Annotated in this window: 60 protein-coding genes, 2 pseudogenes and 1 riboswitch (2 of these 63 cut by a window edge); of the genes and pseudogenes, 30 read left to right on the plus strand and 32 right to left on the minus strand. The window is 60.6% G+C overall.

Features of this window, described 5'->3' with window-relative positions:
• The 5 genes in view from AC0JZ4_RS18545 to AC0JZ4_RS18565 are tightly spaced (at most 33 nt apart) and all read right to left on the minus strand, a layout consistent with a single transcriptional unit that may run on beyond the window.
• Nucleotides 1-892, minus strand: the 5' portion of a protein-coding gene (locus tag AC0JZ4_RS18545; protein ID WP_471887984.1) for an aliphatic sulfonate ABC transporter substrate-binding protein. The gene continues 62 nt to the left of window position 1, outside the view; 892 of the gene's 954 nt are visible here — the first part of the coding sequence; its start codon is at nt 890-892; its stop codon lies beyond the left edge, outside the window.
• Between the two features lie 33 nt (nt 893-925).
• Nucleotides 926-1,630: an ABC transporter ATP-binding protein gene (locus AC0JZ4_RS18550; RefSeq protein ID WP_471887985.1), complete on the minus strand. Its 705-nt coding sequence runs from the start codon at nt 1,628-1,630 to the stop codon at nt 926-928.
• Nucleotides 1,627-2,451 carry an ABC transporter permease subunit gene (locus AC0JZ4_RS18555; protein ID WP_471887986.1) on the minus strand — a complete coding sequence of 275 codons (825 nt, stop codon included), beginning with the start codon at nt 2,449-2,451 and terminating at the stop codon, nt 1,627-1,629. Before AC0JZ4_RS18555 ends, AC0JZ4_RS18550 begins: the two co-directional genes overlap by 4 nt.
• Nucleotides 2,444-3,577 carry an LLM class flavin-dependent oxidoreductase gene (locus AC0JZ4_RS18560; protein WP_471887987.1) on the minus strand — a complete coding sequence of 378 codons (1,134 nt, stop codon included), beginning with the start codon at nt 3,575-3,577 and terminating at the stop codon, nt 2,444-2,446. Before AC0JZ4_RS18560 ends, AC0JZ4_RS18555 begins: the two co-directional genes overlap by 8 nt.
• 2 nt (nt 3,578-3,579) lie before the next feature.
• Nucleotides 3,580-4,443 carry an ABC transporter substrate-binding protein gene (locus tag AC0JZ4_RS18565; RefSeq protein ID WP_471887988.1) on the minus strand — a complete coding sequence of 288 codons (864 nt, stop codon included), beginning with the start codon at nt 4,441-4,443 and terminating at the stop codon, nt 3,580-3,582.
• A 124-nt stretch (nt 4,444-4,567) separates the two neighbouring features.
• On the opposite strand from AC0JZ4_RS18565, the gene AC0JZ4_RS18570 reads away from it, so the two are divergent.
• A complete protein-coding gene (locus AC0JZ4_RS18570) occupies nt 4,568-4,969 on the plus strand; it encodes a metalloregulator ArsR/SmtB family transcription factor (protein ID WP_471887989.1) in 402 nt (133 codons plus the stop codon).
• 21 nt (nt 4,970-4,990) lie between these two features.
• Here the strand turns inward: AC0JZ4_RS18570 and thiD are convergent, their stop codons facing one another.
• The 6 genes and pseudogenes from thiD to AC0JZ4_RS18600 form a co-directional block, all read right to left on the minus strand.
• Nucleotides 4,991-5,791, minus strand: a complete 801-nt coding sequence (gene thiD / locus AC0JZ4_RS18575; RefSeq protein WP_471887990.1) for a bifunctional hydroxymethylpyrimidine kinase/phosphomethylpyrimidine kinase — start codon at nt 5,789-5,791, stop codon at nt 4,991-4,993.
• The gene (gene thiE, locus AC0JZ4_RS18580; RefSeq protein ID WP_471887991.1) at nt 5,788-6,447 is read right to left on the minus strand and encodes a thiamine phosphate synthase; all 660 of its coding nucleotides are present in this window, start codon (nt 6,445-6,447) and stop codon (nt 5,788-5,790) included. Before thiE ends, thiD begins: the two co-directional genes overlap by 4 nt.
• Nucleotides 6,437-7,174 (minus strand): hydroxyethylthiazole kinase, encoded by a 738-nt coding sequence (locus AC0JZ4_RS18585; RefSeq protein WP_471887992.1) that lies wholly within the window; start codon nt 7,172-7,174, stop codon nt 6,437-6,439. Before AC0JZ4_RS18585 ends, thiE begins: the two co-directional genes overlap by 11 nt.
• A gap of 2 nt (nt 7,175-7,176) precedes the next feature.
• Entirely contained in the window at nt 7,177-8,121 is a 945-nt protein-coding gene (locus tag AC0JZ4_RS18590) for an ABC transporter substrate-binding protein (RefSeq protein ID WP_471887993.1), read from the minus strand.
• 16 nt (nt 8,122-8,137) lie between these two features.
• The gene (locus AC0JZ4_RS18595) at nt 8,138-8,902 is read right to left on the minus strand and encodes an ABC transporter permease (protein WP_471889030.1); all 765 of its coding nucleotides are present in this window, start codon (nt 8,900-8,902) and stop codon (nt 8,138-8,140) included.
• 136 nt (nt 8,903-9,038) lie between these two features.
• Nucleotides 9,039-9,144, minus strand: a riboswitch (TPP riboswitch).
• Nucleotides 9,145-9,766: 622 nt separating this feature from the next.
• Nucleotides 9,767-9,913 (minus strand): annotated as a pseudogene (locus tag AC0JZ4_RS18600) (IS3 family transposase); the annotation flags it as partial.
• An 87-nt stretch (nt 9,914-10,000) separates the two neighbouring features.
• On the opposite strand from AC0JZ4_RS18600, the gene AC0JZ4_RS18605 reads away from it, so the two are divergent.
• Nucleotides 10,001-11,020 (plus strand): IS110 family RNA-guided transposase, encoded by a 1,020-nt coding sequence (locus AC0JZ4_RS18605; protein WP_471887994.1) that lies wholly within the window; start codon nt 10,001-10,003, stop codon nt 11,018-11,020.
• Nucleotides 11,021-11,276: 256 nt separating this feature from the next.
• On the opposite strand, the pseudogene AC0JZ4_RS18610 reads toward AC0JZ4_RS18605, so the two are convergent.
• A pseudogene (locus AC0JZ4_RS18610) lies at nt 11,277-11,530 on the minus strand (transposase); the annotation flags it as partial.
• Here AC0JZ4_RS18610 and AC0JZ4_RS18615 point away from each other — a divergent pair.
• From AC0JZ4_RS18615 to AC0JZ4_RS18625, 3 genes are all read left to right on the plus strand, one after another.
• Entirely contained in the window at nt 11,521-11,838 is a 318-nt protein-coding gene (locus AC0JZ4_RS18615; protein WP_471887995.1) for a hypothetical protein, read from the plus strand. The pseudogene AC0JZ4_RS18610 and the gene AC0JZ4_RS18615 sit on opposite strands and share 10 nt — an antisense overlap.
• 696 nt (nt 11,839-12,534) lie before the next feature.
• Nucleotides 12,535-12,732 (plus strand): hypothetical protein, encoded by a 198-nt coding sequence (locus AC0JZ4_RS18620; RefSeq protein ID WP_471887996.1) that lies wholly within the window; start codon nt 12,535-12,537, stop codon nt 12,730-12,732.
• A gap of 657 nt (nt 12,733-13,389) precedes the next feature.
• Nucleotides 13,390-13,611 carry an antitoxin VbhA family protein gene (locus AC0JZ4_RS18625; protein WP_471887997.1) on the plus strand — a complete coding sequence of 74 codons (222 nt, stop codon included), beginning with the start codon at nt 13,390-13,392 and terminating at the stop codon, nt 13,609-13,611.
• A gap of 165 nt (nt 13,612-13,776) precedes the next feature.
• On the opposite strand, the gene AC0JZ4_RS18630 is transcribed toward AC0JZ4_RS18625, so the two are convergent.
• From AC0JZ4_RS18630 to AC0JZ4_RS18645, 4 genes are all read right to left on the minus strand, one after another.
• The gene (locus tag AC0JZ4_RS18630) at nt 13,777-14,052 is read right to left on the minus strand and encodes a BON domain-containing protein (RefSeq protein ID WP_471887998.1); all 276 of its coding nucleotides are present in this window, start codon (nt 14,050-14,052) and stop codon (nt 13,777-13,779) included.
• Nucleotides 14,053-14,125: 73 nt separating this feature from the next.
• Complete coding sequence (locus AC0JZ4_RS18635; protein ID WP_471887999.1) at nt 14,126-14,506, minus strand: hypothetical protein; 381 nt, start codon at nt 14,504-14,506, stop codon at nt 14,126-14,128.
• A gap of 3 nt (nt 14,507-14,509) precedes the next feature.
• Nucleotides 14,510-14,794 carry an ArsR/SmtB family transcription factor gene (locus AC0JZ4_RS18640; protein WP_471888000.1) on the minus strand — a complete coding sequence of 95 codons (285 nt, stop codon included), beginning with the start codon at nt 14,792-14,794 and terminating at the stop codon, nt 14,510-14,512.
• A 383-nt stretch (nt 14,795-15,177) separates the two neighbouring features.
• Nucleotides 15,178-15,537 carry a hypothetical protein gene (locus AC0JZ4_RS18645; RefSeq protein ID WP_471888001.1) on the minus strand — a complete coding sequence of 120 codons (360 nt, stop codon included), beginning with the start codon at nt 15,535-15,537 and terminating at the stop codon, nt 15,178-15,180.
• 223 nt (nt 15,538-15,760) lie between these two features.
• Between AC0JZ4_RS18645 and AC0JZ4_RS18650 the strand changes: the two genes are divergently transcribed.
• Complete coding sequence (locus AC0JZ4_RS18650; RefSeq protein ID WP_471888002.1) at nt 15,761-16,048, plus strand: hypothetical protein; 288 nt, start codon at nt 15,761-15,763, stop codon at nt 16,046-16,048.
• On the opposite strand, the gene AC0JZ4_RS18655 is transcribed toward AC0JZ4_RS18650, so the two are convergent.
• Nucleotides 16,045-16,242 carry a hypothetical protein gene (locus AC0JZ4_RS18655; protein WP_471888003.1) on the minus strand — a complete coding sequence of 66 codons (198 nt, stop codon included), beginning with the start codon at nt 16,240-16,242 and terminating at the stop codon, nt 16,045-16,047. The two genes, AC0JZ4_RS18650 and AC0JZ4_RS18655, sit on opposite strands and share 4 nt — an antisense overlap.
• Nucleotides 16,243-16,310: 68 nt before the next feature.
• Between AC0JZ4_RS18655 and AC0JZ4_RS18660 the strand changes: the two genes are divergently transcribed.
• Nucleotides 16,311-16,625, plus strand: coding sequence for a hypothetical protein (locus tag AC0JZ4_RS18660; RefSeq protein ID WP_471888004.1), 315 nt, complete (start codon nt 16,311-16,313; stop codon nt 16,623-16,625).
• Between the two features lie 536 nt (nt 16,626-17,161).
• Here AC0JZ4_RS18660 and AC0JZ4_RS18665 read toward each other — a convergent pair.
• On the minus strand, nt 17,162-17,347 hold the full coding sequence (locus tag AC0JZ4_RS18665; RefSeq protein ID WP_471888005.1) for a hypothetical protein: 186 nt from the start codon (nt 17,345-17,347) through the stop codon (nt 17,162-17,164).
• Nucleotides 17,348-17,399: 52 nt separating this feature from the next.
• Entirely contained in the window at nt 17,400-17,792 is a 393-nt protein-coding gene (locus AC0JZ4_RS18670; RefSeq protein ID WP_471888006.1) for a hypothetical protein, read from the minus strand.
• 162 nt (nt 17,793-17,954) lie between these two features.
• Between AC0JZ4_RS18670 and AC0JZ4_RS18675 the strand changes: the two genes are divergently transcribed.
• Nucleotides 17,955-19,196 carry a Zn-dependent hydrolase gene (locus AC0JZ4_RS18675; RefSeq protein WP_471888007.1) on the plus strand — a complete coding sequence of 414 codons (1,242 nt, stop codon included), beginning with the start codon at nt 17,955-17,957 and terminating at the stop codon, nt 19,194-19,196.
• 30 nt (nt 19,197-19,226) lie between these two features.
• Here the strand turns inward: AC0JZ4_RS18675 and AC0JZ4_RS18680 are convergent, their stop codons facing one another.
• Nucleotides 19,227-20,162: a LysR family transcriptional regulator gene (locus tag AC0JZ4_RS18680; protein ID WP_471888008.1), complete on the minus strand. Its 936-nt coding sequence runs from the start codon at nt 20,160-20,162 to the stop codon at nt 19,227-19,229.
• Between the two features lie 198 nt (nt 20,163-20,360).
• On the opposite strand from AC0JZ4_RS18680, the gene AC0JZ4_RS18685 reads away from it, so the two are divergent.
• From AC0JZ4_RS18685 to AC0JZ4_RS18710, 6 genes are all read left to right on the plus strand, one after another.
• Nucleotides 20,361-20,999 (plus strand): RraA family protein, encoded by a 639-nt coding sequence (locus AC0JZ4_RS18685; protein WP_471888009.1) that lies wholly within the window; start codon nt 20,361-20,363, stop codon nt 20,997-20,999.
• Nucleotides 21,000-21,123: 124 nt separating this feature from the next.
• Entirely contained in the window at nt 21,124-21,927 is an 804-nt protein-coding gene (locus AC0JZ4_RS18690) for a transporter substrate-binding domain-containing protein (protein ID WP_471888010.1), read from the plus strand.
• 28 nt (nt 21,928-21,955) lie between these two features.
• Nucleotides 21,956-22,624 carry an amino acid ABC transporter permease gene (locus AC0JZ4_RS18695; protein WP_471888011.1) on the plus strand — a complete coding sequence of 223 codons (669 nt, stop codon included), beginning with the start codon at nt 21,956-21,958 and terminating at the stop codon, nt 22,622-22,624.
• The gene (locus tag AC0JZ4_RS18700) at nt 22,621-23,268 is read left to right on the plus strand and encodes an amino acid ABC transporter permease (RefSeq protein WP_471888012.1); all 648 of its coding nucleotides are present in this window, start codon (nt 22,621-22,623) and stop codon (nt 23,266-23,268) included. Before AC0JZ4_RS18695 ends, AC0JZ4_RS18700 begins: the two co-directional genes overlap by 4 nt.
• A gap of 27 nt (nt 23,269-23,295) precedes the next feature.
• Nucleotides 23,296-24,063 carry an amino acid ABC transporter ATP-binding protein gene (locus tag AC0JZ4_RS18705; RefSeq protein WP_471888013.1) on the plus strand — a complete coding sequence of 256 codons (768 nt, stop codon included), beginning with the start codon at nt 23,296-23,298 and terminating at the stop codon, nt 24,061-24,063.
• Between the two features lie 12 nt (nt 24,064-24,075).
• Nucleotides 24,076-24,468: a RidA family protein gene (locus AC0JZ4_RS18710; protein ID WP_471888014.1), complete on the plus strand. Its 393-nt coding sequence runs from the start codon at nt 24,076-24,078 to the stop codon at nt 24,466-24,468.
• Nucleotides 24,469-24,552: 84 nt separating this feature from the next.
• On the opposite strand, the gene AC0JZ4_RS18715 is transcribed toward AC0JZ4_RS18710, so the two are convergent.
• The 6 genes from AC0JZ4_RS18715 to AC0JZ4_RS18740 form a co-directional block, all read right to left on the minus strand.
• A complete protein-coding gene (locus tag AC0JZ4_RS18715) occupies nt 24,553-26,211 on the minus strand; it encodes an ABC transporter ATP-binding protein (protein ID WP_471888015.1) in 1,659 nt (552 codons plus the stop codon).
• The gene (locus AC0JZ4_RS18720; protein ID WP_471888016.1) at nt 26,208-27,122 is read right to left on the minus strand and encodes an ABC transporter permease; all 915 of its coding nucleotides are present in this window, start codon (nt 27,120-27,122) and stop codon (nt 26,208-26,210) included. Before AC0JZ4_RS18720 ends, AC0JZ4_RS18715 begins: the two co-directional genes overlap by 4 nt.
• Nucleotides 27,122-28,129, minus strand: coding sequence for an ABC transporter permease (locus AC0JZ4_RS18725; RefSeq protein WP_471888017.1), 1,008 nt, complete (start codon nt 28,127-28,129; stop codon nt 27,122-27,124). The genes AC0JZ4_RS18720 and AC0JZ4_RS18725 overlap by 1 nt, the downstream gene beginning before the upstream one ends.
• 77 nt (nt 28,130-28,206) lie before the next feature.
• A complete protein-coding gene (locus AC0JZ4_RS18730) occupies nt 28,207-29,796 on the minus strand; it encodes an ABC transporter substrate-binding protein (RefSeq protein WP_471888018.1) in 1,590 nt (529 codons plus the stop codon).
• 32 nt (nt 29,797-29,828) lie between these two features.
• Complete coding sequence (locus AC0JZ4_RS18735) at nt 29,829-30,509, minus strand: AroM family protein (RefSeq protein ID WP_471888019.1); 681 nt, start codon at nt 30,507-30,509, stop codon at nt 29,829-29,831.
• A 186-nt stretch (nt 30,510-30,695) separates the two neighbouring features.
• Entirely contained in the window at nt 30,696-31,640 is a 945-nt protein-coding gene (locus tag AC0JZ4_RS18740; protein ID WP_471888020.1) for an AroM family protein, read from the minus strand.
• A gap of 156 nt (nt 31,641-31,796) precedes the next feature.
• On the opposite strand from AC0JZ4_RS18740, the gene AC0JZ4_RS18745 reads away from it, so the two are divergent.
• The 3 genes from AC0JZ4_RS18745 (at nt 31,797) to AC0JZ4_RS18755 (ending at nt 35,570) form a co-directional block, all read left to right on the plus strand.
• Nucleotides 31,797-32,876, plus strand: a complete 1,080-nt coding sequence (locus tag AC0JZ4_RS18745) for a DUF917 domain-containing protein (RefSeq protein WP_471888021.1) — start codon at nt 31,797-31,799, stop codon at nt 32,874-32,876.
• A complete protein-coding gene (locus tag AC0JZ4_RS18750; protein ID WP_471888022.1) occupies nt 32,873-34,435 on the plus strand; it encodes a hydantoinase/oxoprolinase N-terminal domain-containing protein in 1,563 nt (520 codons plus the stop codon). Before AC0JZ4_RS18745 ends, AC0JZ4_RS18750 begins: the two co-directional genes overlap by 4 nt.
• Before the next feature lie 94 nt (nt 34,436-34,529).
• Nucleotides 34,530-35,570, plus strand: coding sequence for a zinc-dependent alcohol dehydrogenase family protein (locus tag AC0JZ4_RS18755; protein WP_471888023.1), 1,041 nt, complete (start codon nt 34,530-34,532; stop codon nt 35,568-35,570).
• 40 nt (nt 35,571-35,610) lie between these two features.
• Here AC0JZ4_RS18755 and AC0JZ4_RS18760 read toward each other — a convergent pair whose 3' ends face one another.
• Complete coding sequence (locus tag AC0JZ4_RS18760; RefSeq protein ID WP_471888024.1) at nt 35,611-36,648, minus strand: LacI family DNA-binding transcriptional regulator; 1,038 nt, start codon at nt 36,646-36,648, stop codon at nt 35,611-35,613.
• 210 nt (nt 36,649-36,858) lie between these two features.
• On the opposite strand from AC0JZ4_RS18760, the gene AC0JZ4_RS18765 reads away from it, so the two are divergent.
• The 10 genes from AC0JZ4_RS18765 (at nt 36,859) to AC0JZ4_RS18810 (ending at nt 47,922) form a co-directional block, all read left to right on the plus strand.
• The gene (locus tag AC0JZ4_RS18765) at nt 36,859-37,956 is read left to right on the plus strand and encodes an ABC transporter ATP-binding protein (RefSeq protein ID WP_471888025.1); all 1,098 of its coding nucleotides are present in this window, start codon (nt 36,859-36,861) and stop codon (nt 37,954-37,956) included.
• A 17-nt stretch (nt 37,957-37,973) separates the two neighbouring features.
• Nucleotides 37,974-40,031, plus strand: coding sequence for a hydantoinase/oxoprolinase family protein (locus tag AC0JZ4_RS18770; protein WP_471889031.1), 2,058 nt, complete (start codon nt 37,974-37,976; stop codon nt 40,029-40,031).
• Nucleotides 40,028-42,007, plus strand: a complete 1,980-nt coding sequence (locus AC0JZ4_RS18775) for a hydantoinase B/oxoprolinase family protein (RefSeq protein WP_471888026.1) — start codon at nt 40,028-40,030, stop codon at nt 42,005-42,007. The genes AC0JZ4_RS18770 and AC0JZ4_RS18775 overlap by 4 nt, the downstream gene beginning before the upstream one ends.
• 55 nt (nt 42,008-42,062) lie before the next feature.
• Nucleotides 42,063-43,112: a substrate-binding domain-containing protein gene (locus tag AC0JZ4_RS18780; protein WP_471888027.1), complete on the plus strand. Its 1,050-nt coding sequence runs from the start codon at nt 42,063-42,065 to the stop codon at nt 43,110-43,112.
• Between the two features lie 65 nt (nt 43,113-43,177).
• Nucleotides 43,178-44,041 carry an ABC transporter permease gene (locus AC0JZ4_RS18785; protein WP_471888028.1) on the plus strand — a complete coding sequence of 288 codons (864 nt, stop codon included), beginning with the start codon at nt 43,178-43,180 and terminating at the stop codon, nt 44,039-44,041.
• A gap of 3 nt (nt 44,042-44,044) precedes the next feature.
• Nucleotides 44,045-44,842 (plus strand): ABC transporter permease, encoded by a 798-nt coding sequence (locus tag AC0JZ4_RS18790; protein ID WP_471888029.1) that lies wholly within the window; start codon nt 44,045-44,047, stop codon nt 44,840-44,842.
• Nucleotides 44,839-45,498 (plus strand): VOC family protein, encoded by a 660-nt coding sequence (locus AC0JZ4_RS18795; protein WP_471888030.1) that lies wholly within the window; start codon nt 44,839-44,841, stop codon nt 45,496-45,498. The genes AC0JZ4_RS18790 and AC0JZ4_RS18795 overlap by 4 nt, the downstream gene beginning before the upstream one ends.
• A gap of 83 nt (nt 45,499-45,581) precedes the next feature.
• On the plus strand, nt 45,582-46,784 hold the full coding sequence (locus AC0JZ4_RS18800) for an NAD(P)/FAD-dependent oxidoreductase (RefSeq protein ID WP_471888031.1): 1,203 nt from the start codon (nt 45,582-45,584) through the stop codon (nt 46,782-46,784).
• A gap of 65 nt (nt 46,785-46,849) precedes the next feature.
• Nucleotides 46,850-47,338: a CMD domain-containing protein gene (locus AC0JZ4_RS18805; RefSeq protein WP_471888032.1), complete on the plus strand. Its 489-nt coding sequence runs from the start codon at nt 46,850-46,852 to the stop codon at nt 47,336-47,338.
• Entirely contained in the window at nt 47,335-47,922 is a 588-nt protein-coding gene (locus tag AC0JZ4_RS18810) for a peroxidase-related enzyme (protein ID WP_471888033.1), read from the plus strand. The genes AC0JZ4_RS18805 and AC0JZ4_RS18810 overlap by 4 nt, the downstream gene beginning before the upstream one ends.
• Nucleotides 47,923-47,942: 20 nt before the next feature.
• Here AC0JZ4_RS18810 and AC0JZ4_RS18815 read toward each other — a convergent pair whose 3' ends face one another.
• Nucleotides 47,943-48,164 carry a hypothetical protein gene (locus tag AC0JZ4_RS18815; protein WP_471888034.1) on the minus strand — a complete coding sequence of 74 codons (222 nt, stop codon included), beginning with the start codon at nt 48,162-48,164 and terminating at the stop codon, nt 47,943-47,945.
• A 133-nt stretch (nt 48,165-48,297) separates the two neighbouring features.
• On the opposite strand from AC0JZ4_RS18815, the gene AC0JZ4_RS18820 reads away from it, so the two are divergent.
• The 3 genes from AC0JZ4_RS18820 (at nt 48,298) to AC0JZ4_RS18830 (ending at nt 50,516) form a co-directional block, all read left to right on the plus strand.
• Nucleotides 48,298-49,326, plus strand: a complete 1,029-nt coding sequence (locus tag AC0JZ4_RS18820; RefSeq protein ID WP_471888035.1) for a four-carbon acid sugar kinase family protein — start codon at nt 48,298-48,300, stop codon at nt 49,324-49,326.
• A gap of 2 nt (nt 49,327-49,328) precedes the next feature.
• Nucleotides 49,329-50,033, plus strand: a complete 705-nt coding sequence (locus AC0JZ4_RS18825) for a FadR/GntR family transcriptional regulator (protein WP_471888036.1) — start codon at nt 49,329-49,331, stop codon at nt 50,031-50,033.
• A 144-nt stretch (nt 50,034-50,177) separates the two neighbouring features.
• Nucleotides 50,178-50,516 (plus strand): HNH endonuclease, encoded by a 339-nt coding sequence (locus tag AC0JZ4_RS18830; protein ID WP_471888037.1) that lies wholly within the window; start codon nt 50,178-50,180, stop codon nt 50,514-50,516.
• 95 nt (nt 50,517-50,611) lie between these two features.
• Here the strand turns inward: AC0JZ4_RS18830 and AC0JZ4_RS18835 are convergent, their stop codons facing one another.
• The 4 genes from AC0JZ4_RS18835 to AC0JZ4_RS18850 form a co-directional block, all read right to left on the minus strand.
• Complete coding sequence (locus AC0JZ4_RS18835; RefSeq protein ID WP_471888038.1) at nt 50,612-51,733, minus strand: iron-containing alcohol dehydrogenase; 1,122 nt, start codon at nt 51,731-51,733, stop codon at nt 50,612-50,614.
• Nucleotides 51,730-52,689 (minus strand): 4-hydroxythreonine-4-phosphate dehydrogenase PdxA, encoded by a 960-nt coding sequence (gene pdxA / locus AC0JZ4_RS18840; protein ID WP_471888039.1) that lies wholly within the window; start codon nt 52,687-52,689, stop codon nt 51,730-51,732. Before pdxA ends, AC0JZ4_RS18835 begins: the two co-directional genes overlap by 4 nt.
• 2 nt (nt 52,690-52,691) lie before the next feature.
• Entirely contained in the window at nt 52,692-53,882 is a 1,191-nt protein-coding gene (locus AC0JZ4_RS18845) for a sialidase family protein (RefSeq protein ID WP_471888040.1), read from the minus strand.
• Nucleotides 53,883-54,069: 187 nt separating this feature from the next.
• On the minus strand, nt 54,070-54,084 hold the 3' end of the coding sequence (locus tag AC0JZ4_RS18850; RefSeq protein WP_471888041.1) for a hypothetical protein. It continues 153 nt past the right edge of the window; 15 of the gene's 168 nt are visible here — the last part of the coding sequence; its start codon lies off the right edge, out of view; its stop codon occupies nt 54,070-54,072.

Raw genomic sequence — 54,084 nt, forward strand, 5'->3', positions numbered from 1 at the left:
CGTACCATTCAGCCACGGCGCCGATCTGCTTCACATCCGCTTCGGAAACGCCGGTGGTCGGAACGGCGTTGTTTTCGCCGATCTTGGCGCCGAGGTCTGCCGGCACGTTCATTTCCTTGGCCCAGATGCTTCCGGCTTCGCCTTTGTTGGCCACAGCCCAGGCGTTCTCCGACTTTATGACATCGAAAACGAGCTGAAGCTGATCAGCCTTTTGCTTGGCAAATGCGCTGCTCGCCACGAGCACGACGGCGTTGTCGGATTTGATTGCGGCGCCATCGGCGACAACGCGACCGTCATAGGCTTTTTCCGCGATCGTCAGGAACGGGTCCCAGGTCGCCCAGGCATCGACATGCCCCTGGGTGAAGCTCGGGCCGCTGTCGCTCGGGCTCAGGTAAACTCGCTCGACGCTTTCGGGGTCGATACCGTTTGTCTCCAGCCCCCGCATCAGAAGATACTCGCCGGTGCCGCCGCGGTTGACGGCGACCTTCTTGCCCGCGAGGTCCTTGATCGACTGAATGTCGGATCCCGTCTTTACGACGATGCCTTCGGATCCCGGCGCCATCTTCTGGTAGGCGAAGACGACAAGCGGGATCTTCGCGGCAAGCGCCGCGATCGCCGATGTGGAGCTGCCGGCTGTGATGTCGATGCTGCCGGCATTGAGCGCCTCGAATGCGGGAGCAGCAGCCGGGAAGGGGCCGGCCCACTCGACTGCGATGCCCTTTTCGGCGAGCGCCTTTTCCAGCGTGCCGCGCGATTTGGCGAGCGTGATGTCATTGGGGCCTCTGAGCCAGCCGATCCGCACCACCTGATCGGCGGCGTAAACGGTGGGGGTGAAGCTGGTGGCGGCAGCCAGGAAAGCGGCGGCAGCAAGGAGTGTACGCTTGGTGATCATCGTTGTGTCCAATCTGCCAATCTGGCGTGAGGTTCAGGCGTGGAGAGGTTCGACGCCGAGTTGCTTCAAAAGCTCGGCTTCGATGCGGCTGGTTCTGGGATCGTCACGGCGGCGCGGATGATCGATGTCGACGCGGATTTCTCTGCTGAAACGGCCCTGGTCGAGCACCAGGATCCGGTCGGCAAGCGCCACGGCTTCCCAGACATCATGGGTGACGAGCAGCACGGCGGGGTGATGCTTGCGCCAGAGCTCGAATACCAGATCATGCATGCGCAGCCGGGTGAGGGCGTCGAGCGCGGCAAAGGGTTCATCCAGCAGCAGCAGTTCCGGTTCGCGCACCAGTGCCCGTGCGAGAGCCGAGCGCTGCGCCTCGCCGCCCGACAGCGTCAGCGGCCAGGCATCGATCCGGTGCGACAGGCCGACATCGGCCAGCGCCTGTGTCGCGAGCGTCCGCGCATCCGGGCGGCGCACGCCGAGCGCGACATTCTCAATGACGCTTTTCCACGGCATCAGGCGCGGCTCCTGAAAGACCACCGAGCGGCGAGCTGGAAGGTCGAGCCTTTGCGCCGGCGCTGTGTCGAGGCCGGCCAGAACGCGGAGCAGGGTGGATTTTCCCGAACCGCTGCGGCCAAGCAGTGCGACGAATTCGCCGGGCGCGATCGTCAGGTCGATGCCGTCGAGGACCGCCGGACCGCCGAACGAACGGTGCAAGGCCTTGATGTCGACGAGATTGCTCATGCGGTCACCTCCGGGCGCCAGCGCAGCGCATAAGCTTCGATCATGCGCACCAGACCATCGGTCAAAAGGCCCATGATGGCGTAGACGAGAAGGCAGACGACAATGACATCGGTCTGCAGGAAATCGCGCGCATATGTGATGATGAAGCCGATACCGCTGGACGCGTTGATCTGTTCGCCCACGACGAGGCTCAGCCATGCGACGCTGAGGCCATACCGTACGCCGACGAGAAGCGAGGGCAGGGCACCGGGAATGACGATATGGCGAATGATACCGAACGTGCCCAGTTCCAGCGTCTGTCCCGCCTCGATCAGCTTCCTGTCGATGCCGCGGATGCCGCCATGCAGGGTGAGGTAGATCGGAAAGACGGCGCCAAAGGCGACAAGTCCGATCTTCGGCGCCTCACCAATGCCGAACCACAGGATGAACAGCGGCAGGAGACCAAGAAAAGGCATGGCCTTCAGCATCTGGATCGGCGGATCGATGATTGTTTCACCGAGCCGCGACAGGCCCGAGATCAGCGCCAGAAGGACACCGAGGACGAGTGCGATCGAAAAGCCGGCCAGCACGCGCAGGAAGGATACGACAAGGCCGTTGATCAGATCTCCGGACGCGACGAGGCGGCCTGCGGCGGAAATGATTTCTCCCGGTCCGGCAAGGATACGCGGCGACAAAAAACCGGACATGCTGGCAATCTGCCAGAGAAGGATGATCGCCAGCGGCGAGGCCAGCCGCTTGGCCGTGCTGGCAAGGCCGCTGCCGCGCCGGCTCGGCGCCGGCTGTTCCACGAGTTTCCCGCCGGCCGTGCTGGTGTCAGCCATTTGCGGGTTTCCCCGACAGATCGCGATCGAACAGGGTCGACCACGTAAACTGCTTGCGTTCCGGCACCAGCCGTTCGACCGGCAGCTTCGGCAGCACAAGTTCGCCGAAGCGGTAGGCTTCCTCCAGAAGCGGCATGCCGGAGAGGATGAACGTGTCGACGCCGACCTTCCGGTAGGCCTCCAGCGTGCGGATCACGGTGTCGGGCGAACCGACGATGGCGGTTCCGGGACCGGGGCGCACGAGGCCGATGCCGGCCCACAGGTTGGGCGCGATTTCGAGGTCGCGGAGATTGGTCGGCTTAATGCCGCCATGCATGGCGCTCATCCGCTGCTGGCCGACCGAATCCGTGTTGGAAACGAAACGCTGGTTGCCCGCAATCGCCGTCTCGTCCATCTGGTCGTAGAGATCGGCGGCGGCTTCCCAGGCCTTGGCGTCGGTCTGGCGGACGATGACATAAAGGCGGATGCCATAAGTCAGCTCGCGGCCGTGTTCGGCAGCGCGGGCCTTCACCGTCTTGACCTTGTCGCCCATCTGCTCCGGCGTTTCGCCCCATGAGAGATAGGTTTCGACATGCTTTGCCGCCACTTCGATGGCGCTGTCGGAGGAGCCGCCGAACCACAGCGGCGGCGGCTTTATGTCGGTGCCGGCCGGAAGCGCCAGCTTTGCGCCTTCGGTCTGGAAATACTTGCCCTTGTGGGTGACGCTTTCGCCCGCCATCAGCCGGTGCCAGATGGTCAGGTATTCGTCGGCCATCACATACCGCTCGTCATGCGGCAGCGTCATGCCATAGGCGCCGAGCATCTTGGCATCGCCGGAGACGACGTTGAGCATCAGGCGACCATTGGAAAATTCCTGAAACGTCGCCGCCATCTTGGCGAGCAGCGTCGGGGCGATCAGGCCGGGATGGAAGGCGACGAGGAATTTCATCCGCTCGGTATAGGGAAGCAATGCGCCCGCCAGCGGCCAGACATCATGGGCGCCGGTGGCAAAAAGCGCGCCGGTGTAACCGAGATGATCATAGGCCTGGGCGAGCTGCTTGTAATAACCGTAATCGATGGTGCGCGAGCCTTCCGGCTTCCACGGATAGGCTCCGTCGGGAGCGCACATGTACCAAAGGACGTTCATGTTCAGATCCCTCTGCCGTTGTTCGTATCGCCGTTCGTGGTAGCAATGGTGAGTTTGGTCTCAAGGTCGCCATGGGCAAACAGCGTGTCGGCCTCCGCCTGCTGCTCGCGTAACAGGCGCTCGTCGGCGCCGATCACGTCCCAGTTCCGCTCGGAGACGATCCGCGTCCAGGCGCGTCGCGCGGTCTCGTCACCATCGGCGGAAAGCAGAGCCGCGGCCTTTTCCGGGTCGGCGGAAATCTCCTGTCCGAAGCTTTGCAGCTCGGCGGCGAACGCGTCGAGCGTGTCTGTCGACAGGCCGCGATCCTCGATCGTCCAGAAGATCGAGCGGTTGGGAATGAGATCGCCGCAATGGGCGAGCACGTCAAACTCACCGCTGACAAGAGACTGTTCCAGATGCGGCGCCATGGCGATCCAGGCGGATACGTCTCCTTTCCGCAAAGCCTCGCGGGATGGCACAGGCAGAATGTCACGGCGGTCGACATCGGTCAGCCTGAGCCCTGCCTCTTCGAGCCGCTTTGCCAGGAAGTAGGTGAGGAACGATCCGTCCACCAGGGCGATCGGCTTGCCCTTCAGGTCGGCGATGGTGGTGATGCCCGATGCCTTGGAAACGAGGATTGCGCCATTGGCCGGGCGCGGTGCCGAGGCGCCCGCATAGGCGACAGAAATGCCGGACGCGGCCGCCAGGATCGGTGGCGTGGAGCCGGTGCCGCCAATGTCGAATTCGCCCTCAAGCAAGCGGTTCGCTGTCTCGCGCCCCTCTACATAGCCGACGAATTCCGGCTTGAGCGAAGCAAAGGCACCGGGCCAAAGCGACGCCAGCCGCAGGTGAAGATTGTTGGGGTGGTGACCAATCCTGAGAACCAATACGTTCACCTCATTGAATATTGTTATATAAATTTATATAATGAAGGTAGCAGGGTCCGCGAGAAATGCGACGCTGAAATTGCCTGATAAGGAAGAAAAATATTCCTGCGTTGGAGGATGCGTCTTGAGCAACGATACAGAGGTCGGTGAAGAACGGCATCGCAAGCCGCATGTGCCGAAAATCCGATGCCAGGCTATCGGCGAGGCGTCCGACTTCATGAAGTCGATGTCCAACCCGGTTCGGCTGTCCATCCTTTGCGTGCTGATGGAGGGGGCGCGCACGGTCGGCGAACTGGAGAAAATACTCGACGTGCATCAGCCGACGCTCTCGCAGCAGATCGGCGAACTGCGCGAGGCGGGGATCATCGCCGGCGAACGCGCCGCCAAGGCGGTCGTTTACCGGCTGGCCGATCCGCGTGCCGGCCAGATCATCGGCCATTTGCGGCTGCTCTTCGCACATCCCCAGGCCTCGGCGATCTGGCGTGGGGCGCAGTTCGGCGAGACCGTTCCGGGCGAGATGGGGTAATGCCGGGGCGGGCGGGCGGTCTCATGGGCGCCACCACCGATGAAAGTGATGCACCGGACCGTGCCCGCCGCCGATCGCCAGTGATTTTCCGTCAACAAGGGCCTGCTGAAGGTAGGCCTTGGCGTGGCCCGTCGCCTCGGCCAGGGGCATGTCGAGGGCAAGACCGGCCGTCACCGCTGCAGCGAGGGTGCAGCCGGTTCCGTGGTCATTCAGCGTATCGATGCGGGGGGCTGAAAATTCCGTCACGCCCGAATGATCGACGAGAAGATCGATACTCGCATCGCCGCCTCCATGGCCACCCTTAAGCAGAACAGTTGCAGCGCCGGCAGCGAGTATTGTCTCTGCCTGACGGATCATCTGCGCCCGCGTTTCAGCCATTGGTGTGGCGGTGAGCAGGGCGGCTTCCGGCAAGTTCGGGGTGACGATCGTCGCCCTCGGCACAAGGCTGGCAATCAGGGCTTCGATCGCATCCTCGCGCAGCAGCCGGTCGCCGGAGGTTGCCACCATCACCGGATCAAGGACGACAGGCCCCTCATAGTCCGCCAGTTCCTGCGCAATCGCAAGGATCGTTTCGCTGCGCGACACCATGCCGATCTTGACGGCATGTATGTCGATATCGGCAAGCACCGCCCGGATCTGTGCCCGGATCGTCTCGGACGAGATATCCTCCACCGCGGTTACCCCAAGTGTATTCTGCGCCGTCACGGCGGTGATGACGCTGGTGGCATACACTCCCAGCGCCGAAAACGTCTTGATATCGGCCTGGATGCCGGCGCCACCGCCGCTGTCGGAGCCGGCGATCGTCATGGCTGTGGCAGTCATCGAGTGGCTCCCTTCAGGGCTTGATCGACGGAGCTGCGGAAATCGCGGCATGCGACTGCAATATCCGCTGCGCGAAAAATCGCAGAGATGACGGCGACACCATCGGCACCAGCCGTGATCACATCCGGCACCTGCGCCAGCCCGATACCGGCAATGGCGCCGACCGGCAGGCCGGGATCGAGTGCGCGCAATTGCGCCCGCAGCCGGCGAAAGCCATCCAGCCCGACCGGCGGATCGGGATTGATTTTCGACACGGTCTCGAAGACGCCGCCGATGCAGGCATAGCTTGCTGCTGCCCGGCCTGCACGTTCGGCATCCGCCGTTGTCTTGACGGTGAGGCCGATGATTGCGGCAGGGCCTAGCAGCCGGCGGGCGGTTGCGGCATCCATGTCGTCGGCGCCCAGATGAACACCATCGGCACCGGCCGCCAATGCCACATCGACGCGGTCGTTGACCACAAGTGGTACGCCCGTGCCTTCCAGAGCGGTGCGGATCGCCGTTGCCTTCTCGATCATTTCGCGGGTGGAGCCCGTCTTGTCGCGGTACTGGATCAGTGTTGCGCCGTTTTTCGCCGCAACAGTCGCCAGTGTCGCAAGCTCGCCTATATCGCCAAGGCTGGCATCGACGATCGCGTTCAATCGATAATCAAGTCTCATGTTCGATCCTCGCTTCCTTGCCCAGCTTCTCCGGGGTGAGGGCCGACAATGCATCCAGAAGGGCGACGCCGAAGCTGCCGGGGCCGCGCGCCTGGCCCGCTGCATGCTCGGCCGCAACGCCAGTTGCCGCCAGCGCCGCGGCGGCGGCGGCAAGCGCATCCGGCTCGACGGCCAGGAAGGCAGCAATCACGCCGCCCGACAGGCAGCCGGTGCCGGTGACATCGGCCATCCAGTGATGGCCGTTGCGCACGGTGACGACGCGTGCGCCATCCGTCAGCCGGTCTGCCGCGCCGGTCTCTATGCTCAGAATGTCGCCGGTGTCGCCGATCAGCGCCATCTCCGCCCTGTTGCCGCGAACCACTGTCGGTCGGTGTGCAATCAATGTTCTGGCAAAGGCCAGCCGGGAGGGGGAATAGTCGCAATGCACCGGATCGAGGATCCAGGGTTTTCCGGCATCATTGGCGATCTCGACCGCCCGTTCGATGACCTGGCGACGTTCCGCATCCAGCGTGCCGAGATTGACGGTGAGAACATCCGCCTTGGAGACGAAATCGGCGATCTCGTCCGGGGAAGACGTCATCGACGGGATGGCGCCGATCACTGTGATGCCGTCGGCAGTGAATTTCTGCACCACCGTGTTCATCAGGCAATGCACCCTAGGGCGCCGCGCGCGCACGCGCTGCAGAAGGTCGGCGGCTTGTTCCGCTGTCGGGAATGTCTGCGTCATGGTCAGCGGATCTCCAGTGCGATGTCTTCGACGGGCGGCGCCTGTTGGATGAGACCGCTTGTCTGCATGAAGTCGCCGAAACGCTGGTACCGGCGGCGATCGAGCGCTGCGGGGCGTTTGGCAAAACGCGGTAGCGTATCGATAAAGGCCTGCCGGTTGAGCGTATCGTCGAGACTGGGATAGGCGGCGATGAAGAGTTTCCACGCGTCATCGGGGTGATTGGTCAGGAAGATCGCAGCCTTCTCGACGGCTTCGAGAAAGGGTGGCAAGCGCGGATCGGCGATCAGCGCGTCACGAGTGACGAAGATCAGCTCGTCATAGACCGGCACGCCATGTTCCTCGGGGAAGAACGAACGGCCTTCATGGCCCTCGATGCGCATCTGCGTCAGTTCGAAGTTGCGAAAGCCGCCAAGCGTGGCATCGACCTTTCCGCCGATTAGTGACGGCGACAGCGCGAAGTTGACATTGATCAGCTCGACATCCTCAAGGCTCAGGCCTTCACCCTCCAGCATGCGTTTCAGCATCGCGTCCTCGAAGCCGGTTACGGAAAAGCCGATCTTCTTGCCGCGCAGGTCCTTCAGGCTTTTGATCGGACCATCGGCCAGCACGGTGACGGTGTTCAGCGGTGTTTCGACCAGCGTGCCGAAGCGCTTCAGTGGCAGGCCGGCGGCGCGGTCGAGATAGAGGTTCGGCTGGTAATGAATGCCGACATCGGCCTGGCCCGCCGCCACGAGCCGCGGAACCGTCGACGGATCGGCGGGCGGCACCAGTTCGACGTCCAGGCCGACGGCTTCGAAATAACCGTTGCGTGCGGCGATGACGAGTGGGGCATGGTCCGGGTTGACGAACCATTCGAGCATGACCGTCAGCTTTTCTGCGGCATGGGCGGCGGAGGCATTGAGGCTGGTGAATATGGCAATGGCGATTGCCAACAGGGTCCGTTTCATTGTTTGTCGTCTCTCCTCAGGATGAAAACAGTGTTATGGGATCGGTCTCTGTAGCCCAATGGGGATGTCCCCTTGTCAGGCGGTCGAAGATCAGTCGCAGGCTGACGCTGGTCAGTGCCAGGATCGCCATGGCGGCAAAGACGATATCGGTTTGCATGCGCGCGTTGGCCTGAACCATGACGAAGCCCAGGCCGGCGGAGGCGCCGACCCATTCGCCGATGACGGCGCCGAGCGGCGCCAGCGGCACGGCCACGCGTAGACCGGATACCAGCGACGGGATGGCAAGCGGCAGCCTCAACCGAACCAGAACCTGCCAGGGCGTCGCTCTCGTCAGCGCGGCGGCCTCAAGCAGCACAGGTTCGGTTCGCCTCAGGCCATCGGCGAAGGATGATGCTACGGGGAAGAAGATGACGATCGTCGTCATCGCCACCTTCGAGGCCATGCCGAATCCCAGCCAGAGTACCAGCAACGGAGCAAGCACAAAAACGGGGAAGGCCTGGAGGACGAGGACCATCGGCCAGACAAGCCTGCCGGCGCGTGGCAATGCCATCACCACAAAGGCCACCAACGCGCCAAAAATGCTGCCGAACAGCAGGCCCGCAAATATTTCTGCGAGTGTGATCAGCGCATGATGGGCAAGGAAGCTGCCCTGGCGCGACAATGCCTGTGCTACGGCAAGCGGCGAGGGCAACAGGTAGCGAGGTGGAGCGAACAGCTCCACGGCTGCCAGCCAGATCGCCAGCAGCAAAAGAAGCCCGCAGGCTGCAAACCGAAGCTGCATGTCAGTTGCGTGACGTGCAGCCATCGGACCACAATGGCCATCGGGCTAGTTTTTTCTTCGAAATACAAAGCATGGCTGATCTCCTGACAGCGATATCATGGAGATCCAGGCGAGCGGAGAATAAGAAAGTGGTGCACAATCGCGCCGTTTCCGTTCCTACGCCGGTATGACCCGGATCAGGTGAAATAAGGGTTCAGCTAATCGCTATCTCAGCGCCATACGGCGCACCCCTCGGAATGCGTAAGTTGTGGAATATAACAGGTTTTGTGTCAATCGCCTGTGCAACAGAATGCTAACACTCGCGGAAAACTCCGGGAAATGTGCGTGTTTATGTGAATGTTTGGCTTTTGAAATGACGCTGGACGAAATTGAAATCAAATGAGGTCGAGTAAAAAAGTGATGGGCGGCGAGATATGTTGTTGTGTGTTATGGTTTTTTGTGTCGAGCTACATCCCCAAAATAATACATTTAATATTGGTCGCCGAGAGAGCGCAAGAATTTCGTTGGAAACAAATTACGGCATTAAATTATAGGAGCGAAACGGTTGGTTGTCGTTCTGTTATCCTGTTCCTAAGGGGCGAGAGCTTCGGTTTAAGGGCAAGAAGCAAGTTCGCATCGCGCTAGGCACGAAAGATCGCGAAGAAGCGCTCGCCAAACGCCTCGTTTTAGCGGAAAAATTGCGACGCACTGGCGTGGGCAGAAGGTACAGCTGATCTCGCGCCCGACGCGTGCAAAGCGGCGGCAGACAATTCGAAAATTCCCGTTCTAAGCGCAGAGGCTATCCAAGCCACTCCGATAGCTGAACGTGCGGAGCTATCAGACACGATTTCAACGTGGCGAAGTCGGTCAACCCGACCGCAACAAAAGACGCCGTTCTTGTCGGCGCGGTTGGGAGGTGTAGTGGTGGGTCGAGCGATTGAAGTTAAGCGCTCCACAAGCACGCCGGGCCGAGACCACCCAGTCCTGACACATACCTTTCACCATCTCCCGCTTGCGAGCAGGCCTGAAAGCTAATGGGATGGTCCGCCCTGTCTCCGGAGAGGATAGCGGATACAGGCTATAGGAGGGCCTAGTGATGGAACGCAATCAACCGTGTGAATGCGCTGTTTTGGAATAGACATAGGGAAGAACCTGTTTCACGTTGTCGGTCTCGACCCAACAGGGGCAATCGTTCAGCGTGTGAAGTTTCGGCGCGAGACACAGCTCCAATTCTTCGAGCGAGCTTCCCGGACGCTGGTGGGAATGGAAGCTTGCCCCGGATCACAATGGCTCGCACGCAAACTGCGAGCGATGGGGCACTCTGTACGGATTATTCCCGCCCAGTTCGTGAAGCCCTATGTGAAGTCGAACAAGAATGACATCATCGATGCCGCCGCAATCGCAGAGGCCGCAACACGGCCAACGATGCGTTTTGTCGGCATCAAGCAAGCTGATCAGGTCGACCTGCAGATGCTGCATCGAGTTCGCAGCCGACTGGTATCGGCCCGGACGAATCTGATTTGCCAAATGCGCGCCTATTGCCTCGAACACGGTGTGGCGATGTGGCAGGGAGCTGGCGTATTCAAGATCGACATTTGCAGGGTTATGGATGACCTCGACAATGATCTGACGCCAGTGGGGCGATCTGTTCTACGAGATCTGCATGATGATTTTCGTCGGCTTGAAGCACGGGTCCGGCAGGTCTCAGACGAGATTGAGAAGATCGCCGATACCGACGAGCGTGCAAGGCGTCTTATGATGATACCTGGCATCGGCCCTCTAAGTGCAACTGCAATCCTTTCCGCAGTCGGAGACCCCGCACGCTTTTCAAAAGCCCGAGACGTTGCAGCCTGGCTGGGTCTAGTGCCGCGCCAGCATTCGACCGGAGGAAAGCAGAACCTCCTGGGCATTAGCAAACGCGGCAACAACTACCTTCGCCGATTGATCATTCATGGTGCAAGGTCATGCATGCTGCATCTCGATCGCGGAAAAGATCGGCTCGGCACCTGGATCGATGCCTTACGGCTCAGGATGCATGTCAACAAGGTGACCGTTGCTCTAGCCGCCAAGTTGGCGCGCATCGTGTGGGTCGTATTGACCAAGCCTGGCGCCACATACATGCGCCAAATCTCAGCTTAACCCCATCGCTTCTCTGGCCATCGCGGCCAGACAGATTGCGAGGTTCGAGGGTGATGACGAAACAGTTGATCGGCATTCTGTAAATCCTGTCTGAAAGCGGGCCTCGTGCCCGAAGAAGCTATTGGGAAACAGGATGTGCGCATCTCATCAGGGTCTGGCTGCAACAGCAGTCCACTCGCGAGAGGCCGGATACATTTACGCAAACTGCAATCGTCAGAACCTAAAATCCTTGCAATGACAGGGCGGACCATACATTTCGGCGAATGACGTCCTGTAGCATCTCACGATCCGGCGTCAGATCCGCGACAATCTTCTTCAGCCGTGCGTTCTCCTCTTCAAGCTGCTTCAGCTTCTTCATCTCCGGCGGCAGCATACCGGCGTATTTTTTCTTCCAGTTGAAATAGGTCGCCTGGCTGATGCCCGCCTTCCGGCAGATCTCGGCGACCGTCACGCCTTCATCACCCTGCTTCAAAAGAACGCCTGGGCGTCCGAAAACTGCGATGCTTTCATCGTCTTCCGTTCCTTTCCCTGCCAGGAAAATGCACCGGAAAACTCTGCCAAAACTGATCCAATTTGAAGGGGCAGATCACTTCGCACAGCTCGGCAGCTCACCGAAAGAGATTTTGGTCGGCGACGTGATCCGTATGGGATTCGATGGCGACTTCGTGACTTGCTATCGAAACGGCGAAAATTTCATTGGTCTTGAGCCGACGCTGCTAAACGCGCCGACACTCGTCAATGCAACAAAAGCTGGAACCGCCGTTCGCGCCAGTGTCGCACCACTAATTCCAAATTTTAGAGCAGGAGGCCTCGCGTAATGTGGCGGACCTATTTTATTGAGCCGTACTATGACGGCGACGATCCGGACGTACCGGGCTGGAAATTCTTTATGATCGAGGGCAATAGCGGCTGGTCTATCCAAAAACGCCTTTGATCCAGCGAAGTGGCGCGTTCAGGCGCATTTGACCGATGCTCAGCATGCGGCAATGATCGACCATCCGTTTGTATCGCTGACGTAAGAGCGGATCAATAGATGCTTTCTAGCAAGCCGAAGACATAGGCCGCGATCAAGATCAGGCAGGCAAGCATTGCGATGTTGGCGAGCGTTATCTTCATTATCGCGCACATAGCCCGTGTGGTTGGGCTTTCAAGCGCGAGAATTAGCCGCGTGCGATCAACTCGGCACTCTCGTCGCAGGCCTTGCGCAACCTGCCTTTTTCTATGAATCCCTGCCACGCATTATCGAAATGCCAGCCCACTCAGGTTGACCAACTAAGCCAGATCGCCGACGCGATCGTCAGTCCGATCATAGTGTTGAGGATGAGGTAGAATGGGAGATCATGTCGGTTCTTCTGTATTGTGCTTTCTTCCGCGATCCCAACCTTCGTCAGACAACCAAGTTCCCCCGCCATTGGAACAATCCCTGCCTCAATAGGTTAGCCACTCGTAAAATGGAGGAAACACAATGATAAAAATGCTCACAACTACAGCGCTTTGCCTAGGTCTCGCCATGGGTGGCACAGCTATGGCACAAGGCACGAGTGGCGGCGACGCTGGCGGTGCTGGTGGTGGCAACCAAGGTGGCGGCAGCTCGAACAGCGACACTGGAAGCGGTTCTGGCGATGCAGGCAGTTCTACTGGCGGTGGCGCGTCCGGCTCGTCAGACAGCACAGGCAGTTCCAACACTAACTGTGGCGCTCCGGGTGGTGTGAGCACAGACGGTACCGCACCGGCTGGTTCGACTGGTGCAGGTACAACGAATCCGGGCGCTGGCAACGCAGGGACTTCCTGCTAACACCGAGTTGGTTAAAACCGAAAAGCCCCGCTCAAACAAGCGGGGCTTTAACTGTCTAGAAAGGAGCCGACCATGACCATTACGCCAATGTTTGTTCTCGCCGGCCTCCTGATTTTTGCGCTAGCAGTTACGGCTTATCTCGTCTTTCGAGACTGGCGATCCAGCCGAGCGACATCGATCCAAGTGCCGGCTAAAGTAGCGACTAGGCGTTGGCTCAACCGTGAGGCTCGCAATGCGCGTCAGCACCAGAAGGAGCCGACACGTAGACCTTTCGGGAAGTTAGAGGTTAGCCGCCCAAACCCACAGGTCGTTGACCTGAACCGCTGAAATCTCCGTCAAATCGATTACGGTCTGAGCTGTGCTAGATTCGAGTCCCGCAATCATCATTTTACGATCAACAGGACCTTCCATCTGCGCCTTGATGGCGGTGAACTGCCCCCACTTTCGACCGGACACTCAGCATAAGCAGGCGGGCGCAAGCGCAAAGCTGCGTAAACGTACGATATCGTACTGATTATCACATTGTCTCCTAATCGACAGTGCAGGTATGTTCGTCGTCGATTAGGAGATTCACATGAGTGAATTGCGCAAAGCACTAGTGGAGCGAGTTCGCGCGGACATCGCGTCGCATCGGCTGAAGTTCGACGACGATCCGCGATATCTGGCGATCGAAGCCCGATGGGTAACGGGCGAGATCACGCTTGCAGAGTTTCGTGCTGAGTATCTTGAACTGTTGTTTCAGCGGCAGGAAGACGGCTGGCTGAAGCGGGCAATGGACAAAAGCAGGCAGAAGTAGCGCCAGCTCCGACTTTTCGGAAAATGTAAAAAATTTCGCGTGGCACCTGATATTGCGAAATATGTCATCTAGGCCGTGTCGGTTGAGTACCGAGCGATAGCCTGAAACGAGGAAAGCCCGCTGACATCATCCAGCGGGCTTTCGTTTGTTCGGATACAGCGTCTATCAGGCAGCTATACCACTTACGACGATGACACGAGACAGGATGCGGTCATAGCCGACGATCTCCTGCGCGATCCGAAGAACGCGGGATAGCTGAGCACCGCTATTCACGCAGCCTTCTAACACGATGTAGTCTCCTGTCACATCGACAGACAGAGCACTCGCGTCGAATTCGGGCAGGTAGCTCAGCTCAGTCTCGATGGCGGTCTTTTCGAGCGAGATGCCGTGATCAGGCGTGAGGGCGAAGGTTGCGGGAGGCTGAAGGGTGCTCAAAAACATGATAGCTGTCCTGTGAACATGAACGTCAGATGAATGAACTGTTGTGGCGCGTTAATGTTCCTGACCAGCGAGACTATTTTCCTGTCGCCATCCTCGACGCCTCAACAGACCGCTCAAACTCGCTATTCACGTGGGCCTCAAGCGCGTCCAAATCGCCGGTCGATTCCAGGTCAAGCGCATCAATCGCTTGCCACGCTTTGGCGTGCTCCATCTTGATCGCCATAATGGGGTTGCTTAGCTTTTGATTAGACGCAGCAAGGATGGCGGCATCGGCGATCATCTGGGTGATCGTGCGTTCGTTCGTCTCGACGGCGCTAGTCAGGAAGGCATTGCGCTGCACGAGTGTGTCGATCTCAGCCGACTTGATGCAGTTTGAGCCGTGCCAGCCGCCGCCGAGGGCGATAACGACGATGATCAGAGCGATGATGACATAAAGGTTGAGTTGGGCAAGCATCCATTATCTATCGCGCTCTGCGAATTCTTCTCTGACTAGCTCAATTGCGCGATAGGCGGCTGGCGAAGAGATGCGATAGTACACATCGCGGAAATCGCGCCTGCTCGACAAAATGCCGCTCACGCGCATGCGCATGAGAAGCTTCGTCGCTTTCATGGTCGTCATGCCGGTGGCTTCGGCTATCTGTGTGACTCTAAGCTCGTCCTGTTCTAGCGCGAACAGGATCTGAAGGCGGTCACCTTGACCGATGATCGCAAAGAATTCGCGCGCAGCGCCTAAGTCCAGCATCTATCCCCGCATTCAACATTTCCCTTTCGGATATCTAGCGAAGTATTGGTCGATCAGGAAGTCCACATCCTGCTGTTCGTGTTTAGTGTATATTCGCTGTATGTTCTGTTATAGTTCATGGCAGGTCCATGCAGTCGCACGATTAACTTAGCACCTTCACAAAAAATTAGCTGGCAAAGAATTTGCCTTCATATTATGCATTTCTCTAATTTAGATCGATCTAGAGTGTGGGCGATGGACGAGATTACTGCGCTTAGTCGGCATCTTGAAAAGCTGCGGCAAATAAAATTGAAGACAACCGCCGACCCATCTGAGCGGAGGGCGAAAATTTGCACCATCGTTCGGCAGTTACAGGCTTTGAGCGGCGAGCAATCCCACCACCGTCAGTGAGCAGCCCAGGCTGACGCGATGAGGCGGCGGAAATCGTCGATGTGCTCAGTAACACCGCCGGTGAAAATCGTTGGCATACCTTCTTCGTCGCGAAGACAGCGCCCATAGCACATAACCGCCGATACGATCCCGCGATGCCGGACGCGCACAACAACTGACGATAGCTTGCCGGTCAAAAGCGCGGTGTGCGTGGATCGTGCAGCGAGATCGCGATCCTCTTCGATGATGTGACCGATGATCCGCTCTATCGCCAAGCCCGTGACGAGTTGCGCCGGATCAATGTCGTAGAAGTCGGCGTATATTTCGTCCGCTGTGAGCCGGTTTTCAATCACATCCCACGCGAACAGGCCCAACTTTGGTAGGCCTCTGCCATGCACTGCGTCCAAAATATGCCACCCTATTAATTAGATTGGCCTAATATCGCTCAGTATCATGTGCCGAAAATTCCAAATTAGCGTCCATGAAAAATTGCTGTGCCGTAATGGTACAACTCGACTATCGTCGTAGAAAGAGGCCCGGTTGCACGACTGGACCTCAAGGGGAGGGGAGAGTCTACCAACACTCGAAGTAGGCCCGATGCCTTCAGTATTCGCGACTGCAAGATTTAGCACTGTGCGCGCCGGAACTTACGCCTCGGATCGCCGTTCTCAATTTTCAAATTTGGGGCAGGGCATGACATCTCACATAAATGAATGGCATATCGACACACGCAATCTCCACGAAGTCATCAAAGTCAGCGATTTTGCATTGAAACAGAAGCTCACAAGCGACGAGCAACTGCGTCTGTTGAAGCTGTTCGGGTCGTTTGCGACACGCCAAGAGCTGATGATGAACGCCCGCGTCAAATCCAAAATCCGCTACTAGAGCGGCTTCGCCATCGACCGGAGTTCGTCGGCGCTGCGGAATCCACCGTGCCACAGTGCGATAAGCTGAAGTGCGCATTCTTCGCCTTGCGGGCTTTTAACAGCGATTTGGCGATCGTCGCAAAGTTGATCGAGCACGCCGCGAAGAAGCGTCATGTCGTTCGCATCAAGCGCTTGGTCAGATGAAAAGTACATACTCTCGCCTCGTTCTCGCCATGATCGTACAAGGTTCCACACCAGCGGATAGGTGCGAGATTTAACCAATGCTCTATCGCGTCATTGACTCATTCCAAGGGCTGGAACATAGGAAGAACATTGCGAGAGGTGAAGACATGGATGTGCGAGAAGCCATTATTCTAGAGTTGCGCCGTGTGGGCTGCGATGAGGATACGCCTATCAATCGTTTGGAGGTCGGTCCGGTGCGCGTCGGCGCTGGCTACAACGAGCAGCAAATCGTCAATGGCTTGTTCTGGCGGCAAAGCGAGAAGGCAATAGAACTGCTCGATGGCAATCGAGCCAGATTACTGTCGTCAGGGCTAGTAGATCGTGCATTCGATCGAGTTGCACGACACGGATAAACGGCAGGCTGGAACGTCGACCGTCCGCATGCGTTGTCCGCTCATAACAAAACGTGGAGGAAACTATGCTGAAGGGTATTGCACTGTGGGCAATGGGCGTCCCGGTCTTCGTGATCATACTGCTCTATATGTTTGTCTTCTAAAGCAGACAGCAAACAAAAACAAAGGGTCCGAACATCTACTTTCGGACCTTTTTCATGCATTGTCGATTGCAGCTTACTGGCAGCTAAAGCCACCCCAAAATAATAGCACCGACAACGGCTAGCGCGCTCACAGTTAGAATAATCGCGAATGTGCTCAGCACGAAGCGGTTCGTACGCTTAGGCGGCTGATGGTCGGGGATATGGGTTTGACGGCTGGCAAGATATGACATGGCGGCTCCTTTAATCGCATAACTGAGCATCAGTCATATTGTTCCAATAACGTTTAGCCCTCGTCGCAAGGGAGATGCGACGAGGGTCTATGGCTTGGTCGGCGAGTGCTGAATGCACCGACGGTAGGTCAATAGTTCGCCGCTGTATTAGTTCCGGCTAAAATTAATTGACGAAGCGTCGACGGATAAGGGCTTCGTCCTCCGACCCGTCAAACTCGTCAATCAGTTCGTCAACGATCTCAAGCGCATCGTCAGATGACGGATGGATGCCCCGCGCTGCGCACAGTAGCTGGTGTACTTTGACCAGCTTCATCAGCCTGTCGCGCGGATTTATGGTAATCTTCGTCATGGCTGCCGATCCAAATCGCGCCGATCATAACTGTAACAATCATCGCATATTTTTAGAGGAAAGGGGAGGCCCGGTGGTCGGCGGGGGACGGGACGGCGCACCGGGCCTTATTGGCTGCGGGGACGAGCAGCTTCAGTGGAATGCAGCAGTGCAGCGTTGGTTCCCGTAAAACGGAAAGGGTCCAGAAGCTGGAGTCAGCCGTGCGAATGTTGGTGTGAATATCACCAAAAAGCGGTGCATTGATTTTATTTGATTTTTTATGCTTCACCAAACCCGGATCAGGTTCAAGGGTGCGGCTCACCGCCATCTCAGCACCGCTCGATGCTTCCCTCGGAATGGTTGTGAAGTTGAACCTTGAAGCCGTCTTTGTCAAATTGGGAATGAGTGTGTTCTGAGCACCATGGGCACTCCCTTCAATGGCCGCGCCGAGGGCTTTCGAGACCATGCCGCAGCATGCCTGACACAGGCAGTTGTCGAAATTGTATCGCAAGCATAGCCTGAGGCTATTTGTACTTGGTCTCTCAATTGCTTCAATGCCGGTCGGTGAGCGCAGACTTCTCGCCCCTATGCCCCAGCGGCCCAAAAACGCCAATACCGAGAGGCTTTCATGAGCTTTACATCCGACACGCGTATCGACCTCGAACGCTTCTGGTCTACCATCCAGCGATCGGCCGAGATCGGCAAGGGACGAGAGCGCGGCCTCGCTCGTCTGGCGCTGAGCGACAGTGACTGCGAGATGCGGGACCAGTTTGTGGCATGGTGTAAAGCCGCCGGTTTGACCGTCGAAATCGATACGATGGGGTCCATCTATGGCCGTCGTGCGGGATTGGACGACAGCCTCCCGCCGATCATGATCGGAAGTCACCTCGACACCCAGATCAACGGCGGCCGATTTGACGGTATTGGCGGCGTGCTGGCCGGCCTTGAAGTCATCCGAACGCTCAGTGATATCGGACATGTCACCAAGCGGCCGATCGTCGTGGTCAACTGGACGAACGAGGAAGGGGCCCGTTTCTCGCCGCCTATGGTGGCTTCCGGCGTCTTCGTCGGACAGTACGATGTCGAGTGGGCCCACAATCTCATCGCCGATGACGGCGCCCGTTTTGGCGACGAGCTAGAACGGATCGGCTACAACGGTAAGCATGTCTGCGGCGGTGACGTTGATGCCTATTTCGAGCTTCACATCGAACAGGGACCGATCCTCGATGCGGAAAGGCGGCAGGTGGGTGTCGTTACCGGAGGATATCCTAGTTATGGTATGCGGGTTCGCTTCGATGGCGAGACGGCCCATACCGGTCCGACGCCGATGGATCTGCGCCGCAATGCGCTGATTGCCGGAGCGCGCTTCCTGACCGCTGTCGACGATATCGGTTGGGATTTCGCGGTGCATGACGGCAAGGCCACCGGCTCGCGACTTGCGGCCTGGCCCAACAAGCCGGGCATTCTTTCCGAGACCGCGCAATGCGTCGCCGATGTTCGACATCCTGATCCGATCACCGCGCGCGTAATGGCCGAAAAGATGCGCCGAGCCGCCCATGAGGCCGGTGCCAAAGCCGGATGCACCGTCACGGTCGAGGACGAGTGGGCATGGGGTGGCGATATCTTCGATGCGAGCATGGTCGACGCGATTCGCGCCGAGGCAGGCCGGCAGGGCTGGAACTGGCGGGATATCCAGGCGCAGGCCGGGCATGACGCCTATCACATGGCCATGCGCTTCCCGACGGCGATGATCTTCACGCCCTGCAAGGGCGGCATCACGCATAACAACAAGGAAGACTGCACACCGGACGACTTTATCGCCGGGCTCAACATGCTGCTGCACGTTGCCGTACAGCGTGCCGACCGATAGGCCGGAGCGACACTCAAGGCAGGAAATGTCTCAGATCATGTCCGGATAGAGTTTAAGAAGTTCATCGAGCAGATCGATGAACTTCTGCTCCGGCGGTGTCGGCGGCGAGAGTGGGCTGTTGACGAGAAACACATCTGCGCCGAGCGGCTGATCGACCAGCCGCAGTGGCCAGAGCTTGCCCGCCGGTGACGCACCCGAGACGGTCATGACGGGCAGAAGGCCGATCCCCAGGCCGGACACGATCATCCGCTGGACTTCTTCCAGATCGTGGCTCGAGCCGCTGATGCGGCTGCCGAGCCCCATACCTTCGCGCAGCATGATCATCGGCTCCAGGCCCATGCCCTCGGTGGCGCAGTTGAAGGCGACGAATGGTTCCTGCTGAAGGTCGCGCGCGGTGACTTCCGTACGGCCGTAAAGCGGGTGTTCTATGCCGCAGAATATCGAGAATTCCTCACGGAAGAGGTGGCGGCAGGTCAGGTTGATCAGAGGTTTGGTCAGCAGGCAAATGCCCAGCCCCTTCTTGTCATTGCTGATCCGCCGCACGGTTTCGGCGGAATTCTGTACTTCGATGCGCCAGGTGATCGACGGATGCCGCTGGTGATAAAGCCGGATTGCTTCGTCGACGAGCCGCGATCGAAGCTGGCTTATGATGCTCAGCCTCAGCTCTCCGAACTCCTCGTCATTGCGGTCTTCGGTCAGGACGCCGATCCGGTCGACGGCGCGGAACATGTCGGCACATTCCTGATAAATCTTCTCGCCGCGCAAGGTCAGGGCAAAATGCCGGCTACCCCTGAAGATAAGCTGGCAGTCGAGCTGCTCCTCCAGCTTTTGCAGAGCAAGGCTGACGGACGGTTGGCTCATGTTTAACCGCTTGGCGGCGCGTGTCAGGCTCTTTTCTTCCGCGATGATGCAGAAGCTGCGCAACAGGTTCCAGTTGAGGTCGGAAAGTTCGGGACGCTGGGGCATGAACACATCTCGTCTTGGGCGGGCCGCTCTATCATGAATTCGCACGTGCGAAACTATAGGCGGGACCTATCGTTCGGATCAATCCGCATGGCTAATCCACGCTATGTCTCGGGTGGCTGAAACGCTAACCTTCGGCTCTGCTCATACCCGGCAATCTCCTATCGGGAGCAGCAATGCCAACCGATCGAGAGACGCAAGATGATTCCCGACCTGTCGCAAGTCCAGACGGCCACATTTGGGTCCTTCCTGTTCGAAGGCTTCATGGTCCCGTCCATTCAGGCACTTGTTCCATCGGGGCGGATCTGGGGGGCGGCGCTCACGGTTCGGCTGCCCGGCACGGACGGCTCGGCTCTGGTAGAGGCGCTGTCGGTGGCTCGCCAAGGTGATGTGATCGTTGTGGATCGCTGCGGCGACCTTCGCCACGCCTGTTTCGGAGCCGTCGCGGCCACCGCTGCTCAGGAACGCGGTGTGTCCGGCGTGGTCATCGACGGCTTCGTCAATGATCTTGCCGCACTGCTCGATATCGGCCTCCCGATCTGGTGCCGGGGACGTTCGCCGATCACCACCCGCAATCGCGGCATGACGGGGCATGTGGGTGGCATCATAAATTGCGGCGGAACCATTGTCGGGCCGGGCGATGTCATTCTGGCCGACGAAGACGGCGTCGTCGTTCTCGATCCTGCGACTGTCGCCAAGCATGCCGCAACGGCACTCAGGCTTCAGCAGGACGAGCTTGATATGCGTCGGAATCTTCAGGCCGGCCAGACGTTGAAGGATATCGTTCGACAGCGTGCATCCGATGCGGATATGCAGCGGCAGCAAGGAACAATCGCCTGAAGCGACAATCCCTCTCCGACGCTATGGTTGCCATAGGCAAGGCGTATTCAAGGGGCGAGACGCAGTAGAGCCGACAGTCTAGAGTGAAATCCAATCACAGCACTTACAAAAAAAGGGGACTTAGATGAAACTTTCCAACCGCCTTCGCTTTCTTGCCGTTGTGGCCGTGGCTGCCCTCGGCGCTTTTGCCGGTGCCGCACAGGCCGATGATCTTGCAGACATCAAGGCTGCAGGCGTTCTGAACGTCGGGATATTCCCGGACTTCCCACCGTTCTCCTCCGTTTCGTCGGACATGAGCACGGTCGGTTACGATGTAGATGTTGCCAACACCATCGCTAAGGTACTGGGCGTCAAGGTGAACCTCGTGCCGATCAACGGCCAGAACCGCGTCGCCTTCCTCAACGACAAGCGCATCGATATGCTGATGAGCGTCGGTTATTCGGACGAGCGTGCGAAGGCGATCGGCTTTGTTGCTCCCTATGCGCCCTATTACATTGCCGTCATCGGCCCCAAGGCAACCGAGATGAGCGGTGCGGCTGATCTGGCCGGCAAGACGATTGCCGTCAACCAAGGAACGCTGGAGGATACATCGCTGACCAAGGCCGCTCCGGAAAGCGCCACCATCCGTCGCTTCCCGAACTACAGCGCTGTGATCCAGGCTTTCATTTCCGGCCAGACCGATCTGATGGTTGCAGGTAACAATGTCGGCGCACAGGTTCTCGAACGCCAGACCGGCCTGCAGCCCGAGGAAAAATTCCAGCTTATGTCTTCGCCTTCGAACCTTGCCGTGCGCAAGGGGGAAGACGGCCTGAGCGGCGTGATCGCCGGTGCGTTGAAGACGATGATCGATGATGGATCGCTGAACGCAGCGTCTGAAAAGTGGCTGAAGACGCCGCTCAATCTCGAAAACCTCAAGCGCCCGCAGTGATGGATATCGTGCGGCTTGTGGCTGGCGCATGAACGGCGCTTTCGACTTCGGTTGGCTGGAAACTGGTTCTCGCGCGCTTCTGGAAGGCGCGGGAATGACGATCCTGCTAACCGTTTGCTCTACCGTGCTGGGGCTTATTATCAGCGTTTTCGGCGCCGCTGCGCGCCGGGGACGTATCCGCTGGTTGCGGGCTGTGGTCAGCGTTTATGTGGAGGCGATCCGCAATACGCCGTTCATCGTGCAGCTGTTCTTCATCTATTTCGGGCTTCCCAGCCTCGGTGTGAACCTCAACCCAATATGGGCCGGTATCATTGCCATGACGCTGAATATCGGCGCCTATGCGACGGAGATCGTCGCGGCAGGGCTTGGTGCGGTCAGCCAGGGCCAGCGCGAGGCGGCCGAGGCGCTCGGGTTGAAAAGAAATGTCGTGTTTTTCAAGGTCGTGCTGCCGCAGGCCATGGCTGTGATCTTTCCGGCTCTGGCAAGCCAGGTGGTCATCACGATGCTCGATTCCGCCGTCATCTCGCAGATTTCGGTGCGCGAACTTACCATGCATGCCAATCTCATCCAGAGTGAGACTTTCCGTCCCTTCGAAACCTTCGCGATCGTGGCTGCGATCTACCTGTTGCTGGCGATTGCCGTGCGGCGCGTTTTGGGCTTTTGCGCCCGTCGATATGTGGGGCCGGGGCTGTCATGATCGAATTCACTCTCTGGGATATTCTGCGAAACCTGCTGTTTGCAACGCGCTGGACTGTTCTTCTCTCTGCCGTTGCCTTCATTGGCGGTATAGCCGTCGGTCTTGCCATCCTGTTCGCGCGGATTGCCGAAAAGCGCTGGCTGCAAAAGGCTGCGGCCTGGTATATCGAGGTGTTTCAGGGCACGCCGCTTTTGCTGCAGCTGTTTCTGATCTTCTTCGGCCTGCCCCAGTTCGGAATCCGGATCGAAGCCTGGACTGCCGCGGCGATAGGGCTGACCCTCTATGCGTCCGCCTATCTCGCCGAGATCTGGCGTTCCGGCGTCGAGGCATTGCCGCGTGGACAGTGGGACGCCGGCACCAGCCTGGGGCTGAAGCGGTGGCAGGAACTGCGTCTTGTCATTCTGCCGCAGGCTTTCCGGATCACGACGGGACCGGCGGTGGGCTTCCTCGTGCAGCTCATCAAGTCCACGGCGCTCGCATCCATCCTCGGCTTCGAGGAACTGGTGCGCACCGCGGATGCACTCAATAACGCCACGTTCCAGCCTTTCCGGGTCTATGGTCTGGTGGCACTCATCTACTTCGCCATGTGCTTTCCGCTGACGCGTTACGCGATATGGCTCGAAACCCGTCAGACACCGCGCTGATCCACACGACCAGAAGGAAACGAGACAATGCAGCAAGCAAAGCGGGCTGAGGTCGCGGACGAGACGATCGTCCGGATCGAAGGGATGAACAAATGGTATGGTCGTTTCCATGTCCTGCGCGACATCGATCTTTCGGTGAAGGCAGGTGAGCGGGTGGTGATTGCCGGGCCGTCGGGCTCCGGCAAGTCGACGATGATCCGCTGCATCAACCGGCTGGAAGATCATCAGGCAGGCCGCATCGTGGTCGATGGCGTGGAATTGACGTCAGATCTGAAGAATATCGACCGGGTCCGTTCCGAAGTCGGCATGGTTTTCCAGCATTTCAACCTCTTTCCGCATCTGACGATCCTGGAGAACTGCACCCTCGCGCCGATCTGGGTTCGGAAAGTTCTCAGGAAGGAGGCCGAGGCGGCGGCGATGCACTTTCTTGAAAAGGTAAAAATCCCCGATCAGGCGCACAAATATCCGGGCCAGCTTTCCGGCGGTCAACAGCAACGCGTCGCGATCGCACGGTCGCTGTGCATGCGGCCGCGGATCATGCTGTTCGACGAACCGACATCCGCGCTCGATCCGGAAATGATCAAGGAAGTTCTCGATACCATGATCGAGCTTGCCGATGACGGTATGACGATGCTGTGCGTGACCCATGAAATGGGATTTGCGCAGGCCGTCGCCGACCGGGTGATCTTCATGGCGGAAGGCCAGATCGTCGAGCAGAACAATCCTCACGACTTCTTTCACAATCCCCAATCGGACCGGACGCGTCAGTTTCTCAGTCAGATCCTCGGTCATTGAACGGAAACCATCGTGAACCGAACGATTATTGAAGTCCCTGTCATTTCCGAGACCCTGGCGCGCCTTAGCGCGCCGGTCTCGGTTCTCGTACGGACAGGGGGCATGCTCTATACCTGCGGCATGCCGCCGATCGATCACCGGACCGGTGAAATCATCCGCGGCGACATCGCAACGCAGACCCGTGTCGCTCTGGATGCATTGGCCTTCACTCTGGAATATGGCGGTTCGTCGTTGGCGCAGGTGGTCAAGGCAACGGTCTACATCGCCGACAATGCGCTGGCCGGCGACATGAACGCTGTTTATCGCACGTATTTTCCAAATGGGTTCCCGGCGCGCACCTGCGTCGCGATCAACACATGGCCGGCATTCGATATCGAGATCGAATGTGTTGCGCCGGTCCTCTGATCGACCAGGTCCCGGCTTTCAGTGCGAGAGCCAGACATATGCTATGTGAGCCATCGCCAACACAGGCCCGATGCGGACAACCGGCTATTCGGTCGGCCGCAGATTGGCGGCCTGCGAGGTTTTCCGACCGCTCTCTATCAGCGCTTTCGTATAGTCCTCACTTGGGCGCAGGAAGATCTGTTCCGTGTCGCCCTGCTCGACGATCCGGCCGCGCTTCATGACGATCGTGCGGTCGCAGATCTGCCGGATGACGGCGAGATCGTGGCTGATGAAGACGTATGTCAGGTCGAGTTCGGCACGCACTTCCTGCAGGAATTCCAGTACCTGGGCCTGCACGGAAATGTCGAGCGCCGAGGTCGGCTCGTCGAGGATCAGCAGGCGGGGATTGAGCGCGATGGCGCGGGCTATGCAGACGCGCTGCTTCTGGCCACCGGAAAGCTCGTGCGGATAGCGATACTTGAACATCCGCGGCAATTGCACAATGTCGAGCAGGGCCTCGACCCTTGCCTCGATGTCCCGCTTGCTCATGTTCGTCTGTATGCGCAGTGGCTCGCCGATCGCATCGCCGATCGTGTGGCGGCCGTTGAGTGCAGAATGCGGGTTCTGGAAGACGAACTGCATATGCCGGCGCATCTGCCTCAGAGGTTCGCCGTTCAGGCTTGAAATGTTCTGGCCGTCGAAAATGATGTCGCCGGAGGTCGGCTCGATCAGCCGCAGCAGCATACGCGCCAGCGTCGACTTGCCGGAGCCGCTTTCGCCGACGACGCCGAAGATCTCGCCTTTGGCAACCGAAAGGTTGATCTTGTCGACGGCCGTGAAAGGCTCGCCCGACTGGCTCTTGTAGATCTTGGTGAGATCACGGGCCTCGAGCAGGGGCGTGGTTCGGCGCTCGATTTTCGGTGCGGCTGCAGCTGCGGTCACGCGCTTGGGCTCGGCCTCGATATCCGGCACTGCGGCCAGAAGCTGCCTTGTGTACGCATGCTGCGGATTGCCCAGAATGTCGGCCGTTGCGCCCTGCTCGACGATCTCGCCCTTGTACATGACGGCGCAGCGTGTAGCGATCGTCGCGATCGCGCCGATGTCGTGGCTGATCATCACCACAGTCAGGTTGAGCTTTTCCACCAGCGACTTGATCAGGTCGAGAACCTGCGCCTGCACCGTCACGTCGAGCGCGGTTGTCGGCTCGTCGGCGATCAGCAGCTCCGGCTTGCCTGCAAGCGCCATGGCGATCAACACGCGCTGGCGCATGCCGCCCGAAAGCTGGTGCGGATACTGGTCGAACAACTGATCAGGATCGCGCATGCCGACCTGGTCGAGCAGTTCCACGGTGCGGGCGCGGCGTGCCGCCTTCGAGGCAACGCCTTCGCCGCTGGCACGCTGATGCGCCGCGATGACGTCGGAAATCTGCTGCCCGATCGTGAAGAGCGGGTTCAGATAGGTCATCGGGTCCTGGAAGATCATCGAGATGCGGATGCCGCGGATCTTGCCCCAGGCCTTTTCTGTCAGACGGGTGATATCCTGCCCGTCGAAGGCGATCTGGCCTCCCTTGACCTCGGAGCCCTTCGGACCGATGCCCATGACGGAGCGTACCAGAACGGTCTTGCCGGAGCCGCTTTCTCCGACGATGCCGAGCGTGTCGCCGCGGTTGACGGTCAGATTGATGCCTTTGAGCACATGCACCGGTCCGTCGAAAGTTCCGATGTCGAGGCTGTAGTCCTTGATGGTCAGAAGAGGCGTGCTCATCGGCTGCGGCTCCGGGGATCGAGGATGTCGCGCAGGCCGTCTCCAAGCAGGTTGAAGCCGAGCACGGTGAGGAAGATGGCGACGCCAGGGAAGAAGGAATACCACCACCAGTCGGGCATGTAGGACCGCGCGACCGAGACCATGGCGCCCCATTCGGGTGCCGGCGGCGGTGCGCCCAGACCGATGAAGCCAAGGCCGGCGGCAGCCAGGATCGCCATGCCCATGTCCATGCTCATCTTGACGATGATCGGCGACATGCAGTTGGGCAGGATGTGGTGCCAGAGGATCCACGGCGTCTTCGCGCCGATCGAGCGGGCGGATTCGACGAAGAGTTCTTCCTTGACCGAAAGCGTCTTCGCCTCCACCAGGCGCACATAGCCGGGCCACCAGACGATCGCGAGCGCGATCATGCAGTTCGTCAGGCCCGGTCCGAGGGAGGCGACGATGGCGAGGGCCAGCGCGAGGCCCGGCACGGCAAGGAACAGCTCCGTCACCCGCATGATGCAGGCGCGCAGCCAGCCGCCCTTGTAGCCGGCGATAATGCCGAGCGGTACGCCGATCAGCGCTCCGAGGCCCGTGATGACGATGCCAATCCACAAGGATGTGCGCGCACCGGCAATGACGCGCGAAAAAATGTCGGCGCCCATCTCGTCGGTGCCGAACCAGTGTTCGGCGCTCGGCGGCAGAAGCCGCGCGGCAAGATTGACCGCGCCCTGTATGTCTTCCGGATAGGGTACGACATAGGGGCCGATCGCGGCGAGGATCAGGAATATGATGACCAGCACCAGCCCGAGCATCGAGGAGAAGCTGCTGCGGAACATATGGGCATAGAGCCGCATCTGGCGGATCTGGCTGGCATGGCGCTCGCGGAAGGAGAGAGGCCGTGTCGCCGTCGGTTCGAGATTGGACATCAGGCTCTCCGAAGGCGCGGATCGATCCAGGCATAGGCAAGATCGACGAGTGTGTTGATGACGATGAAGAGGAAGCCGATAAGAAGTGTCACGCCGATCACCGGCTTGAAATCCGAAGCGAGCGCCGAAGAGACGGCATAGAGGCCGATGCCCGGCCAGTCGAAGACCGTTTCGACCAGAACTGTCGAGCCGAGCATCCAGCCGAAGCGCAGGCCGATCATCGCGAGCGTCGGCAGAAGTGCGTTCTTGAGCGCGTAGAGAATGACGATGCGGCGCGAGGATATGCCGTGCGCGCGTGCGGCGACGATGTAGTCCGACTGAAGAACCTCGATCATCTCGGCGCGATTGACGCGGAGAATGGAGGCAAGGCATGGAAAGCTCAGCACGATCGCCGGCAGGATGATATAGGAGAGCGCCGTGTTGAACGTTCTGAAATTGCCGGCAAGCAGCGAGTCGATCAGCAGTGAGCCGGTGATCATTTCGGGCGGGCGCGTGACGAGCGGCAATCGGCCTGACACCGGCAGCCAGCCCAGGTCGACCGAGAAATAGAGCTGCATCAGGATGCCGAACCAGAAGGCGGGAATGGCGACGCCGGAAATCGAAAGGATGCGGGTAAAATGGTCGATCGGACCATCCTTGTAGACAGCTGACAGCATGCCGAGCGGAACGCCGACGATAACGCCAAGCGCCATGGCTACGAGCACCAGTTCGATCGTCGCCGGCGCGTAACGCAGAAGTTCGTCGAGAACCGGACGCGTGGTGACGATCGATGTGCCGAGATCGCCCGTAACGAGATCCTTCATGTAGATCGCGAACTGCTCGATCATCGGGCGGTCGAGACCGTATTCCGTGCGGATCGTCGCGACCATGTCCTCGGTCGCATTCGGACCTGCGACCAATCGGGCGGGATCGCCTGGCGCGATATTGGTGATGACGAAGGTCAGCACCGCGATGCCGAGCATCGTGCCGGCCACCGTCAGGAGCTTTCGCAGGGTAAAGGTCAGCATCTTCGTTCCGGGTCAGGTAGAGAAGGGAGGCGGCGGGCCGCCTCCCGGATGAAGCAATATCAGGTGGAAGGGGAAGACTATTCTTCCTTGATCCACAGCGGATAGAGATCGACCTCGCCGGTGAAGCGAACCGGGCTGAAGGTGAAGCCCTGCAGGTAGCTCTGGTGGGCCCAGCGGCGGTTCTGCAGCATGCCGAAGACTTCCGGCTGGTCGGCGACGATCTGCTTCTGGATGTCGGCATAGAGCTTGGCGCGTTCGTCCCAGTTGGTCGAGGCGCGGGCCTTGTCGATCATCGAGGAGACGTCGGCATTGTCGTAGAACGCCATGGCGTAATACTGGCCCCAGCTGTTCTTGTGATACTGGTAGGCGACCGCATCCGGATCTGTCGAAATCGGCGTGGTGAAGACCGAGGTCATGTTCGGCGAGGTCTCGACCTTGGAGCCGGCGGCAACCATGTTCGGCCACTGTTCCGGCTTGATGGTGACGCCGATATTCAGTTCCTTCAGGTTGTCGAGCAGCACTAGGCCGATGCGGCGCGCCTCTTCGAGACCGGCAACATGGACGTAATCAAGCGTGATGCCGCCGTTCGGATAGGCCGACTTCGCCAAGTATTCCTTCGCCTTGGCGAGGTCCTTGCGCGGAATGCCTTCCACTGCGACATGGCCCTTCATCGCGTCCGGCAGCGGGCTGGTTTCGAGCGATGCCGCACCGTTATAGACGCCGACGAGTGCATCATAGTCCATCGCATAGGCGATCGCCTTGCGCAGGTTGATGTCGGCGGTCGGGCCTTGCTGGGTGTTGAACTTGATGCCGAAGGTCGTCATGCCCTTGTGGTTCTGGATGACGATGCCCGGTACCTTTTCGATCTGCACGTAGTCGTCGGAGGTCAGGCCCTCGACGATGTCGGCTTCGCCGCGCTGGAGCGCTGCCTTCTGGGCGGCGGGCTCGCGGATGAGGCGGTAGATCACGCCGGCCGGACGGTTCTCGCCCTGCGGCCAGCCCTTCCAGTAATCGGCGACGGATTCGACTTCATAAAGAACATTCGGTTCCCAGCGGCCGAGCTTGAAGGGGCCGGAGCCGGCTTCGTTATCGGTCAGCCACTTCTGGCCGTAGTCACCATCAACCTCATTGGCCTTGACCTGAGCCGGGTTCACGACGAACCACCATGGCAGGAAGGAGAGGAACGGTGCGTAGGGCGCTTTCAGCTCGAACTTGACGGTATAGTCGTCGACGACGCTCACGCCTTCCGGCGCAAGGAAGTCCTTCAGCATCCAAGCGACACCCTTGTTGAGCTTGAGGCCGCGCTCGAAGGAGTAGCGGACGGCTTCCGCCGTCACGGCATCGCCGTTGTGAAACTTTGCATTCTTGACGAGATGGAAGGTCCAGGTCTTGCCGTCTTCGCTGGTTTCCCACTTTTCGGCGAGCCATGGTGTCACAACCGCCGGATCGCCTTCGTATTTGACCAGCGCGTCATAGACGCCCTGCTGGATCATGCGGGTCGACCAGTCGTAGCGGATATGCGGGTCGAGAACCGGGATCGCCTGGCGGCCGCCGAAGACGATGACATTGCCGTTGTCCGTGCGCTCGAAAGCGTGCGCCGGAGCGGCGAGAACCGACGAGGCCAGAAGCCCCGCCAGAGCGATATTCCTGATCACAGTACCGAACATTTCGTTCCCTCTCTTATGGATGTGCTTGGTGGTCAGATCATTTGACGGACGACGCCGGCAACGAGGCGGCGGGACAGAAGAACGGGGGCCTTGATGCTCTCGCGGGTGGCGTCGAGCATTTCCTTGGAATAGCCCATGCAATGCATGACCACGAGATCGCAGCCTTCCAGCATCTTCGCCTTCTCCGCCATGTCGTCACCCGCATAAGGGGATGCAGAGACGAGGCTCGGGGATCCGGAAAAGACGTGGCGCTCGGCAAAGTCCTTCACCTGGCGCTCAAGCGGCAGGATGACGCCGAGCTGGCGGGCGGAGGCGGCCAGCGCCTCGACGGTCGAATCGACGATACGTTGTGCCTCGACCACCAGCGTGTTGTTGAGCGGATCGATCCTGGTGCCGGTGCACAGGAGGACGATCAGGTCGAAACCCTGCTGGTCGATGCCCTGTAGGAGGATGTTGAGCTTTTCTTCCGTGCGCGGCTTGGAGGAGACGATCTCTTCGCCATTGGCAAGGCGCGTGGCAAAGGAATGCTCGCCGTCGCGGGCCTTGATGTCGTCGAGTTCCTCAGCGCTCATGCCGTCGAGAACTCCAAACTCCTTATACTCGATCCGGCCTTCGGGCAGACCCAGCGTGATGTCGGCCATCATTTCCGGCACCACGTCGATACGCGGTGTCTGGCCGATGGTGACGAAGGCGATCTTGAAGGGGGAAGGCATGCGGTCCGAGGTCCCTTTGTGATGTCTCTATGACAGGGAGCCTACCGTTGGCGGTGGCGCATTCACTATAGGGTAATGCCCCTAGGCGATCCCGAATCCGCGCTTATTTTAATGCCTCATTTTTCGGCAAATTTCGCGATTTGTCCAAAATGTTGATGGAAATTTCGTCAATCGACAGAAAAGTTGTCAAGGATGTCCCGCGGCCACGACCATGCGGATGAGCGTGTTGGCGGAATTGACCTCCATCTTGCCCATCACGTTCGAGCGATGGATCTCCACCGTCTTGGGGCTGATGCCGAGCTGCCTTGCGATCGCCTTGTTGGAAAGCCCTTCAGCCACAAGCGACAGAACTTGGCGTTCACGCGGCGTCAACCGCTGCAGCTTCTCCTCGAATTCCGGCGAAACACCGGGGGCGGCGACCGGATGGGTGCCGAGCAGAAGCAGCCTTATTGCGGAGACGATGATGCGCCTTGCAAGCACTACCGGCTTGCCACTCGCCTTGGCCACCATCTGCCGGTCTGCCTCGGTAAAGCTGACGGAATTCAGGACGATGATTTCGCAATCGGCAAGGTCTACGAGGGCACTGGCCAGCAGTCGCTTGTCCCCATCGGCGGCGTAGCTTGCGGTGATCTTGTAGGGAGCGAGTGCGGGAATATCGAGTTCGTCGACCTGCTGCGCCAGCGGCTGGATAAGGCCGACGGCAGAGCCGTGGGCGGCGAGCGAAATCACCATGGATTCCATGGCCCGCTGGGCGTTCACAGTTGGGCAGGTGCTTTCAAAATCGCGAAAAAGGCCGGTCGAGAGGATGACGATGAGATCGAATTGATGCGGCTGAAATTCAGCAGCTATCTGCGACATGCGCTCGGTGATCCGCGGCTTGGAAATGACGACATCGCTGCCATCGGCGAGGCGGGTGACGATGCTGGGTTCACCCGGCCTTACCTTGAATTCGTCGATTTCAGCCTTGGACAGACCGTCGAGCGCGCCGATTTCAAGTGCATCGATCGGCATGTCGAGGCTTTCCAGCATCTCGTCGATGATGTCGGCGCGCGGCGACTGGCCGACGCTCAAGAACATCACCCGATAGCGCGTCGCGGCATTGGCCGACGGTAGCGTCGCCGACGTCGGCATGTCCTTCCTGGCGCTCAGTGACGTGATCCTCTCGATGCTTTCCAACTCCCCTTCTAGCGATGCTCAAAAACAAGGCAAGCTCATTCTAGGGGCAGTCCCCTATAGGCAGCGCAGACCGCTCGTGGCTAGTTTCTAGCACATTCTTCGGAGGTAAACATGATCCGTGATTTTGATGAGAGCGAGATTGATCCGCTCGCGGTGGGCGCCTGGATTCTGGGTACGGGCGGCGGTGGCAGCCCGTATCTCGCTCAGCTCAACCTGAAAAAGCTCTACAAGGAAGGCAAGCGCATCAAGCTGATCGACCCGCTCGCGCTCGATGACGGCGATGCCGTAGCGGTCGTCTCCAAGATGGGCGCCCCGCTCGTCGGCCAGGAGCGTCTCGTCGATCCGGCCCATCTCGCCCGCGCCATGCAGCTGATGGAGGAATATACCGGCCGCAAGTTCCGCGCCGTCATGAGCGTCGAGATCGGTGGTGGCAACGCGCTTTCGCCTTTCCTCGCAGCCGCCATGCTGGACATTCCGGTCGTAGACGCCGATGCGATGGGCCGCGCCTATCCGGAAGCGCAGATGACGAGCTTTGCCATCGGCGACCTGCCGATGTACCCGCTGACGCTGGTCGATTGCCGCGATAACGAGGCGATCGTCGCCAAGGCCGCTTCCTGGAAGTGGATGGAGCGCATCTCGCGCAAGATCTGCACCGAGGTCGGCTCCACCTCGGCCACCTGCAAGGCGCCGCGCACCGGCAAGGAAGTGAAGGAATGGGGCGTGCTCCACACCGTCACCAAGGCCACCAGCCTCGGCCGCGCAGTACTCGAAGCCCGCGCCGCCCATACGGATCCGGTCGAAGCGGTGCTCGCCCATGAAGGTGGCCTCACCCTGTTCAAAGGCAAGATCACCGATGTCGACCGCACCACGACCGGCGGCTTCCTGCGCGGTGCCGCCCATATCGAGGGTCTCGACGCGGATCGCGGCGCCAAGGTCGAACTTGCCTTCCAGAACGAATGGGCAGTCGCCTTCCGCGACGGCCAGCCTATCGCCATGACGCCGGACCTGATCTGCCTGCTCGACACCGTCTCGGGCGAAGCAATCGGCACGGAAACGGTGCGTTACGGCCAGCGCGTCACGGTCGTGGCCCTGCCTGCGCCGCACGTGCTCACCACGCCGAAGGGGCTGGAGCATGTCGGCCCGCGTGCCTTCGGATATGACCTTGATTTCAAATCGGTGTTTGCAGCATGAAGCGGATCGGAATTGACGTAGGCGGCACGAATACGGATGCCGTGCTCATCGATGGTGAGAAGGTAATCTCAGCCATCAAGTTTCCCACCACTGCGGATGTCATGCAGGGCGTGGTCAACGCCATCGGTCACGTCGTCAAGGCGCAGCCGGCGGGGGCCTCTCCGATCGACGCGGTGATGATCGGCACGACGCATTTCACCAATGCCGTCGTCGAGCGTGCGCGTCTGGAGCGCATCGCTGCGATCCGTATCGCCATGCCGGCCGGCGCTTCGTTGCCGCCGATGGTCGACTGGCCGGACGATCTGCGTGAAAGCGTCGATCCCTTGTCCTTCATGGTCCATGGCGGCCATGAATATGACGGTCGCCCGCTCGTGCCGCTGGCCCGCGACGAAATCCGCGATGCGGCGATGAAGATCCGCGACGCCGGCATAACTTCCGTCGGCATCACGGCGCTCTTTTCGCCGCTGACCGCCGAATGCGAACTGGAAGCAGCAGAGATCGTCCGCTCGATCATGCCTGAGGCGCGCATCACCCTGTCGCACACGCTCGGCCGCATCGGTCTTCTGGAGCGCGAAAACGTCACGCTCTTGAACGCTGCCCTTCAGGGTCTCGGCCGCAAGACGATCGACGCCTTCAAGGACGCCCTCGTGCAGGCAGGCGTCAACGCGCCCTTCTTCCTGACGCAGAACGACGGCACCGTGGTTCTGGCGGATGTCGCTGCGGCCAACCCGGTCTACAGCTTCGCGTCGGGCCCGACCAACTCCATGCGCGGCGCGGCCTTCCTGACCGGCCTGAAGGAAGCCATGGTCATCGATGTCGGCGGCACCACCTCCGATATCGGCTGCCTCGTCGGTGGTTTTCCGCGTGAAGCCAACAACGTGGTGGAAGTCGGCGGTGTGCGCACCCTGTTCCGCATGCCCGATCTTCTGCCCATGGCACTCGGCGGCGGCACGATCATCGATCCGGAAACCCGCAAGATCGGGCCGCGCTCGGTCGGTTATCGCATCACCGAAAAGGCGCTCGTCTTCGGCGGCGATACACTGACCACGACCGACGTTGCCGTGGCCGCAGGCCTGGTCGAAATCGGCGACCGTGACCGGGTCAAGCATCTGGACAAGGCGATGGTCGCCGACCTCCTGAAGCGCATCGAAGCCATGGTGGAAGACGGCGTCGACCGGATGAAGACCTCGGCCGAAGGCGTCAGCCTGATCGCCGTCGGCGGCGGTGCCTTCCTCATCCCGGAAAAGCTCAAAGGTGCGAGCGAAGTGCTGCGCGTCGAACATGCCGGCGTTGCCAACGCACTGGGTGCAGCCATGGCGCAGGTCTCCGGCGAAGTCGATCAGGTCTTCTCCGATCTGTCACGCGACAAGGCGATTGCCGAAGCCGACCGTATCGCCCGCGAGCGCGCCATCGAGGCGGGTGCCGATCCCAAGTCGATCGTCACGCTGGATACGGAAGACATCCCGATCGCCTACCTGCCCGGTGATGCCCGCCGTGTGCGCGTTCGCGTTGTCGGCGATATCGCCTTCATGAAAGACCAGCAGAAACAGGCTTCGTAAACGCAGCCCACCGCGCTAACGTAACAAAAAATCAATGTCCCCGACCTCATTGAGGATCGGGGACTTTTTCATACCGAACAGGCGAGGATACGTCATGAAGGCCATGTATTACGAAGCGTTCGAACAGATGCCCGAGATCAGGACACTGCCTGATCCCGAGCCGACCTTCGGCGGCGTTGTGATCAAGGTCGGCGCAACCGGCCTCTGCCGCAGCGACTGGCACGGCTGGAAGGGGCATGATCCCGATATCCAGCTGCCGCATGTGCCGGGCCATGAACTGGCCGGCAAGGTTGTGGCGACCGGCAAGGGTGTGATGCGCTTCAAGGTCGGCGATCGTGTTACCGTTCCTTTCGTTTCCGGCTGCGGCCACTGCGCCGAGTGCCATTCCGGCAACCAGCAGGTCTGCCCGGACCAATTCCAGCCCGGCTTCACCCATTGGGGCTCGTTTGCCGAATATGTCGCGATCGACTACGCCGACACCAACCTCGTGCATCTGCCGGAAGAGATCGACGATGCGACGGCCGCAAGCCTCGGCTGCCGTTTCGCCACCTCCTTCCGCGCGGTTGCCGATCAGGCTCGCACCGGCCCCGGCGACTGGGTGGCCGTCCATGGCTGCGGCGGCGTCGGCCTCTCGGCAATCATGATCGCCACGGCGCTTGGGGCCAACGTCATCGGCATCGACCTCACCGAAGACAAGCTGGCAATGGCCCGCCAATGCGGTGCCGCCGCCACCATCAATGGCAGCTCCGTGCCGGATGTGGTGGAGGCCGTGCGCGAGATCACCAAGGGCGGCGCGCATGTCTCGATCGATGCACTTGGCCACCCCACAACCTGCTTCAACTCGATCAAGAACCTGCGCCGTCGCGGCCGTCACGTTCAGGTGGGCCTGATGCTGGGTGCCCATTCGGCGCCGCAGATCCCGATGGCGCAGGTTATCGGTCATGAACTGGAAATATACGGCAGCCACGGCATGCAGGCGTGGCGCTACGACGCCATGCTGGCGATGATCACCGCCGGCAAGATGGCGCCGCAGCAACTGATCGCCAAGCGGGTGAGCCTTGCCGAAGGCGTGACCGAACTGGTCAATCTCGACAAGGCCGAAACGCCCGGAATCGCCGTGATCACGAGTTTCTGAGGTGGTGAAGGCGGCGGCTTGAGACTTCGTCTGTCGCCGCCTACCGCTTCGCACTTCCTGTGCTTTCGCGGATCACGAGATGGAAGCCGGTGTCGTGCGTCGTGCCGTGGGACGTGTCCTGTTCACCGCTTCCCGTCGCCCGTCCGATGACCAGGGCCATGGCGCTGCGGCCCATCTCATAGGTGTGTGGTTGCACCGTGGTGAGGCCGGGCGTGATTTCCGAGGCGATTTCGTAATCGCCCCAGCCGGCCACCGCGATCCGTTCGGGCACTTTCCAGCCCCGGCGACCGCATTCGAAAAGGACGCCGGCGGCAACGATGTCGGTCGGGCAGATGATCGCGTCGAGATCGGGATCGATCCGGCAGAGACCCTCCAGCGCTTTCGGTCCGGCGCCGAAGCCGTCGGCCTGATCGATGAGGACGATCCTGTGGCTTTCAAGCCCGGCTGCTTCCACTATCTGCCGGAAGGCAGGCACGCGTTCGGCAAAGCGATGCGAGACCTCACCGTCATATCCGACGAAACCGATCCGCCGGTATCCCTGGTCGATCAGAAGCTGAACCATGGCTTTCGTCGCATCCGTGGTCGAATAGCCGACGGCCATGTCGAACGGGTTCTCGTGAACCCACGATTCCACCAATGGCACGCCGGTCTTTGACAGAAGCGTCAGTGCGTCGGCTTCGTGTTCGTCACCCACCAGTGCGATGCCCGCGACACGAAGGCCGACAAAGGTGCGGATTGCTGCCGCCTCCTGAGCGCGGCTGTCGGCGAGTTTGAGAACGAGCTGGTAACCGTGTTCGCCAACATGGTCCTGCATGCCGCGAACGTAATTGTAGAAGCTGGAGTTCTTGATCGATGGAATGACGGCGCCGATGACGCGGCTGCTGCCGGAGGCGAGATTGCCGGCCGCGTGGTTCGGCACGTAGCCCAGTTCGGATGCAACCTGAAGGACGCGTTTGCGTGTCTCTTCCTGGACGCGCTCCGGATAGCGGAAGGTGTTCGACACGGTCATTGGCGAAACGCCGGCCGCCAATGCCACGGACTGCATCGTGATCGTGGAAGTGTCTGTCTGTGTTACCATCTGGCCGGACCTGACCTTTGCTCTACATGCAATCGGGTGCTTAATTTCAAGGACTGATGACTGCAAAATATGCAGTGCTTCAAATGGCGCCAAATTGAGAAAAGCGATCCTTGACAGAAAGCAGCTTGAGAATATTGTAGCGCTACAAAAGACAAATGGGAACTCGCTTGTGTCGCATTCCTTGAATGTCGAAAATCTCGGGAACTATTCATGACGGTTGCAAAAGATCAGGTTGGAAACGGGCTCTCGCTGGCCGGGATTCACAAATCCTACGGCAAGGTTGCAGCGGTTCGCAATCTGGATCTTACCGTCAAGGCCGGCGAACTGGTGGCGCTACTCGGTCCTTCCGGTTGCGGCAAGACGACGACGCTGCGCATGGTTGCGGGTTTCGAGATGCCGGATAGCGGATCGGTGAAGATAGGCGCAGAGGAGATATCCGCTCTGCCGCCGCACAGGCGCCGGCTCGGCATGGTGTTCCAGAACTACAGCCTCTTTCCGCATCGCACGGTCGCCGAAAACATCGGTTTCGGCCTGCGCATGGCCGGCATGTCTAAGGCGGAGCGTAACGGCAAGGTTGCTGAAATGCTCGATCTCGTGCAGCTGCAGGGCAGGGGAGACGTCTATCCGTCAAAACTCTCCGGCGGCCAGCAGCAGCGCGTGGCGCTGGCCCGTTCGCTGGTGGTCAATCCCAAGGTGCTCCTTCTCGACGAGCCGCTCGGAGCGCTCGACAAGTCCTTGCGTGAGAGCATGCAGTTCGAAATTCGCGGCATGCAGCAGCGCCTCGGCATCACAGCCCTTCTGGTCACGCATGATCAGGAAGAGGCCATGTCTATGGCCGATCAGGTGGCTGTCATGAATGGTGGCCGAATCCTGCAGATTGGTGCGCCGACAGATATCTACGACAGGCCGAAAAGCCGGTTCGTGGCGGAGTTTCTCGGGACATCCAACATTTTCGCAGGGAAGGTCGCCGATGGCGGCAAGGCACTTGCCGTCGACGGACCGCAGGGTGCTGTCAATCTGCCTCTGCCGGAGCCGCAGTGTGTTGATCAGGCGGCGCTCCTTTCCGTGCGCCCGGAGCGCATCGCGTTCAAGCACGGCGAGGGCGTTGCCGGGTTTGCCGGGCGTATCGTCGGGGCGGTTTTCCGTGGCAATTATGCTGCCTATCAGGTCGAGGTTCCGTCCCTCGGACGCGAACTTTTCGTTTACCGGCAGGCCGATGGCCCGCTCGGCGCCACCACCTATCATCCCGGCCAGGCCGTGACGCTCGACTGGGCGCCGCAGGACGGCGTCGTCGTCAGCGCGGAGTAATTTTGAAAGTGACGAATATGTCAAACACTGGTGCTCGCATCGGGATCGACGTCGGCGGTACGTTTACCGATTTCGTGCTGTCCAACCCGAAAGACGGCAGCCTGACCTATTACAAGGAGCCTTCGACGCCGGACGAACCTTCGCGGGCGCTGATCGAAGGCTTGCAGAGCCTTCTGAAAAAGGCGGGCATGACATCGGCGGATGTCGGCACGCTGATGCATGGCACGACGATCGGCCTCAACGCGATCATCCAGCGTCGAGGTGCGACGATCGCGCTGGTCGTCAGCAAGGGCTATCGCGACATTCTCGAAATCGCCCGCAGCCGCATGCCGTCCTCCTTCGATTTCCATGCAAGCAAGGAAGAGCCGCTGGTGCCGCGCCTGCGCATCGTCGAGATCGATGCCCGCCTTTCGGCACATGGCGAAGTCACCAAGGCGGCCGATGAGGCCGAGCTGGATCGTGTGGCCGCTGAACTCAAGGCGCTTGGCGTGGATGCTGCGGCGCTCGTGCTGATCAATGGATATACGACGCCTTCGGTCGAAATCGGCATGGCAAGCAGGCTGTCGGAAAAGGCCGGCGGTCTGTCGATTACGTCTGCTGCCGCCATCTGGCCGGAAATCCGCGAATATGAGCGCACGCTGGTTGCCTGCCTCAACGCCTATATCCAGCCGCTGATGAAGCGTTATTTCGCCGGCTTGAAAAAGGGCCTTGAACGCGATGGCGTGGTTGCGCCGATCCTCGTCACGGCTTCGAACGGCGGTTCGCTCAGCCTCGTTTCCGCCGATGAGCGCCCGGTCGAAACGATTCTGTCCGGGCCTGCGTCCGGCGTCATGGCGGCGGCGCGTCTGGCGCAGGCGGCCGACGTGAAGTCGATCATCACCTTTGACATGGGCGGCACGTCTTCCGATATCGCCGTTGCGCAGGCCGGTTCGGCCGAGCTTGCAACCCGCACCGATATCGGCGGCCTGCCGCTGGTTCTGCCGGTCGTCGACGTATCGGCCATCGGCGCTGGTGGCGGTTCGATCGTCTGGGTCGATGACCACGGTCTCCTGAAGGTCGGCCCACAGAGCGCCGGTGCGATGCCCGGTCCTGTCTCCTATGGTCGCGGTGGCACGCAGCCTGCCGTTACCGATTGCTACCTGGCGCTCGGCTATATCGACCCGGCCGGCTTTCTCGGTGGCCGCATGCGGCTCGACATAGATGCCGCGCGCGCGGCCCTTGCTGAAGTCGGAAATCGCATTGGTTTGATCGGTGACGATGGCGCAGCGCTTGCTGCCGAAGGCGCGCTTGCCGTGACTACGGCCGGCATGGCGACCGAACTCTACAAGACGCTTGCCTCGCGCGGTCTCGATCCCGCTGCCTTCGCGCTCGTGCCCTTCGGCGGTGCCGGTCCGACCCATGCCAATCTTCTGGCGGAAGAGGCCGGTATCGGCCGCGTCGTCATCCCGCCCGCAGCCGGCACGTTCTGCGCGCTCGGGGCGGCGGCTGCCGACCTGCGCCGCGATTTCGTCCGCAGCCTGCGCCGCGCCGTCGATGAGACGAGTGCTGCCCTGATGCTCGAGGTGATGAAGGAGCTGGAGGATGAAGGGTCAGCCTGGCTTGACCGGGAAGGTGACGCCGGCCAGACACGTCGCTTCGAACGTGGTGCCGACATGCGTTACGCCGGTCAGGCCTATGAGCTGCGCGTCAAGCTCGATGAAAATGCCCGTGATGCCGCCTCGATCTCGGAAGCCTTCCATCTCGAACACGAGCGCATTTACGGCTTTCGCGATACGCAGACGGAGGTCGAACTCGGGACTGTTCGCCTTGCCGTGGTCGGCGTTACCGAAAACATCACCCAGCCTGAAATCGCGGCCGGCAATGGCAATCCGTCGCCCAAGGGCGAGCGGCCGCTGTTCCGCGGCGGCAAATGGGTCTCGGCCGGCGTCTATGATCGTAGCGCACTTGGCGCCGGCGACCGGATCAAAGGTCCTGCCATCATCGAGCAGGATGACACGACGACCGTTCTGCTTCCCGGCTGGTCGGCGCGTGCTGACGCCCTTGGAAACCTCCATCTCGAAAGACATGCGCAATGAAGCTTGATCCCGTCACGCTCGCCATTCTCGGCAACAAGCTCGCGGCCGTCAGCGAGGAAATGTGCCTGACGCTGCAGCGCACTGGCCGCACGCTCTATGTCAAGGAAACTGCCGATTTCGCCTGCGCGCTTGCGGGCCTCGACGGTCGTTTCTTCGCCTATCCGCGCTCCATCGGCGTGTCCGGTTTCGTCGGCCTGGAATGCGCGCCGTCGATTGCGGCCGTCTGCCCGCTGGAGCCGGGTGATGTCATCCTCACCAACGATCCCTATCGTTCGGAAGGTCTTGCCACCCATCTGCCCGACCTGCACATGATCGAACCCTATTTCCATGAGGGCGAGATCGTCGCCTATGGCTGGTGCTTCGTGCATTGCTCGGATGTCGGCGGACGCGTGCCGTCCAGCATCTCGCCGGTCAATACGGAAATCTTCCAGGAGGGCCTGCGCATTCCGCCGGTCAAGCTGATGAAGAAGGGTGAACTCAATCCCGACGTCGCGCTGTTCCTCAATGCCAACAGCCGCACGCCGGACGCAAACATGGGCGATATCCGCGCCATGCTGGCAGCCCTTGCTGCCGGTCGCCGCCGCCTGGAGCAGACGATTTCCCAGCATGGTGCCGCAACGGTTGCCACCGCCGCAGTCGATCTCGTCGCCTATTCGGCGGAAAAAGCGCGCACGGTAATCAAGCGCGTGCCGGCCGGCACCTACAGCTTCTCGGACTATCTCGACGACGACGCGGCAAGCCGCCTGCCGGTGCGCATCGCGCTTTCGGCGACGTTCGAGGACGGCGAGGTGCATCTCGATTTCACCGGCACCGACCCGCAGGTCGCGACCGCGATGAACATCCCTTCGCGCGGCCGTCCGCATGCCTGGCTGACATTGCGCGTTCTGGCGCTGGTCAACACGCTTGATCCGACGACGCCGCTCAATGTCGGCATGCTGACGCCGGTGAGGATCACGGCACCGGAAGGCAGCCTCGTCAACCCGCAGGAGCCGGCAGCCGTCGGCGTGCGCCATGCGGCGGCGATCCGCGTCAACGACGTGCTGAACGGTGCCTTCGGCAAGGCACTTCCGGATGTCATGCCGGCGGCCTCCTCCGGCACTGTCATCCCCGTCGTCATGGCGGAGCCGGATGGCCATGGCGGCCGACGTGTGCAGGTGGTCGAGCCGATGATCGGTGGCACCGGCGCGCGCAAGGGTCGCGACGGTATCGACGGTCGCGACAGCGGCATTTCCAACCTCGCCAACAACCCGGTGGAAACGGTCGAGGCGGAACTCGGCATCGAGATTTCCACTTATGCGCTTCGCCCCGATTCAGGCGGTGCCGGCCAGTGGCGTGGCGGCTGCGGCATGGAACTGACCTTCCGTGTGCTGACTGACGACTCGAACGTGCTGGGCCGCGGCCTCGAACGGCTTCTTTTCCGCCCATGGGGTTCCAACGGCGGCAAGCCCGGAATGCCGGGCCAGCTCATTCTCAACCGCGGCACGGAGCGCGAACGCCATCTAGGCAAGATCGATGTACTGACCGTCAACACCGGTGATACCGTCACCTTCCTGACGCCGGGCGCCGGTGGCTGGGGCGATCCGGCCAGCCGTGACCCGCAGGCCGTGCTCAAGGACGTGACCAACGGTTTCGTCACGGCGGGAGCCGCCGAAAGCGATTATGGCGTGGCGATCGTCGGTGATGCAGTGGATGCAGCCAAGACCGAGGCTCTGCGCAAGGCGATGGGTGCGAGCACATCCGCAATCGCGCAAGGGGCTGAGCGTGAACGCTGGGACGAAGCTTTTCCGGCCGGCGTCATGGACAGGCTGAATCGCGGTCTGGTGGCGCTTCCGGGGGCCGTTCGCCAACGCCGCCGCCGGGAGATTTTCGATACCGTGCTTGCCGAACTGCCGGAAGGTTTTCCGCGCATCGCGGCCAGCGCCGCGGCCGTTAACGCGGCCCGGCAAAAATTGGAGGCTGCGGCCGGCAGCTTCTGAAGACGCGTGTAACTGAATTCCCGATGTCACCTCATTCCAGCCTTGGAGAAACGCGATGACGATAATCAAGAGAAGACACTTCCTCGGTGGCAGCGCCGCACTTGGCGCGGGCCTCATCACGGGCGGCCTGCCGCGCCTGGCGAATGCGCAGGCGAGCGAAATTACCGTCACGGCCTTCGGCGGCGTGTGGGAAGAGGCCGTGCGTACCTGCTTCGTCGCGCCTTTCGAGGCGAAGACCAAGGCGAAGGCAAACGTCTCGCTCGGTGGCCCGCCGCAGTGGCTGGCGCAGGTCGAGGCCAATGCGGCCAAGCCGCCGGTCGACGTTCTGATCATGACGCCGGACCTGGCGCTGACCGCCGCCAAGGCCGATCTGGTCGATGACTTTACCGTCGACAAGCTGCCGAACCTCGCCAAGATCCCGAAGGAACTGACCGACAGCGTCATGGGCAAGGGTACGCTGTTCGACTACGGCGTCGGCGGCATCACCTTTCACAAGGAACGCGTGCCGAACCCGCCGAAGTCGTTTGCCGAATTCGTCGATCGCGTGGCCTCTGGCGATCTCGTCGCTTCCGTTCCATCGATCTCCTATGCCGTCACCCCGATCATGCTGATCTGGGCCATGGCCAAGGCGCTTGGCGGCGGTGTCGATAATGTCGATCCGTTCTTTGCGGCCATGGAGAAGATGAAGTCCAACCTCGTCTTCTGGGGCGGGCCGAACGACTTCTTCAACCACTTGTCTTCGGGCGAGGCCGATTGCGGCATCTATTTCGATGGTCGCACCTGGAACCACTATGACAGCGGCGCCACCTGGATCGACTTCATCAACCCGGAAGAAGGCGGCTCGCTGAACGGTGTCGCCGTGCAGAAGCCGAAGAATGCCAATCCTCTGGCCTGGGACTATATCAACGAAGTGCTGGATGCCCAGAACCAGACGAAGTTCGCCGACATCATGAACTACGGCGTGACCAATACTGACGTCGTCTACAGCGAAAAGCTGAAGCCGCGCATCACGCCCTGGCAGAACACCGCCTTCCCGCCCTACGAGCAGATCGCCGAGGTGCGCAACGAATGGGTCGATCGCTGGAACCGCGAGATCGGCCGCTAAGACAAAAAGGAAGGGCTGCGCCTTCAAGCGGCGCAGCCCGCCAACTGCCAAACGGACAGGGAACCATGAGCCAGACCAGCGTAGAACAGGCCCCGACAGGCCGTCGCCACCGGCTGCTGACGCCGCATCTTCTGGCGCTGCCGGCGGTGCTGTTTCTTGCCGTGTTCTTCGTCCTGCCGCTTTTCGACAACGGCATGCGCAGCGTGATCGACGGTGACGGCAGCTTCACCCTGTCGCGCTATGTTTCTCTGCTGACCGACAGTTTCTATCTTGGCATCATCGCCCAGACCGTGCTCCTGTCCGCTGGCGTCACGGTGATCTCGATCCTGATCGGCTATCCGGTCGCCTATTTTCTCGTCCGCAAGGCCGGACGATGGGCTGGCCTGATCATCTTCCTGCTGATCGCGCCGCTTCTGACCTCGATCATCATGCGCACATTCGGCTGGCAGGTGCTGTTTGCCCGCCGCGGCCTCGTCAACAATCTGCTCGTCGACCAGCTCGGTATTCTCTCCGCCCCGCTGCGTCTGACGAACTCGCCGGAAATTGCGATTGCCGCGCTTGTCCATGTGCTGGTGCCTTTCATGGTTCTGTCCATCGCCACCGTGCTTCAGGGCATCGATACGCGGCTGGAGGAATCGGCAAAAATCCTCGGTGCCAACCGGCTGCGCACCTTTTTCGAGGTAACGCTGCCGCTGTCGCTCGATGGCATAGGCACCGGCGCCATCCTCGTGTTCATGATCGCCAATGGCAGTTTCGTCACGCTGGTGCTTCTCGGTGGCGGCATGCAGACCCTGCCGCTGATGATCTACCAGCAGTTCAACACGACGCGCGATTTCGGCATGGCGAGCGCCATGAGCACCATTCTTCTGGTCATCGCCGTCGCCTGCCTGTTCCTGCAATTGCGCCTCGTGCGCCGCAAGGGAGCCTGACCGATGAAACGCGACTGGATCAATATCGGCCTTGCCGCCTTCGTTGTGCTCTTCTTCGTCTTCATGCTGGCGCCGATCCTGATCGTCGTCGTCGTATCATTCACCTCCGCCGGCTACGTCTCGTTCCCGATCCCCGGCTGGTCGATGAAATGGTTTGCGCGGATCTTCGAATACCAGCCGTTCATCGATGCGCTGATCGTCAGCTTCCAGATCTCCATCGGTGCGACGCTCGCCTCCTGTCTGATCGGTGTGCCTGCCGCCATCTACCTGGCGCGCTCCCGCAGCGCGTGGGCGAGCGCGGTGATGACTTTTCTGCTTTCACCACTTTCCATGCCGATGATCGTCATCGGTTTCGCCTCGCTGTTCTTTCTCTCCTGGCTCGGCGTCGGCATTTCATTCTCGGCGTTGCTGATCACTCATACGGTTGTCTGCCTGCCCTATATCGTGCGCACAGTGGCCGGCGTTTATGCCGGCATGCCGCGCTCCTATGAGGAGGCGGCGGCCATTCTCGGCGCCAATCCGCTCCTGACCTTCTGGCATGTGACACTGCCGCTCATCCGCCCCGGCATCATGGCGGGCTCTCTGTTTTCCTTCCTGACCTCCTTTGACAACCTGCCGATCAGCTATTTCTTCGGCAGCGCCGGCACCAACACGCTTCCGGTCGTCATGCTGAGCTATATGGAGAACCAGTTCGACCCGACGATCGCGGCACTCAGCACCCTGCAATTGCTGCTGGCCGTCGTGGCGCTCATCGTCGTCGACCGCGTCTACGGCATCGAGAAGATGACGGTGGCCGGATGAGTTTGTCGCTGGCCCTCGATCACGTTGTCGTCCTCGTGGCCGATCTCGACGCCGCGGGGCAGGCGTTCGAACGCGCCGGCTTTCAGGTCACACCGAAGGCACTGCACAGCGCTGCCATGGGCACCGCCAACCGCTGTGTCATGCTCGACGGCAGCTATATCGAGATCATGGGCATCGTCGCCGAGACGGATGCCAATGCGACATGGCGAAAGCTGCTGTCTGACGGTGCGGGTATTCGCGGCATCGCGCTTGGCAGCGTTGATATCGATGCGTCGGTCATTGAACTTGCATCGGCCGCTATTGCCGCCGAGCCGGTGCGGCATTTCTCGCGGATGACGGCAGCGGGGGAGCTGCGTTTCTCCGTTGCCCGCATCAATCCGCAAGCCACGCCCGGCCTGCAATGCCTTGTCTGCCAGCACCACACGGCGGATATTCTCTGGCTGCCGGACACGCTGGTGCATGCCAACGGCGCGTCCCGTCTCATCTCCATCACCATGCCGCAGGCGGCATCGGTGTCGAGACTGCCGAGAGAGGAGAGCGGCAAGGGCGTCACGGTCTCGGCCGGCAGCGGCAGGCTCGTCCTGTCAGGTGCTCAGGCGATGTTTTTCGACTTTCGCGAAACATGCGGCATCGAACTGGAGATCGTTGTCGCATGACCTCGTGGCCTGCAGATAAACCTTCGTCGTTGTGGATGTCGCTATCGCGTGAACAATTCGAGGCTCCTTCCCTGAACGGCGAAATGCAGGCCGATGTCGTCATCATCGGTGGCGGCATTTCTGGCCTTTCGACATCGCTTGAACTGGCCCGCCGTGGCCGTCGCGTGATCGTGCTGGAAGCGGTCCGTGTCGGTTACGGGGCGTCCGGCCGCGCCAACGGCCAGGTAATTTCCGCGCTCACCCGCCACGGGCCGGATGCGGTGAGAAAAGCCTGGCCCGGTGAACGTGGCGAGCGCTTCATCGCCCTCGTGAAAGGCGCCGCCGACCAGCTTTATGATCTGGTGGAACGCTACGACATCGATTGCGATGCGCGGCGGAACGGGTGGGTTCAGCCGGCACATACACCGGGCCGGGCAAAACGGGTCGCGGGCCTTGCCGCCCAGTGGGCGGCAAGCGGTGCCGAGACCGGAGTATTGACCGCCGTCGAGGTATCACGGCGCCTGGGCACCGATGCCTATTACGGCGGTTGGGAACACCGTCGGGGTGGCCATATCAACCCCTATGCCTTCACCGTCGGACTTGCGCGCGCCGCGGCGTCGGAAGGCGTCACGCTCTATGAAAACAGCCCAGCAATGGGTCTCGTGCACGGGGATGACGGCTGGGTCGTTGAAACGCCGCAGGGGCGGATCCGTGCGAAAAAAGTCGGGCTGGCGACAGCGGCTTACACCGGCGACCTCTGGCCGGAGCTTGCCCGTTCCATCGTGCCGGTTACCTCCTACCAGGCGGGAACGGAGCCGCTCGGGGAGCTTGCCAACGAAATATTGCCGAACGACGAAGCGTCGTCCGATACTCGCATGGACCTGCGTTACTTCCGCAAGACCCGCGACGGGCGGCTCGTCTCTGGTGGGGCGCTTGCCATCCAGATTGCCGCCTCGCGACGTTTGCCCAAAATGGTCGGAAAAAGTCTGAAGGAGATGTTTCCGGCGCTGCCGGACAACCCTATGACCTCGTTCTGGGGCGGCCGTATCGCCATGACAGTCGATCGCCTGCCGCGTCTGCACCGGCGCAATGACGGACTGTGCGCCTGGATCGGCTGCAACGGTCGCGGTCTGGCGCTTGCCTGCGCCATGGGGCCGGTTCTCGCGGATGCGATAGACGGCGTTCCGGACGAGGCGCTGGCGCTAAGGCCAACCGCGCCCATGCCGGTGCCTTTTCATTCGCTCGTCTCCCGCTTCGCCCGCCTCATCCTGCCTTGGTACCGTTTAAAGGACAGCCGCGAAGTGTGACTGCTTCCGACAACCGGTCGCCTTCCAAGCCCAGGCGGCCCATTCTTCCCTTGTGAGAATTGACGATGACTGAATTGATCGAAACCCTGGTCGACGACGTGGCCGATGACAGGCTGAAGCAGCTGCTGGCGCGCAGAGCCGAGTTGCTGGCGCTGACGGAGGCAAGCCGCAAGGCCGTGCTGACGCCGGCCGAGCCGGGTGGCCTGACCCATGCGCTGCGGGCGCTCATCGCTGTTCGTGCGTCCGAACGCCTCGGCGATGTCAGGATGAAGGATCACTATTACGAGCACTTCACCCGATGCGAGGATTTCTATGATCTCGTCGGCCTTGTCGATGCCGATGCAAAATCGGATGATCCGTGGCTGCAGGCAGTCCTCGATCATGCCGACATGCTGACCTGCCGTCCCCGCACTGCAACGAAAGCCGATATCGACGGGCTTCTTGCCGCAGGTGTCAGCGATGCGGATATCGTTCGGCTTGCCGAGCTTGCCGCCTTTCTCGGATATCAGGCCCGCCTCGTCGCCGGCCTGCGCCTTATGGAGATGACCCGATGAGCGACGCCGTCCACGATTACACAACCGAGGTTCTCGACTGGCGGCCCTTCGTCACGCCTGTCAGGCTCGAGGATGCGACGGCCGAGCAGATGGAGGCGATGAAGATCACGCCGGCCAACAAGAAGATTTCCGACTACGTGCTGACACTGGCGCATGATCCGGAATCGCTGCTGCATCGCTCGCCGCTTTTCAACGGCATCATGTATGGCCGCGACGGGCTCGATCGCGGCAGCCGTGAACTCGGTGCCATCGGTTCCTCCATCGTCAACCGCTGCATCTATTGCATCGCGGTGCATGCCCGCCATTACAATCAGGCGACCAAGACCACCGGGATCGTCGAGGAAATCTTCGCCAATGAGACAGCGGCGAAGCTGCCTGAGCGCGAGCAGGCGATCTTCGATTTCTCGGTCAGGCTGTCGGCATTTCCACCCATGGCCACCGAAGAGGACATGACCCGCCTCAAGGCTGCCGGTCTTGATGAACTGAAAATCCTGGACCTGATCCTCTCGACCGCTATCTTCGGCTGGGCCAACCGGCTGATGCATACGCTGGGCGAGCCATTTCGCCCAGAGCCGCAGAACTAGCTGCAAGGCAATTCAACCGCTCAGCAGTTGATCGGGCTTGCTGGATGATCGAGGCCCTTGATCCGGCGCAGCATGCCAGCGCTGGATCTCGACGTGCAGACCATCGGCGATGAACCCTTGTCATAGTCGCTCAGCGTCCTGTGAATGTGAAAACGATCGAAGCCGAAAAGCTCGCGCGCAGTCAGCCGGCATGCGCCGTGATTGCCGTGATCTGTGTAGCGGTACAGCGTATTGCTGGGCAAACTCCCTCTCAGACCGGCGGAGGGAGCGTTGCTTCCTCTCCTTTCGCATTTGTCATGTGTGGGTTAAGTTATGTTGACAATTAAGAGGTTTTCCGTGGTATAAAGATTACAACATGGGAGAGGCGGAGACCGGATGCTAGCCATTCTTGCGGATGACCTGACTGGCGCGCTCGATTCCGCTGCGCCCTTTGCCGGACGTGGACTTCGCGCCGAGGTTGCTCTCAACCGGGATGCGATCGCCAGCATCCTTGCGGACGGCACGGACGTCATCTCCATCAATCTCAATACCCGTGAAATTGCCGCGGATCAGGCGCGCGAGGCAACCGCCACCGTGATGGCCCTCCTGCCTGTCGGTACGCTGCTGTTCAAGAAGGTCGATTCCCGCCTCAAGGGCAATATCGCCGCTGAGCTCGATGCGATCCCTTTTTCCCACGCGCTCGTCGCACCGGCAATTCCGGAATTCGGCCGTATCGTCGCCGGTGGTTGCGTTGCCGGCTTTGGCGTCGATACACCGATTGCGATTGCCGACAAGCTAGGGCTTCATGCGGCGCGAGCCGTCATGCCCGACACTCTTACATCCGCCGACATGGATGCGGTGCTTGATGCGGCCCTGAATGGTGACGCCGATCTTTTGATCGGTGCGCGGGGGCTCGCCGAAGCTTTGGCGCGACGCATGACGGGAATGCCTGATGCGCAACCGGCAAAAATCCCGATCGGCCGCGCCGCCTTCGTGATCGGCTCACGCGATCCGATCACGCTCGCGCAGGTGGAAGCATTGCGCGCCGGCCATGACCTCGATTATCTGGTCGCACCGAATGGTCAGGTTACGGAAACGCCGGATGCCGATGCGGCGCTGACCCTGGTTCAGGCAACGCCGGGTGAAACGGAAATCAACCCGACACTGGTCTCGGAAATGCTGGCCGAGCGCCTCAAGCACAGTCTCGCCGGTTACGACGGCACATTGCTTCTCTCCGGCGGTGCAACGGCAGAAGCGGTCATGCGCGCGCTTGACGTGTCGCGCTTCACGTTGCACGGCGAATGCCTGCCGGGATTAGGTCTTGCCTCCAGCGAGGGGCGCTGCATCATCGCCAAGTCGGGCGGCTTCGGCGGGCCGGATACGTTGAAGGAGATCGCGGACATGGTCCTGGGGAGGGCGGTTTGAAGATGGGACTGGAAACCGGAGTTGCCCGCAAGGGGCTGGCCGACATCGTGTTCGAGCGCTTGCTGCGCGCCATCAAATCCGGCGCCTACAAGCCGGACGAACGCCTGCCGACCGAACATGATCTTGCCGCCGAATTCGAGGTGTCGCGACCGGTCATCCGCGAGGCGCTGAAGCGTCTGCGCGACCAGAGCCTGATCTATTCCCGCCGTGGTGCGGGCAGCTTTGTGCGCTCCGCGGGTCTCAGAAACCCGCTCGGGTTCGGCCAGCTGGAAAACGTTGCCGATCTTTTGAATTGCTACGAGTTCCGCCTGACGCTGGAACCGGCCGCCGCTGCTGCTGCCGCCACCCGCCATGATGCCGACAGCCTGAAGGCAATCCGACAGGCGCTGGAACTGCTGCGCGACGCGACCAACCGCCAGTCGCACCGCGAGGATGCCGATTTCCAGTTTCATCTCGCCATCGCCCGCGCCGCCCAGAACAACTATTTTTCGACCGCCATGGAAGCGTTGAAAGACCACATTGCCGTCGGCATGAAGTTTCACGGGGCCTCGATCAAGCGGGAAGCCTCCGGTCTCACCCGCGTGTTCGGCGAACACGAAGCGATTGCGGCAGCCATTGCCAACCGTGACGAGGACGAAGCGCGACGCCTGATGCTGGAGCATTTGAAGGGTTCGCGCGAACGGCTGTTTCAGTCGTCGCATCAATAGTCTTCAGGCATCGCCCGGATAGGCTGTTTTCGAAATATCGTTGCTGCCCCGCGTCAGAAGCGGTATCTGGCGGCATGGAGGCCGTATCGATGAGAGCGATATGAGCGCCAGCATCTATCCTTTACAAGAAATGGCGAAAGACCGATGGCCCGCAAGATCAGAGAGGATTTCGCTTCGTCGCAGGAGGAGCCGGAGCCGACGCTTTGCCCCTTGTGCGAACGGGTGATCCCGGTTGGCGACGAAGATGCCCATCACCTTGTTCCAAAAAGCAAGGGCGGCAAGCAGACCGTTCTGCTGCACAGGGTGTGCCATGACCAGATCCATGCCATCTTCACGAATGCGCAACTCGCCAAGACATTTTCGACGATCGAGGCTATTCTCGAAAATCCCGACATCCAGAAATTCGTTGCCTGGGTAAAAAGCAAGCCTGCCGGCTTCTCCGGCTCGGCAAAGGAATCGCAGCAGGGTCGAGGACGGAGATAAGAGACGTCGCCCAGCCCCGAGCATCTGAAAACCGGGCTAGGTGTAAAAAAGGCGGCACGATCGCTCGCACCGCCTCCCTCCTCCAAACCAGCTTCTTAGAAGCTGGCCCGGTAAATCGCCAGAACGTCCTCGACGCTCATGTCGGCAGGATTGTTGTCCATCAGCCTTCGGATGGCATGCGCATCGGCGGCAAAGCGCGGCAGGTCTTCTTCGTTCGCACCATGCCTGGCAAGCGACATCTCGATGCCGAGACCGGCACAAAATGAATGCGCCGCACCACTGAGATCAGCCTGCGACAGGCCTTTTCCAAAACCCAGCGCTTCCGCCACTTCCGCCGTCTTGTCCGCCACCACCGGCTGATTGAAGGCCAGAACATGCGGAAACACGATGGCGTTGGCGAGGCCGTGCGGCAGGTGCAGAAGCGTGCCGAGCGGATAGGCGATGGCATGGCCCGCCGCCGTGTTGACCGGCCCAAGGCAGATGCCGCCGTAATAGGAGGCCAGCATCAGGCCTTCACGAGCTTCACGATCCGATCCGTCCTTCACCGCGCGGGCCAGAAACTTGCCGACGAGCGAAAAACCCATGCGGGCAAACCCGTCGATCATGGGATGCGCACGCTTGCTGGTAAACGCCTCGACGCAATGCGCCATGGCATCCACACCGGTCGCAGCCGTCACGGCCGGCGGCACCGAATAGGTGAGTTCCGGATCGAGCACGGCGAGATCGGCAATCAGATGTGGGCTTTCGACGGCAATCTTGTTGCCCTTGACCGGATCGGTGATCAGCGAGCGGATGCCCGCTTCCGAACCGGTGCCGGCCGTAGTGGCGATCTGCGCCAGACGCGTTCGGCGTCCGACCACCTTGTTGGGACCGGCAACATCGGCCAGCGTCTGTTCGCCATCCCAAAGGGCGGCCACCAGCTTGGCGACATCCATAACCGAGCCGCCGCCGAGACCGACGACGAGATCGGGCTTGGCCGCACGCGCGGCAGCGAGCGCCGCATCGAGCGTGGCGATTTCCGGCTCTCCCGGAATGGCGTCGAACAGGGCGACCTTGCCCGGCAGTTTCAGACGGTCGACAAAACCGGCGGTGATCGGCGTTGCGATCACCAGCGTCGAGGAAACGTCGCCGGCCCAGGGGCCGACCTCGCCTACCGTGCCAGCGCCGACGATCAGCCGCTTGGGCTGATGCAGGATGATGACGGGGGCGCTGCTCATGCCTTGCCCCCTTTTCCGCCGGTTACCAGTTTGCGGGCATAGGCGATCGCTTCCAGCATGTTGCCATGGTTGGCGATGCCCTTGCCGGCAATGTCGAAGGCCGTGCCATGGTCGACCGAGGTGCGGTCGATCGGCAGGTCAACGGAGACGTTCACCGCCGTATCGAAGGCGACGAGCTTGATCGGGATATGGCCCTGATCGTGATACTGCGCGACCACCAGATCGAACGCGCCGGAATAGGCGCGGTGGAACACGGTGTCGGCCGAAATCGGACCATATGCATCGATGCCTTCGGCACGCGCCGCAGCCACTGCCGGTGCGATCTGCTCGTCATCTTCGGTGCCAAAAAGGCCGTTTTCGCCGCAATGCGGATTGATGCCGGCAACCGCGATGCGGGGAGCGGCATAACCGGTGCGCTTCAGGTGATCATCGCCTGCCTTGATGGTCGCCAGCACCCGCTCTGTCGTCGCGCGGCGGATCGCCTCCTGCAGCGAAACGTGGGTGGAAACGTGGATGACCTTCAGCTTTTCCGAGGCCAGCAGCATATAGGCCGCTGCCGATTTCGTCAGGCTGCGCAACATGCCGGTATGGCCGTCGTAATGGTGGCCGGCAAGGTTGAGCGCTTCCTTGTTGATCGGGGCCGTGACGACGCAACCGATCACCCCGGCTTCGGCATCGCGCACCGCCTTTTCGATGAAACGGAAGGCCGCATCACCGGCAACCGGCGACAGCGTGCCCCAGGGCAGCGGCGCACCTTCGATCGGCAGATCGACGACGTAAGCGGTCAAATCGATATCGACGTTCAGCGCCTTGCGGGCCGCTTCCAGCGTCGGCAGGTTGCCGTAGATACGGGTGGCGGCGCGGTCCGCCTCGCCCATTTCGGCCAACGCCCGAACCGTGATTTCCGGTCCGACGCCGCAGGGGTCACCCATGGTGATACCAATGATATTGCTCATGATTATTCTCCCACTGCGGTGCTGGCCCAGCCGGGGGCCAGACGAACATATTTAATAGTGCGCCTGTAATAGGTGTAGGCGATGTGAAGACTGCCGTCGGTGCCCTCAAGCAACCACGGATAGGACATTTCCTTGTTGTGACCGTCGATGGAATTGTTCGACAGGCAGGTGCCCGGACCATCCTCGATGACGATCCGCTGCGAAAAGCTCCTGGCTCCGTCATCGGAAATGCAGACGGCAACCGGTGCACGCGGCACGCCCCAGATCGGCACGCAGCCGCCATCCGGGCTGGCATCCGGCCGGTCGTCGTCTTCGCCCAGCTCGTCGTAAAGCGAGGCGCGGCGATCCGTGGACATGTCGGCATTCACTGGATTGCAGATCATCGCGATACGGCCATCCTTGAGGGTGATCGCGGCAACGGAAGAGTTGTTGTTGGGCACATCGGTCGCCTGCGGCGCGGACCATGTGCGGCCGCCATCGGCGCTTTCGGTGCGATAGACGAAATCGGCCTGACGGCGGCGGAACACGGCCGCCAGCTTGTTGTCACCGATCGATACCGGGCTCATGTGCACACAGCCGGTCGATTGCTCAAGATCTTCGAGCACCCAGGTCTTGCCGCCATCCTGCGAAATGCCGACCGCCGCGCGGTCATGGCTGCCGTTCCATTTCTGGCCGGGTCGCTGGATGCAGCGGAAGATCGGCAGAAGCCATGCACCATCATCGCGAACCGTCAGAGGTGCGCGAACGAAACAGCCGCGCGGCAGGTTGAGATACTCTCCTTCATCCGCCGTCAGGCTGGTCGGGTCGGCGGCATCGCGCGAAATTTCGGCCATGCGGATGCGGCATTCGTCCTGATTGCCGGAGGGCTGCGAGGTGTGGAACAGCACGAGCCTGCCATCGGGTGCTGCCAACAGAACCGGGTTCTGCTCGGAATGTTTCGGATCAAAGCTCAGTCGCTGCGGTTCACCCCATTGCTCGGAGCCATCGATCAGAACAGAGGCGAAAACGGAAATGTCCGATTTTCCTTCCAGCGTGCCGCCGAACCAGGCGCAGATCAGCGCGCCATCCTCGGTCAGGTGCAGGAAGGATGCGTGGTTCTGGATCATCGGCGAGGCCAGCATGGCCTCATGGCGTCCGCGGCCAACGGCTTTCACCGCGCCGGTCATGACGGTTGCAATCTGTTCAGGCGTCATCAGGGTCTCCTCTTACCCACATGAAAATCACCCAAATAACAAAGTTGTCAAGTTTGAAAAATTTGGCGATTTGCCATTGACGATCCGATCCTACGATACATGTATTTGAAATTAAATCGTTTTATGAATGGCAAATTTGTACAAATTGACAGTTCCGAATATTTAATTTGACAAACTTGCCGAGACATCAGATGGTTTGCGC

Source organism: [Rhizobium] kunmingense (assembly GCF_977018605.1).

Excerpts from the sequence above, each read along its gene's own strand:
- AC0JZ4_RS18635 (WP_471887999.1), bottom strand. The coding sequence starts at position 14,506 with ATGCTTGCCCAACTCAACCTTTATGTCATCATCGCTCTGATCATCGTC.
- pdxA (WP_471888039.1), bottom strand. The coding sequence starts at position 52,689 with ATGAGCAATATCATTGGTATCACCATGGGTGACCCCTGCGGCGTCGGA.
- AC0JZ4_RS18745 (WP_471888021.1), top strand. The coding sequence starts at position 31,797 with ATGATCCGTGATTTTGATGAGAGCGAGATTGATCCGCTCGCGGTGGGC.
- AC0JZ4_RS18785 (WP_471888028.1), top strand. The coding sequence starts at position 43,178 with ATGAGCCAGACCAGCGTAGAACAGGCCCCGACAGGCCGTCGCCACCGG.
- AC0JZ4_RS18655 (WP_471888003.1), bottom strand. The coding sequence starts at position 16,242 with ATGTACTTTTCATCTGACCAAGCGCTTGATGCGAACGACATGACGCTT.
- AC0JZ4_RS18735 (WP_471888019.1), bottom strand. The coding sequence starts at position 30,509 with ATGCCTTCCCCCTTCAAGATCGCCTTCGTCACCATCGGCCAGACACCG.
- AC0JZ4_RS18555 (WP_471887986.1), bottom strand. The coding sequence starts at position 2,451 with ATGGCTGACACCAGCACGGCCGGCGGGAAACTCGTGGAACAGCCGGCG.
- AC0JZ4_RS18650 (WP_471888002.1), top strand. The coding sequence starts at position 15,761 with ATGCCTTCAGTATTCGCGACTGCAAGATTTAGCACTGTGCGCGCCGGA.
- AC0JZ4_RS18615 (WP_471887995.1), top strand. The coding sequence starts at position 11,521 with ATGCTTTCATCGTCTTCCGTTCCTTTCCCTGCCAGGAAAATGCACCGG.
- AC0JZ4_RS18730 (WP_471888018.1), bottom strand. The coding sequence starts at position 29,796 with ATGTTCGGTACTGTGATCAGGAATATCGCTCTGGCGGGGCTTCTGGCC.
- AC0JZ4_RS18770 (WP_471889031.1), top strand. The coding sequence starts at position 37,974 with ATGTCAAACACTGGTGCTCGCATCGGGATCGACGTCGGCGGTACGTTT.
- AC0JZ4_RS18560 (WP_471887987.1), bottom strand. The coding sequence starts at position 3,577 with ATGAACGTCCTTTGGTACATGTGCGCTCCCGACGGAGCCTATCCGTGG.
- AC0JZ4_RS18585 (WP_471887992.1), bottom strand. The coding sequence starts at position 7,174 with ATGACGCAGACATTCCCGACAGCGGAACAAGCCGCCGACCTTCTGCAG.
- AC0JZ4_RS18625 (WP_471887997.1), top strand. The coding sequence starts at position 13,390 with ATGAGTGAATTGCGCAAAGCACTAGTGGAGCGAGTTCGCGCGGACATC.
- AC0JZ4_RS18720 (WP_471888016.1), bottom strand. The coding sequence starts at position 27,122 with ATGTCCAATCTCGAACCGACGGCGACACGGCCTCTCTCCTTCCGCGAG.
- AC0JZ4_RS18695 (WP_471888011.1), top strand. The coding sequence starts at position 21,956 with ATGAACGGCGCTTTCGACTTCGGTTGGCTGGAAACTGGTTCTCGCGCG.
- AC0JZ4_RS18810 (WP_471888033.1), top strand. The coding sequence starts at position 47,335 with ATGAGCGACGCCGTCCACGATTACACAACCGAGGTTCTCGACTGGCGG.
- AC0JZ4_RS18670 (WP_471888006.1), bottom strand. The coding sequence starts at position 17,792 with ATGGTCTCGAAAGCCCTCGGCGCGGCCATTGAAGGGAGTGCCCATGGT.
- AC0JZ4_RS18605 (WP_471887994.1), top strand. The coding sequence starts at position 10,001 with ATGCGCTGTTTTGGAATAGACATAGGGAAGAACCTGTTTCACGTTGTC.
- AC0JZ4_RS18775 (WP_471888026.1), top strand. The coding sequence starts at position 40,028 with ATGAAGCTTGATCCCGTCACGCTCGCCATTCTCGGCAACAAGCTCGCG.
- AC0JZ4_RS18760 (WP_471888024.1), bottom strand. The coding sequence starts at position 36,648 with ATGGTAACACAGACAGACACTTCCACGATCACGATGCAGTCCGTGGCA.
- AC0JZ4_RS18800 (WP_471888031.1), top strand. The coding sequence starts at position 45,582 with ATGCAGGCCGATGTCGTCATCATCGGTGGCGGCATTTCTGGCCTTTCG.
- AC0JZ4_RS18795 (WP_471888030.1), top strand. The coding sequence starts at position 44,839 with ATGAGTTTGTCGCTGGCCCTCGATCACGTTGTCGTCCTCGTGGCCGAT.
- thiE (WP_471887991.1), bottom strand. The coding sequence starts at position 6,447 with ATGAGACTTGATTATCGATTGAACGCGATCGTCGATGCCAGCCTTGGC.
- AC0JZ4_RS18660 (WP_471888004.1), top strand. The coding sequence starts at position 16,311 with ATGCTCTATCGCGTCATTGACTCATTCCAAGGGCTGGAACATAGGAAG.
- AC0JZ4_RS18830 (WP_471888037.1), top strand. The coding sequence starts at position 50,178 with ATGGCCCGCAAGATCAGAGAGGATTTCGCTTCGTCGCAGGAGGAGCCG.
- thiD (WP_471887990.1), bottom strand. The coding sequence starts at position 5,791 with ATGACTGCCACAGCCATGACGATCGCCGGCTCCGACAGCGGCGGTGGC.
- AC0JZ4_RS18705 (WP_471888013.1), top strand. The coding sequence starts at position 23,296 with ATGCAGCAAGCAAAGCGGGCTGAGGTCGCGGACGAGACGATCGTCCGG.
- AC0JZ4_RS18680 (WP_471888008.1), bottom strand. The coding sequence starts at position 20,162 with ATGCCCCAGCGTCCCGAACTTTCCGACCTCAACTGGAACCTGTTGCGC.
- AC0JZ4_RS18590 (WP_471887993.1), bottom strand. The coding sequence starts at position 8,121 with ATGAAACGGACCCTGTTGGCAATCGCCATTGCCATATTCACCAGCCTC.
- AC0JZ4_RS18715 (WP_471888015.1), bottom strand. The coding sequence starts at position 26,211 with ATGAGCACGCCTCTTCTGACCATCAAGGACTACAGCCTCGACATCGGA.
- AC0JZ4_RS18750 (WP_471888022.1), top strand. The coding sequence starts at position 32,873 with ATGAAGCGGATCGGAATTGACGTAGGCGGCACGAATACGGATGCCGTG.
- AC0JZ4_RS18835 (WP_471888038.1), bottom strand. The coding sequence starts at position 51,733 with ATGAGCAGCGCCCCCGTCATCATCCTGCATCAGCCCAAGCGGCTGATC.
- AC0JZ4_RS18700 (WP_471888012.1), top strand. The coding sequence starts at position 22,621 with ATGATCGAATTCACTCTCTGGGATATTCTGCGAAACCTGCTGTTTGCA.
- AC0JZ4_RS18725 (WP_471888017.1), bottom strand. The coding sequence starts at position 28,129 with ATGCTGACCTTTACCCTGCGAAAGCTCCTGACGGTGGCCGGCACGATG.
- AC0JZ4_RS18595 (WP_471889030.1), bottom strand. The coding sequence starts at position 8,902 with ATGCAGCTTCGGTTTGCAGCCTGCGGGCTTCTTTTGCTGCTGGCGATC.
- AC0JZ4_RS18550 (WP_471887985.1), bottom strand. The coding sequence starts at position 1,630 with ATGAGCAATCTCGTCGACATCAAGGCCTTGCACCGTTCGTTCGGCGGT.
- AC0JZ4_RS18825 (WP_471888036.1), top strand. The coding sequence starts at position 49,329 with ATGGGACTGGAAACCGGAGTTGCCCGCAAGGGGCTGGCCGACATCGTG.
- AC0JZ4_RS18630 (WP_471887998.1), bottom strand. The coding sequence starts at position 14,052 with ATGTTTTTGAGCACCCTTCAGCCTCCCGCAACCTTCGCCCTCACGCCT.
- AC0JZ4_RS18845 (WP_471888040.1), bottom strand. The coding sequence starts at position 53,882 with ATGACGCCTGAACAGATTGCAACCGTCATGACCGGCGCGGTGAAAGCC.
- AC0JZ4_RS18820 (WP_471888035.1), top strand. The coding sequence starts at position 48,298 with ATGCTAGCCATTCTTGCGGATGACCTGACTGGCGCGCTCGATTCCGCT.
- AC0JZ4_RS18685 (WP_471888009.1), top strand. The coding sequence starts at position 20,361 with ATGATTCCCGACCTGTCGCAAGTCCAGACGGCCACATTTGGGTCCTTC.
- AC0JZ4_RS18765 (WP_471888025.1), top strand. The coding sequence starts at position 36,859 with ATGACGGTTGCAAAAGATCAGGTTGGAAACGGGCTCTCGCTGGCCGGG.
- AC0JZ4_RS18675 (WP_471888007.1), top strand. The coding sequence starts at position 17,955 with ATGAGCTTTACATCCGACACGCGTATCGACCTCGAACGCTTCTGGTCT.
- AC0JZ4_RS18805 (WP_471888032.1), top strand. The coding sequence starts at position 46,850 with ATGACTGAATTGATCGAAACCCTGGTCGACGACGTGGCCGATGACAGG.
- AC0JZ4_RS18690 (WP_471888010.1), top strand. The coding sequence starts at position 21,124 with ATGAAACTTTCCAACCGCCTTCGCTTTCTTGCCGTTGTGGCCGTGGCT.
- AC0JZ4_RS18665 (WP_471888005.1), bottom strand. The coding sequence starts at position 17,347 with ATGACGAAGATTACCATAAATCCGCGCGACAGGCTGATGAAGCTGGTC.
- AC0JZ4_RS18740 (WP_471888020.1), bottom strand. The coding sequence starts at position 31,640 with ATGCCGACGTCGGCGACGCTACCGTCGGCCAATGCCGCGACGCGCTAT.
- AC0JZ4_RS18640 (WP_471888000.1), bottom strand. The coding sequence starts at position 14,794 with ATGCTGGACTTAGGCGCTGCGCGCGAATTCTTTGCGATCATCGGTCAA.
- AC0JZ4_RS18780 (WP_471888027.1), top strand. The coding sequence starts at position 42,063 with ATGACGATAATCAAGAGAAGACACTTCCTCGGTGGCAGCGCCGCACTT.
- AC0JZ4_RS18755 (WP_471888023.1), top strand. The coding sequence starts at position 34,530 with ATGAAGGCCATGTATTACGAAGCGTTCGAACAGATGCCCGAGATCAGG.
- AC0JZ4_RS18790 (WP_471888029.1), top strand. The coding sequence starts at position 44,045 with ATGAAACGCGACTGGATCAATATCGGCCTTGCCGCCTTCGTTGTGCTC.